Consider the following 57671-nt stretch of genomic DNA (forward strand, 5'->3'; position numbering starts at 1 on the left):
GCTTTTCTTCGATGGTGCGGCCTTTTTCGGTATGCACGGGCGCAAGGAGCAGCCATCGGCTGTCCGCCTCAAAAGTCTTCACCTCGTTGATTATGTCCGTCACGGTGTGCTTCTTCACCTCGCGCCCTGAAACAGGGGAGTAAGTTCGCCCCACACGGGCAAAAAGAAGTTTGAGATAATCGTAAATCTCAGTGCTGGTGCCCACGGTCGAGCGGGCGTTGGTGGTGTTCACCTTCTGCTCGATGGCGATAGCAGGGGCAATACCCTTGATGTATTCCACCTTTGGCTTGTCGAGGCGGCCAAGGAACTGGCGTGCATAGGACGAAAGGCTCTCCACGTAGCGGCGCTGGCCTTCGGCGTAAAGGGTATCAAAAGCAAGGCTCGACTTCCCGGAGCCCGAAAGCCCGGTAACCACCACCAGCTTGTTGCGCGGGATAGCCACATCCAGGTTCTTGAGGTTGTGCAGCTGTGCGCCTTTTATGAGTATATTCTTTTTCGGTTCTAATGTCGAAAGATCAGTCTTTATCATGGCAAAAATTGAATGGGTAAAGATACGGATTTGCGGGGAGAATTTTGTTAAGGGAATGAGAACTAAAAAGGAACGTGGATGATCCCGCATGCTGAGGGACAAGCTTCGGATTTGGGCGAATTTTTCGCGGATTTATATGAGTAATGAATTATATTTGGATATTCAAAGTTATAGCATGCAAAACATTTCTGCGGATTTCATAGCTACACTTTCTTATAAAACCACCCAAGAAGGAGGGCGAAGTACTCCTGCATCATCAGGATATCGTCCTGATATCAAGTTTTCTTTTGATGAAATGTATACCTGCGGGATGCAAACTTTTATAAATAGAGAAAAGGTATATCCGGGAGACACTGTCGATGCCTACATAAAAATTATTGCAGTCCCATACTTTGCAGGAAGATTGGAAGAAGGAATCGAATTTATATTTGTTGAAGGGCCAAACGTGATAGGCACAGGGGTTATAAAGGAAATAATAAATGAAGTACTTAAAAGACAATAGATCATTATGCCGTTAAACCGCCTCCAACATCTCATAACTACCCTCCCCGAAAAGCTCCTTGCTATCCCGGAAGTGGAATTCAGCCATAAGCCAACTTCTGATAAATGGAGCAAAAAAGAGATCATCGGCCACCTTATAGACAGTGCAACCAATAATCAACACAGATTTGTCAGGGCGCAATTTGAGGACGCACCTAAAATCACTTACCAACAGGACAACTGGGTAGCATCCAGCCGTTATAACGAAATGGAAGGCAAACATGTTATAGCTTTCTGGCAGATGTACAACCGGCACCTTATTGAGGTAGTTAAACGTATCCCGGAAGCCGATATGCAACGGGAATGCAATAACGGTGGCGAAAACAATGTAACGTTGGCCTGGCTTATTGAAGATTATATAAAGCATATGGAGCATCATTTGAAACAGATGGGAATTGAGATTAAAATATAAAGATTCCAACAATAAGACTATGAGAAAACTGTCAGTTATTCTTTTAATTGCTTCTTTAGTAAGCTGTGGCAAACCAAAAGAGAGCCTTGTTCTTTCGGTAAAGAATGAAGCGATCACTTATGTCGATTCTTCAGCTATAGTAAATTCGTATAGCTATAAAAACGACACCATACGTAATAAGGCTACTAACATAATCACCTATACTATAAGCAACCCAACTGATAAAAAATATGTATTAATTCTTAACAGGGAATATATGTATCCACATCTTTCAAATAAAGCGGTAAGGCCAGGTTCTATCGGCTACTTTATTAAAGATGCTAATGACAGTATAGTAAATTGTATTCCGGGAATTATTGATACATTTGAAGCCCCGGTTTTGGATTGCGGAGATTGCATAATTCAGGAGAGAATAAAAAATTATAATAAACTCAGCATCTCTGAAAAGTACTCTTTGCAGGCGGATGAATACTTAAGGAATTCAGTAACGATTTTCCCCGGTGAAATCAGGACTTTCAAGGCTCTGACAATGCTTCCCGTTGTTTTGGAACGCAGTGAAAATGGTGGCGGTATTTTACGGTATAAGGAATTAAAAGATGACTATACATTTGAACTGGTCTATAATTGCAGAGCCGAAGTGTTTAAAAATTCACTTCCCCAATACATCATTGAAGAGCTTAAGAATAATAATGTTGAAATTTTTGATGGAACATTGGTTTCAAATAAAGTAAGCTTACGAAAAGTACAATAATGATCACACCACCATACTTAACATCTGGCGACAAAGTCGGTATAATAAGCACTGCCAAGCGCACCGAACCCCACGAAATAGAACAGGGGATAGCCACGCTCAAAAGCTGGGGACTGGAGCCGGTAATTGGTGAAAATGCGTTTAATGAATATGGCTTCCTGGCCGGTACCGATGCTGAGCGGCTTTCCGACCTGCAGCAAATGCTTGATGATGAAAGCATAAGGGCGATTTTCTTTACGAAAGGCGGCTACGGTACGCTGCGTATCATTGACGGTATTGACTGGACAAAATTCAGGGAAAAACCAAAATGGCTGGTAGGATACAGCGACATAACGCTGTTGCATTGCCATGTACATAATTTTGGTGTCGAAACACTGCATGCCGTGATGCTTCAGGGCTATCCGAAGGCTTCATTTGATTCCGTAGAAACGATACGTAAAGCATTATTCGGCGAAAGCCTGAGCTATGAGATCCCTGTCCATCCGAAAAGCCGCTGGAATGGAGAAGCGGTAGGAGGCAAGCTTATCGGCGGCAACCTCTCGATGCTATATGCTATTGTTGGGTCAGTATCCGATATCGATATGCAGAACAAGATACTTTTTATTGAGGATATTGATGAATACCTGTACCATTACGACCGTATGCTGGTGTCGCTCAAGCGTGCAGGCAAGCTCAAAGGGCTGAAGGCAGTTATCGTCGGCCAGATGGTAGATATCAAGGAGTCTACGTTGCCGTGGGGTAAAAATGATCGCGAAATTACGCTTGAGCATTTCGACTGCCCTGTTATATTCGACTTCCCAGCGGGCCATGTAGCAGACAACAGGGCATTGGTCATGGGCAGGGAGATAAGGATGTCAGGAAGTGCAACCATTAAAATAGATTTCCTTTGAAAGATAAGCCGCTAACCGATAAAGAATACCTGCTCGAACGCTTTCCCGGAAAGGGCGGCTGGACTTTTATAGAGCTGCCTGATATCCCAAAAGATAAGGATATCCCATTTGGCGTAGTAAAAGTCAAGGGCACCATTGATGATTATAAGATAAAAGATTACACATTGATGCCACGTGGCAACGGCAGCCTCCTGATGGCGGTAAAGGCCGAGATCCGCAAGAAGATTGGAAAGCAAGAAGGTGACTACGTACATGTGGTACTCTACCGCGATGACTCTGTTTTTGAAATTCCTGAAGCATTTAGATCACGTTTAATGGAGTATCCGGGCGCGCTTGAATCTTTTAAGCGGTATAAAAAATGGGAGCAGCGTATGTGCGTCAACTGGATATATTCTGCCAAAAGGCCTGAAACAGTGAACGAACGTATTATTAAAACTATAGGCAGGGTACAGAGGCGCGAAAAGATTGTCTGATATTAACAATCATACATTTACAAAAAAATAATAATATGAGGAAAGTACAGCAGGAATGCGAGTTCTTGTAAAATATTACTACCGTTATTGTATTTTATATGTTAAAATTTCAATCTTCTGTTGTTTTTTATGATTTAATTATATTATATTTGACTTATAATTAATTCAAAATTAACATCGCCTATACAAAAAACTACTTTTTAGGAACGAAAGTTCATAGATGAACCAATCAATCAAAAACGCTAAAAAGTAAGTGCTATGGCTAATGTTGCAACCCCGGACGCTGTTCTTGTTAGTAATTATGTATGCGGAGACGAAAATGCTCTTGCTGTACTAATTAAGAGACACCAATCAAAAATTTACGGTTTTATCTACTCAAAAGTTTCCGACAGGGATATCGCTGATGATATCTTCCAGGATACTTTTATCAAGGTGATAAAAACGCTGAAATCCAATTCCTACAATGAAGAAGGTAAGTTCCTGCCATGGGTAATGCGCATTTCGCACAACCTTATTGTAGATCATTTCCGCAGGAACAAGAAAATGCCGATGCACCGTGACACTGAGGAATTCTCTATTTTCTCAATAATGACGGATAACAGTCCGAACATTGAGAACAGGATTATTACCGAACAGGTGGAGAGCGACCTGCAAAGGCTTATTGAAGAACTTCCTGACGACCAGAAAGAAGTGCTCCAGATGCGCATCTACCAGGACCTGTCTTTCAAGGAAATAGCCGACCTTACAGGCGTTAGCATCAATACTGCCCTGGGCAGGATGAGGTATGCGCTGATGAACCTTAGGAAGGTTATAGAAAAAAATAAAATTATTTTGACCAATTAGGCAATATAATGTAGCTGCTTTGCGTTGTATAGAGAAATAAGCAAATCTATATGGCAAAAATCTACTCTGAAGAAAAATTAGCAGCTCCGAAAATGTTACCAAAAAAAGAGACAATCGATTTTATACTTAACTACTCCAAAGCTTTGAAAATAGTTAAGACCGATAACGGAACGTACGAGAACATCGCTAATTAATTCGAAAAAACCTCCCGCAACTAACGGGAGGTTTTTTTATGTTTCATTTTTTGGGCGTGCCGGCTCCTCCCGATAGCAATCGGGATGCGCCGTCGCGCTCTCCGCTTTATCCCTCCGCAGGCTACGGGGATACCGCTGCGATCGCTCACGCGAGCTTCACTCGGATGGTATATGGCGCGAAAGAATAGCAAATTATAGCAGCATATTTTTAATGCTTCTTAAAATACTCTTCCAGCACTTCCTTTCGTCCAATAGTCGCGGTAATAATATCCTTCTTAATATCCCAGCCACGGGCAGGGGAGTACTGTCTTCCGTACCAGATGATCTGGAGGTGCAGGTCGTTCCATAATGCTTCAGGAAATAGTTTTTTGGCATCTTTTTCGGTCTGTACCACGTTTTTGCCATCGCTTAGTCCCCAGCGGTACATCAGCCGGTGGATATGGGTATCTACCGGAAAGGCAGGAACACCAAATGCCTGGCTCATTACCACACTGGCCGTTTTGTGGCCTACAGCAGGAAGTTCTTCGAGCGCTTCAAAACTTTGCGGCACCTTGCCGTCATGCTTGTCAATCAGGATTTGCGACAGGCCGTGTATCCCTTTTGCCTTAGCCGGCGACAGGCCCACGGGTTTAATGATCTCCCTTATCTCGTCTACAGACAGCTTTACCATATCGTACGGATTATCGGCTTTGGCGAACAGCAAGGGGGTGACCTGGTTAACACGTACATCGGTGCTCTGGGCACTCATCAGAACGGCAATCAGCAATGTATAAGGGTCTTTATGGTCGAGTGGCACTGGTATCGTAGGGTAAATTTCCCTTAGTGTATCAATAACGAATTGTGCCTTTTGTGCCTTAGTCATTTTTCTTACATTTATAAAAACAAATATACACTTATGACGACACTTACAAAAGGAGATAAAGCGCCTGATTTTTCAGGAGTTGACCAGGACGGAAACAAACATTCGCTTTCAGATTATAAAGGCAAAAAGCTGGTAGTTTTCTTTTATCCGGGTGCAAGCACGCCAACCTGTACTGTGGAAGCCTGCAACCTGCGCGACAATTTTGAGCGATTTAAAGCTTTAAATTATGAGCTTCTTGGTGTTAGCGCCGATACCCCGAAAAAACAGGGCAGCTTCCGCAACAAGTACAGCCTTCCATTCCCTCTTATTGCCGATGAGGATAAATCGGTCATTAATGCCTTTGGTGTATGGGGTCCGAAAAAGTTTATGGGAAGGTTATTTGACGGCATCCACAGGACAACGTTTGTTATTGATGAAAATGGGATAATTGAAGACGTAATTACCGATGTAAAGAGCAAGATGCATACAGAGCAGATATTGAAATAGCCTTATCTTTTAGAATTTCACGTTGAACCGCATAACACGATTATAATCGAACAGCACATCAATGTAACGGATGTTCTTGCTGTCTATTACATATTCAAATTCAATAGTGTCACCATCCCTTTTGAAAGGGATGTGATGCTCTATTTCTTCCATTTCTGTTTCTCCTGAATCCTCATCGACTATTTTGCGGTAACCGGATTTGTCTTTTATGTTGGTATTTATCTGCAAGATCTCCGGGTCTGCTTTATAGTTTATCTTGAAGTGTATGGTATCGCCAGGCTTCGCATGTAATACTCCCGATTTTGGTTCAATAATTTCCAGGTACGGTAATTGATCGCCCTTTATATACGCATTATCCCTATAACGTTCCTTTGTGTAGTCCGAATCATTGAGGTATATTTCCTCTGATGGGAAATGGTTACGGTATAACTTATCCGCAGGAATCAGCCAATAATAATCATTAAACCTTTTGTGGAAATTTTCAAGCTTTCCTTTTTCATCGTGTGTGCAGTATCCCGATCCCCACGTAACATCAAAATAGTAAAAATGCCCATCAACAAGTATGGCATTCCAGGCATGATCATGTTTCCCCATTTTTCCTACCTGCCCGGGTTCCTGCTTTGTGTACCCCGAAACTACCGAACTTTGTATTCCCGCATTGTTGCATAAACGTTTGAATAAACGGGCATACCCTTCACAAACAGCCTTTTTGTCTTTAATTACTTTATGTAAAAAATTGTCTTCCCATTTTTTATATATGGTGCCACAATCTTTGCCATTTTTACATTTTGGGAATTCTGTTTTTTTATTACGGTTGACAAATTTATAATCATACGCAACATTATCAGCTATCCATACAAATGGCCCTGACTTTATCAAGGTCGGAATTATAGTTTTTTGTCAGTTCAGAAGAAAGAACCTCAAGGTTGTTTTTGTATTTAACCGTTTTGGCGTAAGAATCTATAGCCGTTTATTTATTGTAGGGAGGATGTGATACAATATCATTTTGCGAATAAGCATAACAGCAAATAACCAAAAATACAGGCAGGAAGAATTTTAATTTTAGCATATACCGCTATGATTTGCAAGCAAATGCTCTATGACCAACACTGAATACTGACTCGAAACTTTTTGAATGAACTTCGGAAAATCAACGTGCGATTTTTCATCGGCAGTATCGGATATCGTCCTGATAACGGTAAACGGTATTTTATGCTCATAGCATACCTGTGCCACAGCAGCGCCTTCCATTTCAACACAAAGCACAGTGGGCAACGCTTCATTCAGCTCCTGTTTTTGCAAATCCGACGAAAAGAACTGGTCACCGCTGGCAATATCGCCAATATGGAGGTTAGGAGTGTTTATACCGAATTCATCAAGAACATTTTTGCCAATTGTATCGTGCAGGATACCGTTAGTTATTAACGGAGTGACCGCATGCCTGGCACGATCGAGTTGTCCTTCGCCACATTCCAGGTGCGTAAGGCCAAGCAGCGGGATCTCAAACCGGCTCATCAGCGGGCGTGCATCCAGGTCATGCTGTATGAGCTTTTTTGCAATGATGATATCGCCAATTTTCAGGGTAGGGTCTATGGCTCCGGCAACCCCGGTAAAAATAAGTTCGGTAATTTTATAGATGTGGATGAGCGTCGCAGCAGTAGCCGATGCTGCTACTTTGCCCCAGCGTGAAAAAACCACGACTGTCCTGATGCCGTTAATGGTTCCTGAAGTATAGCTGCGCATCCCGATAATGGCACGTTGCGGATTTTCCAATAGGGAAATCACACCATCTATCTCTTCGGGCATGGCACCCATAATGCCTATTATACGTTCGCTCATATCGTTAACGTAGAAATTATTTTAAGCCATTTTGTTCTTGAAGTCTGCCAGGGATTTCAACCGGCCCATAGAGCGAACTAAGGATATTAAAATCAAAACCATTCATTGAAGTTGTGGGTTCCAGTTTGACTTTTTCAGGGGTTTTACCTATAAATGAAACTACTGCCTCAAGGCCTTCCGGCAGCATGGACGATTGCGACCTGATATATTTCATCTTGTTGTCATGGAATATCTTCAATGCTGTTGCTTCGTCATCGACAGAGCCAATATAAGAACTGTCGAGTTCCCTGAAGCGTATTTTTTCAAATTTAATATTGATGGAATCCCAGAGTCCGCGACTTATTTTAGCAGTATATAATCCTTCGTAGCCTGTATTGTGGACACCTTCATAATAGCAGGTAAGAGAGCTGTCTATCGTGATCACTTCTACTGGGCATGTTCCGTAACAGCCACCTCTTGCCAATACAATTTTGGTTATAGCATTATGCCTGGCAGTGTCTTTGCAACCCGATAGCAGTAACACTGAAAATATAAGCAGGTAAAATTTAGAACTCATGAAAAAAATATTGACCTGTTACAATATCTATGACTGGCTCGCTTCTTCAGGCTTTGTTTCCTCAGTTACAAGTTTTTTCGGGTCATACCCAAAAAGATGGTTCTCCTTAATGATCTCTGCTATACCGGCTGGCAGCATACTTTCCCAGCCTGTCTTGCCTTTGCTTATCATCTTGAGCACTTCGCGCGAGAATATGCTCAGGTGGTCTTCTTGTACATCGGTAATATCTACCACCTTGCCATTGAATTTGAAGAACTTGTAGAGCTCTTTCATTCGCGGATGTACTTTCAGGTTTTCAGAGTCGATAATGTTGCCTTCTTCATCTTTCATTGGATATAAGAAAACTTTAAGGTCACGGTAAAAAAGCTTACCAAACGCTTCCAGTATGCCTCCGCTAAGGTGGCGGTAGTACTTTTCATCAAAAATATCCACAAGGTTACTTACGCCCATAGCCAGTCCCATACGGGCTTTGGTGTACGCCGAAAAATATTCTACTACCTTATAGTATTCCTGGAAGTTGGATATCATAACCGTTTGTCCCAGAGAGCATAAAAGTTCGGCTCTGTCCATAAAGTCGCGTTCGTCAATCTCGCCTTCAGAGCGCAGGTTGGAAAGTGTAATTTCAAAAACCACAAGGGCTTTGTCTTTGTCAACTTTATTTTCTTCAAGGAACATCTTATATGATTTCTCATACATGTCCATGTTCACTTTGGTTACCGGCCTGAAGCTTCCCCTTAAGGCAAGGATGTTCTTTTTGTAAAGCACTGCCGCGGGAAGCACGTTGTGGCCCTGTGGGTCGAACATTACAGCATCAGTCATGCCGTTTTTTACCAGTTGGAGGCTCATCAGCCTGTTGTCTACATCGGCAAAGCGCGGCCCGGAAAAGTTGATGGTGTCAATTTCGAGCTGGTCTTTATCCAGGTTATCATACAGGTAACGCAGGAGTTTTTTTGGCTCGTTATATTTATAGAATGCACCGTAAATTAAGTTGACACCCAGTATACCAAGGGTTTCCTGCTGCAGGCGCGCATCATTCTCTTTAAAGCGTATATGCAGTATAATTTCGTTATAATCTTCATCGGGCTCCACCTGATATTTGATGCCTACCCATCCGTGGCCCTTAAACTGCTTCGCGAAATCTATTGTAGCAACGGTATTAGCATAGCTGAAAAACACTTTGCTCGGATGTTTGTCACGCTTTAGGCGCTGCTCTATGATCCTCACTTCGTGGGCCAGCATTTTCTTAAGGCGGCTTTCGGTAACATAGCGCCCGTCTTCTTCCACGCCATATATGGCATCGCTGAAATCTTTGTCATAGGCCGACATCGCTTTGGCTATAGTGCCCGATGAGCCGCCCGACCTGAAGAAATGCCGCACAGTTTCCTGGCCAGCGCCGATCTCTGAAAAAGTACCGTAAATATTCTCATTAAGATTGATGCGGAGCGCCTTATCTTTTACCGAAGGGATATGCTCAATTATCCTGTCGCCTTTTAGTGTAATATCGGCATCTGTTAATTTCATAGCGGGGAATGATATATTGCAAAGTTAGCAAAACAAAGGCTTTTTTAAAACAAATAATGCTATTTTTGTAAAAAAATAACCTGTTTTGAAAGTATGGTTTTTAGGTACGGGAACCTCTCAGGGAATACCGGTCATCGGTTGTGATGACGCGGTATGCCGCAGCACAGATATGCGCGACAAACGCCTTCGCGTATCGGTGTGGGTGCATTGGGATAATTATTCCTATATCATCGACTGCGGGCCCGATTTCCGCCAGCAGATGCTTGCCTCACAGTGTCCTAAGGTCGACGGCATCCTCTACACGCATGAGCATTCCGACCATACGGCCGGGCTGGATGATATACGGCCTTTCTTTTTTAAGCAGGGTGATATCCCTGTCTATGTCCATGAGCGGGTACTAAAAAACCTTCATAAACGTTTTGACTATATATTTACCCAGGAGGACAAATATCCGGGTGCGCCGTCGGTCACCGTTAACGAGGTAAAGGCCGGGCATGCTTTCCCTTTGGGAGATAAGATAGCTGACCCCATCAGTATAAAGCATGGCGACCTTGATGTTTTCGGCTACAGGATAGGCGATTTTGCTTACCTAACCGATATAAAATACATTGCGCCCGAAGAGGCCGAAAAACTGAAAGAGCTCAAAGTACTCGTAGTAAGCGCCCTGCGCCACGAGCCGCACGATACGCACTACAATCTTGAGGAAGCACTTGCCCTGGTGAGCGTGCTGAAGCCTGAACGTGCCTACCTTACGCATATCAGCCATCATATGGGTTTACATGCCGAGGTTGAAAAGATGCTGCCCGCTAATGTGTTTTTAGCTTATGATAATTTAGAAATAACCATTTAACACTATCATGAAAAAGAATATTTTTTTGTACCTGTTCATTTTTGCATTGCTCATCAATGTGTTTACCTACATGTATTTTACCAACAAGCAAAAGTTTGAAGACGGCAGGTTTGAGAAACAGGAGGCGGTAAATAAGTCGCTGAAAGATAGCCTTGAGGCAGAAAAAAATAAAGCGGGCGATGCAGGTTATTTTTCGCTGATGACCAATGATAATGCTATTGACTATTTTGAAGGCCAGGATCTTTCTACGCTTGAAAACAGGATTAAAGACGGCATTATGGAGATGAATACCAGGCCCGGTGGCAATCCGCTTGTAGGCTATGACTCTGTTGACGGGCAGAACTGGATGGTGAATAAAGTACAGGTGCTTAACCACAGGTGGATCATTGCTGATTTTAATAACGGCAAGGCATGGGGCGAAGTGCTTATAAAATATTTTGCAGAGCCGGACGGTACTTTCAAATACGAAACTATCGAAACACTGCTGTATGCCGATACAGTAAAATAAATTTTTTCGTACTTTAGTCTCCCTTATTTTTATCCGATGAAAAAATTGCTTTTAATTTCCGTACTTGTATTTTCCTTTTCGTCCTGCGACTTTGTGTTAAAAGACCGCAGCGATGATAAAACCGAAGTGAAGACTGATGGAAAGGTAGAGCTGGGCACTGTTACGGACGAAAAAGGCTGCGTTACCTCTGCGGGCTATAAATGGTCTGAGCTTCGCAACCAGTGCGTCAGGCCCTTTGAGGAAGGCTACCGGCTTAATTCTATAGACGAGCTGCAGGGCGAAAGCATTGCCAAAAGCGCATTCGTTATCTTTGAAGATGATGGCGACAGGGCAGAACTTTTCCTGCCGGATTCGTCAAAATCCATTATGCTTAAAAAGGGGAAAGCCGATGCGTATACTAACGGCCCGTGGAAACTGCATTTAAAGAAAGGTTATAAGCTGCAAAAAGGTTCAGAGCTTCTGTTTGCCGGCGCCGAAATACAGGAAAACCAGATAACCGGTGACGAAAAGCCGGAACCCGGACAGGAACCTTAATAAGACCTCTAATCTCAAGAGTGGGTATCCTACTCAAATCCTATATAGAAATTTTATCAAGTTTCATAACAGTGAGAAACTGCGACTGAAAACTTATTTATTCAGCCACGCAAGCACGTCATAAAAATTCTGCGGTGCTACGCCATGTCCTACAGGGTACTCATGGTATTCTTCTTTTATGCCTAATGCCTTAAGGAATTCAGGGGCTTTGCGTGCCCATTCCACAGGGATCACCTGGTCTGCCATCCCGTGCGATATAAAGAAACGCAGCTTTGAGATATCTTTATCATGAAAATCCTTTTCGATAATATCGGTATTCAGGTAGCCGCTCAGTGCTGCCACACGCTCTATCTTTTCAGGATAAGTGAGTGCTACAGCATAGCTTAGTATCGCTCCTTGGCTAAAGCCTATCAACGTAATCCTTTCTTTATCTACAGGATAAGCAGCCGTTACTTCATCAATAAATTTAGCTATTAGGTCGCGAGAGCTTTTTGCCTGCACTTCATCGGAAAACTTATTCATACCCGCATCAAAATTGATGGCATACCATGCGTGGCCGTAAGGCGGCAGGTTGTAAGGCGCGCGTGCCGAGATGATAAAATACTCATCAGGTAATTGGGCTGCAAACGAAAACAGGTCTTCCTCATTGCTTCCATAGCCATGGAGCAACAGCAATAACGGGTTCTTTTCCTGTTTTACTTTCGGCTCCCTGACAAGGTGGTATAAAGATAAATTCATTAATTACACAGTTTTGAATAGTTTCTGGAATAGCGGCCCCAGTATTGGTATAATACCGTATTGGCCCTGTAGTGCGCTTACAAACCCAAACGCCCATAGGACAAAAAAGAATATGTAGAAAGCCATTGTAACTGTCCAATTGTCGAAAGATCCAACCGGGTAGCCTAAGGCAAAGAAAGTAAGTTCTATGCCCAGCGCCTGCCGGATATGGAAAGATGCAAAAGGATTCTTTTTTTCGCTGTTCTGTATCATGGCGATAATAGCCCCGATGATGGTAAGATAGCTTATAATGGCATTTGTCCTGCCTTGTTCTGTTGTATGGTCCATTTTTAATATATGCTTATAGTACTTTTAGGTTCAATGTCGGTTCGGCTGTCGAAAACAACATCCTTGTAGCCGGTTGCGGCATCGGCAGCAAGTGTAGTGCGGCCTGTCTCAACACCTTCTTTGTCTGATACCTTGAAGTTGATAGCGCCCTTGTAGTTTTTATCATTAATAAGGTAAATAACCAGCTTGTTGTGCTTTTTGGTAACAGTATCTTTTTCAATGTAGAATTTCCCGGTGCCAATTCCTTTATTTTTCAGGTCTTCCGACAGCTCAAGCTTGCAGCCCCTGCTGTCCTCAAAATGTGCCGATACTTCGTCAACCACCTTGTCAGCAGTCTTTTCTACGGCTTTTCCACCCTCATTTATAACATCCCGTGCTTTATCTTCAGTCTCTTTTTTACAGGCTATCGCCAATGAAAGCGCAATGCCCAATACCAGTGCCTTTTTCATGTTTTAACCGTTTAAAATTAATTTTCCGTTATTATATACGCCATATGCTTTCCCCTTCATCGGCTGACCGAGGAAAGCGGAATTTTTCGATTTGGAAAGGATGTCCCTTTTGGCGAATGCCCATTCTACAGACGGATCGAACAGTGTGAACCCGGCTTTAGAGCCCTCAGCAATATCGTGGTTGCCAAACCCGAATATCGTTTTACCTGCCGTGAATTTGTCAATTATGACCTCCAGCGGCAATACTGTCATTAAAGCGCCAAAGGCGCTTTCCAGTCCGATAGTGCCATCTTTGGCAAGATCGAATTCAAGCTTTTTATTTTCTATGTCGATAGGGTTGTGGTCGGAAGTGATCACGTCGATCGTGCCATCCAGCACCCCATCAATAAGTATCTTTCTTTCGGCATCTGTCCGGAGTGGGGGAGCTACCTTATAGCGGGTATCAAAGTCGCCCAGCACTTCGTCTGTCAATACCAGGTGGTGTACGGATACACTGCAAGTCACATTCAGCCCTTTAGCTTTAGCTTCCCGTATCATTTGTACCGATTTCCCTGTAGATATAGTCGGGATGTGTATTTTGCCGCCGGTATATTCCAAAAGGAATAAGTTGCGCGCTATCTGCAGCTCTTCTGCAAGTGCCGGTATGCCTTTCAGGCCTAATCGTGTGCTCACGATCCCCTCATGCACCACGCCTTTGCCTTTTATCTTGTCATCCTGTGCGTAGGCAATTATCAGCCCGTTAAAGTCCTGGACATATTGTAAGGCTATCTTTAGGATATTGGCATCCGAAATAGCTTTGTTATAATCCCCAAATGCCACAGCGCCCGCATTTTTCATATCGAACAGTTCGGCCATATCCTTGCCTTCACTTCCTTTTGTCAGTGCGCCAATAGGGTGGATGGTTGTGGCATGCCCTGACGCTTTGTTTATAAGGAAGCTAATGTCGCCCTGCCTTTCCGCTATCGGGTTATTATTCGGTTGAAGGGCAATATCGGTAAAGCCGCTTTTTGCGGCAACAGTAAGGCCGTTTGCAAGTGTTTCGCGGTCTTCATAGCCCGGTTCGCCAAGGCTTACCGAACTGTCGAACCATCCTTTGGAGATATGCAGGTTATCCACTTCCACGGTTTCAAAGCCTTCTAAGGTTATATTATTGCCTATTTGTTTGATAATGCCGCCTTCCACCGCGATGTCAACTGCCTGCTTGTGGAAAGGGCTGTTTTTATCAATGATGGTAGCGTTTTTGAATATCAGGTTCATTTTACAAATTTTTGTATCAAAAGTTCAAGTAACAGGGATATGAGTGTGCCTACGACAAACCATTTCCATAGTTCGCTGGCCGTGCGTTCCGATTTGATGTCGCTATATACAGTGCCTACCGATTCAGTTTCGGTAAAGCCCTTCAGCACCGACTTGTTTTGAAGGCTAAGGTTGCTTTCGGTACGTGCATGGTTAAAGCTGATGTTTTTCAGCACCTCATTGCCTTTCGTTATAGAATAATTCCCGGCCATTTCCGGGTAATCTCCAAAAGATAATTTTACCTTATTATTCAGCACCTGCTGCATCGGGATAAAGTCAGCATACGCATTACGCACAGTCAGCACTTCGTCTTTAGAAAGCGCTGCATCTAACAACAGGCTTTGGTTCTCGCCGATGGTGATGGCGCTAATACCCGTCTTGCCGTTATTCTGTGCCATGTTGTAGAATGTCGGCACGATAAGCGGCGAGTTCTGGAAGTTGCTGTTCACTTTATTGATCGGGGCCGAGAACACATATACATTGCCCAGCCTGTTGCTCATTGAAGCCAGGAATGGTGTCTGGTCATCATACGTCAGTACCGGTAGCGCATTGCCTGAAAGTGTAAAGCCGGACTTCACATTCGGGTACTGGAAGTTATCGGTTTTCTTTTCGAATACTGTCTGGTAGAGCGGGTGGTTGAAGGATATCTTAGTTATCTGCCTTGCATTTTGCGTTAAAGGCTTGTATACGCTTCCGCCAAAGCTTCCCAGCAATGCATTCAGGTTTTGCAGGCTGCCTTCCCCGGACGGGATAATGATGATGTTGCCGCCTTTAGCATAAAAATCTTTCAATGTTGTAATAAGCGATTGCGGGATTTCCTTAAGCTCGTTTACGATAATGGCATCCTGCTTTTCCAGGCTGTTGTAGTCCAGGCCGCTTAGCTCAGATGCTGTAAAATTGAAATCGTCATCGGTATATATGCGTGCCAGGAAACTATTTTTGGCTGTCTCACCAATTGCAATTACATTCGATTTTTCAGGTTTCGATATGCTGAAATAATATGTGTTATCATACGCAAGGCTGTTATCGTTAACCGAAACATAGCCATGGAAATCTTTCTTAGGGATGGTAAATGCAGCCGACTTCTTGTCGTTGTCAAATTTTACAATAGTCTTGGCGGTCAGGTTTTTTCCGTTATACAATGCGACAGGTACTTCATCCTCAAATTTGCCATAAGCGCGCATATCCACTTTCACCTCATAAAAGTTATCCATAGCCTGCGATATGTACACGCTGTCGATGCTGATGTTGTTGGTGTTCTCGGTTTCGGGCAATACCGCATATAGCGGGCTTCCGGTAAATTTGCTTACATCCTTGAAGTCGAGGTTCACGGCATCGGTTATCATAACGATATCTTTGCCGGTATTAGGTTTTTTCGCCTGTGCTTTGGTCAGGAGAAAATCAGGACGGAAAGGCACATCGCTATAATTTAGGTTTTGCAGTTCTTTCCGTATAGATTTTATATCGGTGTCCCACCAGGTATTGGTATTTGTTATCAGTGAAAATTGCTGGTTTTCAGGAGTGTTTTCAAGGAGGTCCTGTACAGCACGTTTAAGCAGTTCACCCTTGCTGCCTTTGGCCTGCATAGAAAAGGAATTGTCCAGCAATATCACCATTTCGTTGCCTTTATTATCATCGCCTTTAGCCTTGAAGAAAGGCTGCGCGAAAGCAATGATAAGGCAGGCGAGGAGCAGCAGCCTGACACAAAGCAGCAGCCATTTTTTTATTTTGGAGCTTTTGCGGGTCTGCATGCTGAGTTCCTTAAGGAACCGCACGTTGGTAAAATATTCTTTCCGGAAACGGCGCAATTGAAATAAATGGACCAGTATAGGAATTGCCAGCAGGAAAAGGAAGTAGAGGATTTCCGGGTGTTTGAACTGCATTCGTTTATAGGGTTTGTCAAAAATACAAATTTTTATCATAAACCCTAACGCAAATACCACCGTTAAATTTTTGCTTGCCGTTTTTAATATCTTATTTTTGTTTAACGATCAATATACACATGATGAGATTAGCCGGACTATTTATTTTTTTAGCAACAATTGCCATGAATGCACAGGATAATTACAACCTTGTTATAGGTACATATACCAACGAATGTGACAGCAAAGGCATTTATGTATACGACTTCAATGCGGCAACGGCACAGTTTAAATTAAAAAATAATACCGATAAGGTGTCTAATCCAAGTTATCTCACTGTGTCTCCTGATAAAAAATTCATATACAGTGTTAACGAAGATGGCGATAAGAGCACTGTGAGCGCTTTTAAATATGGTGTTAGTAATGGATCATTGGGCTTTCTCAATAAAAAAGACTCAAAAGGCGCCGATCCCTGCTACATCATTAATGATGAAAAAAATGTAATTGTTGCCAACTACTCAGGTGGTACGATAACTGTTCTCGGCAAAAAAGCAGATGGATCGCTTGGCGATATAAAACAGGTAGTTAACCACAGCGGGAGCAGCGTTAACAAGGAACGCCAGGAAAAAGCACATCCGCACATGGTTTATTTTTCACCCGACAGGAAATATGTATTCTCCAATGACCTTGGGACAGACAAGATATACATCTATACTTACAATCCTGATGGAGGCGATAAGACACTTGTATTAAAAGAAACTACTCCTACTGTTGCAGGCAGTGGGCCAAGGCACCTTGTCTTCAACCCAAATGGCATTTTCTTTTATGTGCTCCACGAACTCAACGGGACTATAGTATCATATAGCTATGATAAAGGCGTTGCAGGCAGGTTGCAGGAAATAAGCCTCGTGCCGGAAGGCTTCAATGGTGTTAACGGCGGCGCCGATATCCATTTCTCTAATGATGGTAAATTCCTGTATGCTACCAACAGGGGAGATGCCAATACTATATCAGTATTCAGGGTTCATGCCAACGGTATGCTTAATATGGTTCAGCAGATAAGCACACAGGGCGTTTCGCCGCGTAATTTTGTTATCGACCCGAAAGATAATTTCCTGTTGGTGGCCAATCAGAAAAGCAATAACATCGTAATCTTCAAAAGGGATAAAACTACAGGGATGCTTGAGGATACTACAAAAAGGATTGAGGTATGCGCACCGGTTTGCCTGGTATTTACAACAAATAAATAACTTTCTGATTACTCCGGTGTGACGGTACACTATTCTATTTTCCTTTTTTCTTCTTTGCGGCTCTTTTAGCTTCAACAGCACGGTTGCGCGGAGCGGTTTTGCGGGGCTTTGTCTTACCCGGCCCGCCAAGGTTTACCTTTTTATTCTTTTCTTTCTTTTCGTGGAAAGCTTCTCCGCCTTCCGGTTTCTTCGTCCTGAATAGCTGCTTAACTTTTACCCTGTCCTTTTCGAACTCAAGCCTGCGCTCTTCAATTTTTACGCTTACGGGAATAGGAAGCGATTCAAGCTCTTTTTCCATGAGTACTTCAGCCTGCACCTGGATGTCCTCTTCTTTTGGGCCGATAAAGCTTATGGCAACGCCTTCCTTGTCGGCACGGCCGGTACGCCCGATACGGTGAATGTATTGCTCGGCCACTTCAGGGAACTCCATATTAATTACGTGCGTAATATCCGAAATGTCAAGCCCCCGGGCCATAACATCGGTAGTAACGATACCCCTCAGTTCACCCTGCTGGAACGAAGCCATGGTGTTGAGCCTGTAATTCTGTGATTTATTGGAGTGGATCACACCGAACTGCCCTGGATATTCCTCTTCAAGTGCATCGACAACAAGGTCGGCTGTCTTTTTATTATTAACGAATACCAATATGCGGCTAAGGCTTTCGTCTTCCAGGAGGAACTTTAGTAAATTTATCTTCGTGAGGAAGTTAGGGACACTGTATGCCTGCTGGGTTATCTTTTCCAACGGCGTGCCTGATGGTGCCAGCGATACTTCTTCAGGGAAGTCGAAAAAATCGTTTAGCATCTCGTCTACATCATCGGTCATGGTAGCAGAGAAAAGTATGTTTTGCCTTTTCTGCTTCATCATTGATAGTATTGACGTTATCTGGAAACGAAAACCGAGGTTCAGTATCTCATCAAATTCATCTATCACCAACTTTTGCACTTCATCAAAGCGCAGTACATTATCCAGCGCCAGGTCCATCATTCTTCCGGGTGTACCTACCAGCACATCTACACCTTCGTAAACACGTGTTTTTTGCGTATTGATGTTTACGCCGCCATATACGCCAAGTGCGCGCACCGACATATATTTCGTTAGTTTCTCTACCTCTTCAACTACCTGTACCACAAGTTCCCGGGTCGGTACAACGATAACCACCCGCGGCACATCGGTTTTTGCAAATTTCCATTGTTTGAGAATCGGCAGCAGGTAGGCAAAGGTCTTACCTGTACCGGTTTGCGCAATGCCCATCATATCGCGCCCCGACATTATTACCGGCATGGCCCGCTCCTGTATCGGGGTAGGTGAAGTAAAGCCAAGCTCATCAATAGCTTTTTGCAGTGCTTTAGGAAGGTCGAGGTCGTTGAATGTGGCCATGTACTATATTTTCCGGCAAAGATAGGCATTTATAATTTAGCCAATGAATTCCCAATTTCAAACAAAGCTGATGACACGATCGTTCAAATTTACGCTGATTTCCAATCCCATTATTTTAAGAGTGTAAAAAGATGCCAAATTTGCCGGGTCCTGTATCATCTGTAGCGTAAAAAACTGTAGCAGATTTTCCATTTTTTAAATTAACATAACCTTTTCAATAATTCATTTTGGCTGTAGTATTTTAGCTATATAAAAATTAAAAGCCATGGCCGAATTTGTAGTAATAGGTAATGAAATTTCAATAGCTGCTATCAGGAGCTTTCTCTTTGCTAAGAAAATTGATAAAGGCGATTCGCTTGTGCTTAACCCTATGGATTACGAGAATATCTTAGAGGAGATCAAAAATTCCGAAGAGCCGATTGACATCCCATTAAATGTCCTGGGTGTCAGGATCCTTAAAGATACTTCGGGCGAAGTGCCCAATGGCAAGGTCCAGATCGTAGAGGACGACAAGATGTAGATAACTAAATGTAAATGTTTTTTATAAAGAAAGCTTCGGAGTAGTGCACGGAGCTTTTTTGTTATACAAATGTCCGCGCCAAAGTTTAGGCTTTATTTAAGAACACTATTAAATTATAAATGCTAATTTGTATCAATCTTTTAAACACAGCACCATGACAGATAATTTCAAAACCATAGCAGATGCTTTCCAAAATGCGGGGGTTGACGTGCATACGGCAGAATACAGCATTACTGCCTATTCATTAAATACTAGCCTGAGCTTTAAATTTAGTAACCTGGAAGAATTCCTTTCTTTTCTGGGGCCTACAGCAGGTGCGGGAACCGAAAAGATAAACGCCATGCTTATTGAAGCTGGGGTCGACCCGGGTAGCTTTTTTTATGTGAATTTTTATAAACCAAAAGTTGCAGAACTGTAAATTACTCCCCAATGGACTTAGGTTACCTGAAAATAAAGATCGATATTAAAGCAGAGCACGACGAGCTCAGTAAGCGCTATGGCTATAAGAGGAAGGAATTAAAGAAAGAGGAGATCAAAAAGATATTTGAGGGCTTTAAGGATTTCTTCAGGAACGATGGACATTTTAAATTCAAGGAGAATGAGCATAGCATCACGGCCGAATACAAAGATCATGGCATAAAACTGGATATTGATATTTATAAAAATATCGATAGCGCTGATTAATATTACCGGAACAATAAAGACATACGAAAAGGATACTTTTGAATTTGTATCCGAAGGGATATGTAATAAGGATATGGCACTGCAGCCACCCGATATTGATGCATATGACAAAATGGTGCTGGAAAGCAAATTCTATAAAGATTTCCTCGATGGTGAGGTGGATTATTTCTTCAGGTACAAGATTACGGGAAGGGAAGAGGTTTATGACTCAATACAGGCAATGCTTACAGGGTTATAAACAACCTGCTGTTGATACTTCGTCGCTACTGCGTTTAAAAACAACTTAAAAAATAGTATTTTTGCGATGGTTATGAACTGATTTTGCCGCTGCAACTACATAGTTTTGCAGTGCGAATTAGTTTTTTATAATAATTTAAAGCGTCCCCTTTTTGCTGAAAAACTACTTGTTATCCTCTATCTAAAGTAAAAGGAGATGAAATTATTTTCGCTTATATTATCTGTTACAGTATTTTTTATTTCACTGTATTTCTTTGTCATGGAACTGCCAATACGGGCAGGCTTCAATGATATTATTTATGTAATGCTGCTCGTTATATTAATGGCAATATGTATTGTCGGGATTATAATCAACTGGGGGCTGCTTTACAAGCGGGCCCGAAAAAACAGGTCTTTACTTTTTATAGCAAATACATTCTCCAAAAAAAATAAATAAACTCCGGACCTGCCGGAGTTTTTATTAGCGAGCCTAACAGAAGCTATCTTTATGCCGGCTTTGCCAGCAGCTGTACCTGGTCTTTCAGGCGTTCTATCACGAGGTTCATCATGCGTTTGTTCAGGTTTGACGAGTTAAGGATATATTCCCTAAACTCTTCAATGGTAAACATCGCCATTACCATCCCTTTTAGCGCATTGCGGAACTTGATATCCTTATGCACAGCATTGTCTATAAAATGCATTTTCTTTTCGGTTGAAAGCGAATAAAAATCACTTTTAGACTTATTTACATAATTAATGAATGACTCAATAAAAATGTCGTTCTGGAGCTTCAGTATAGGCCTTAGCGTTTTGTTTTGGAAAATCTCTTCTTTGCCGGACTGGGGGAGTATTTCGCCAATTGCTTCTCCACGGAGGGCCAATAGCCCCGTATCGCGATTGTTCATCTTGTTTTCTTTTAAAGATAAAAAAAATCCCCCGCTTGTGGCAGGGGATCTTACTATAGTTATTAACTAAATACTATTTCAGTATGAAAGTAACCCTTCTTACAACTGTACGTACAGTCCTTGAGTCATTTCCAAGGCTTTGCTCGCCATTTGCTACGATATTAAGGTTAGCCGGGTTAACACCTGCATCAACCAATATCTTCTTAACATTTTCAGCCCTTCTCCTTGAAAGATCCTTATTGTATGCAGAAGAACCTACTTCATCAGCATATCCTATTACATCAGCAGATTTGCCAGGGTTTTGTTTCAGGTAAGTGATAAGGAAGTTAATGCCGTCTACAGATTGTGCATTAGGCTTATCTTTAGCAGTGTCGAAGTACACATTTACATAGCCTGAATTTATAAGCTTCTCAAGACCTACACCTTGCTGTGCAATTTTCTCATCGATTTTCCTGCTAGTATCCCTGTCTTTTTGCTCAAGGTAAGTCTCAAGCTCATCAGGCACACCATTATTATTCCTGTCTATAGTCCTTCCTTTACTGTCAACAGCTACACCTGTAATAGTGTTTGGTTCGCTGTCAAGGTAGTCTGGCACACCGTCTTTATCAGAGTCGTTCATCATTGTTTCAAGCTCGCTTAGGCGGTTTTCAAGATCCTGAAGTTTGTCTGCATTTGGCTCAGCAACAAACCAGTCAGCATGCTGCCTTCCGCTTTTGCCAAGGTAAACAGACAGACCGATAGTAGCATTATATAGTGTACTGTCAAAGCCCTGGTAAGTGCGCTGATAAGGGCCACCATCCCACGTTTTGTGCTGTGAGAAGTTGTTTATCATTGTAAAATCGGCATTAAGCGAAACCCTGTTAGAAATCCTGAACTGCCCAGTAAGACCGATTAAGAAGTTTCCTAAGTGGTCTTGCCCGTCAAAACCACCATCTTCGCGCTCCTGGTTTGTCAGCTGTGAAACACCAACACCCATGTGGCCTAATAAATTAAGTCTTTTTGTCCATGTTTCAAACTCCATGATACGCCCAAGATTTGCATACCCCTGAAGATTAATACCAATCACTGTTGATTTGAAAGTACGGCTACCGGAACCATCATCATTTAATACATCATACCCTCCGGCCAGTTTTAGACCAAACTTGGTATTAAACATATACCTGAATCCTAAATCAGCGTGGAACAGGTTAGTTACATTCATATGGTAACCTTCAGTCATTGGGTTACCTGCCTTATTTGTACCGAAATTACCATCAATTGACCATTTGTTGTAGTCATTGCTGGTAGTAGTTTCTGCATCCTGAGCCTTAAGCGCGGCAGAGGAAAGGCAAAGCATTAATAATGGGAGTACAACTTTCTTCATAATAATTGTTTATTGTTTATCAGTATTGTCATTTAATCTTATGGGTAATCACTATTGTTGGGGCAAAAGTAATATTTTTAAATTAAGAAAATATCCTATCTTTAGGATTGAAATTTTAACAAAAGTAAAAAATGTTTTCTATAACCAATCCTTTTAACAAAATTTTTTTGTCAAAATATAGTTATTTTTCTGAAAGTCAGATTAATACTGTGTTAGTAAATAGCGAGAAGGCTTCTGCTGCATGGAGACACACACCGATAGCGGAGCGCCTAAAATTTATCGAAAATTTAATATTTACCTTAACAAAACAACAACATTTACTGGCAGAAAGATGCTCTTTGGAGATGGGCAAGCCCATAACCCAGTCAGAAGCAGAAGTAAAAAAATGCATAACCTTATGTGACTACTATCTAAAGAATTCTGAGAATTTTCTTTCAGTATATGAAATCCTTACAGACGCTGACGAGAGTTTTATAACATATGAGCCTTTAGGTGTGATTCTCGGTGTTATGCCATGGAACTTTCCATACTGGCAGGTTTTTCGTTTTGCGATACCGGCTATAATTGCAGGTAACGCCGTAGTTGTAAAGCACGCCTCTAATGTTGCGGGTTGCGGTATATTGCTTGAAGAGCTTTTCAGTGAGGCGGGTTTCCCTAAAGGCATTTACCAAAACCTGCTAATCTCCGGCGACCAGGTAGAAGATGTAATCAATAATCCCATAATCAGGGCGGTTTCCCTTACCGGAAGCGAGAAAGCGGGGGCGGCGGTAGCCTCTGCTGCAGCAAAGCAGATCAAGAAAGCAGTATTAGAACTCGGGGGCAGCAATGCTTTTATTGTTTGCGAAGATGCGAGCCTGGACGATGCTGTAGCGGTCGCTGTTAATGCAAGAATGCAGAATACCGGCCAAAGCTGTATTGCCGCCAAACGTTTTTTGGTACATAATAAAGTGTTCGATGCTTTTCTTGAAGGATTTAAAAAGGGTGTTGAAGCATTAAAGCCGGGCGACCCGATGGATAAAGCTACAGAAATCGGACCGATGGCGCGGGAAGACCTTGCCATAGGTATTGAGAAACAGGTGAAAGATTCTGTTGCGATGGGAGCAAAGCTTGTGACCGGCGGAAAAAGGAAAGATGCTTTTTACGACCCTACTATACTTATAGGTGTTACTACCGACATGCCGGTATTTAAAGAAGAGGTTTTCGGGCCGGTGGCTGCAATAATGGCTTTCGATAGTTTTGAAGAAGCGGTAGAGCTGAGCAACAAAACCAATTTCGGTCTGGGTGTTACGGTATTTACCAATGATATTGAAGGCATCAAAAAGAAAGTACACCTTTTTGAGGAAGGCGCCGTATTTATAAACGCTATGGTAAAGTCAGATCCAGCCCTTCCGTTTGGGGGTGTAAAGCGATCCGGCTTCGGGAGGGAACTTGCCGAAAACGGGCTCAAAGAGTTTGTAAATGTGAAAACGGTTTATATTAAATAAATTCATGGAATTTCAAACGAAAAGCCGCCCGATACTACCGGGCGGCTTTCTATTTTATAAAAACTATGATTGAATATTAATACAATTCAGTATAGTCGTTCGGTTTCGCCTCGTGCATGATAGCATACACCTTTTCATAAATATCTTCGGCAGATGGTTTAGAGAAATAATCCCCGTCGGTACCATAGGACGGCCTGTGTGCTTTGGCAGTAAGCGTTTCCGGTTTGCTGTCAAGATGCTTATAGGCATTTTGCTCATCGAGTATGTTCTGTAATATAAAGGCTGAAGCACCTCCCGGCACATCCTCATCAATAACAAGCAGCCTGTTGGTTTTAGCTACGCTTTTTACAATGTCATGGTTGATATCAAATGGCAGCAAAGATTGTACATCGATTATTTCGGCATCAATACCTGCCTCAAGAAGCTCTTTTGCAGCCTGCTCAACAATGCGAAGGGTAGAGCCGTAAGAAACAAGTGTGATGTCACTTCCTTCTTTTATAGTTTCTACCACGCCGATAGGTGTTTTGAATTCCCCAAGGTTGACAGGCATTTTTTCTTTTAGGCGGTAGCCGTTTAGGCACTCAATTACCAGTGCAGGCTCATCGGTTTCTAATAAGGTATTATAGAAACCTGCGGCTTTGGTCATATTCCTTGGTACCAACACGTGGATACCGCGAATAGCATTGATGATCATGCCCATTGGCGAGCCTGAGTGCCAGATACCTTCGAGCCTGTGGCCGCGTGTACGGATGATAAGCGGTGCTTTCTGCCTGCCGGAAGTACGGTATTGAAGTGTGGCAAGGTCGTCGCTCATTATCTGTATGGCATATAGCAGGTAGTCAAGGTACTGAATCTCGGCGATAGGGCGGAGGCCACGCATAGCCATCCCGATTCCCTGGCCAAGTATGGTAGCTTCACGGATACCGGCATCGCATACGCGGAAATCGCCGTATTTGTCCTGCATACCTTCAAGCCCCTGGTTAACATCGCCAATGTTTCCGCAGTCCTCACCAAAAACAAGCGTTTCAGGGTACTTGCTGAAAATAGCATCGAAGTTGTTCCTGATAACCATGCGGCCATCGACATCTTCGGCATTTTCATCATACTGCGGCAGCACTTCTTTAACAGAGTACACATTTTTATCCGATTGTGAGAACAGGTGCGAGCTGTACTTTGGCTGTATCTTCTCTGTATAAGAAGTAATCCATTGCGAAAGCGCGTTTTTACCGTTTTCCTTCACGACCATACGCAACACTTTTCTCGCAGTGATCAAAAGGTCTTTCCGTATAGGCTCTTTAATAGAGGAAAGGTCGGCTATTTGTTTCTCAATAAATACTTTGTTGTCGCTTTGCGCAGCAACGCTGTTCAGTATCGCAACAAGCTCTTTTTGTTCCTCTTTAATAGGGTTTACATATGCGGCCCATGCAGCTTTCTTACCTTCAAGCGCGTCTTTTTTAGCTTGCTCGTCAATAGCTGCCAATACATCTTCGCCGGCAATGTTATTTTCCAGCATCCATTTACGCATCTGTGCTATGCAGTCATATTCTGCCTCCCAAGAAAGGCGGTCGGCATTTTTATAACGCTCGTGCGACCCTGATGTAGAGTGGCCCTGTGGCTGCGTAAGCTGGTAAACGTGCATCAGTACCGGTACGTGCTCTGTACGTGCTATTTCAGAAGCCCTTTCGTAAGCCGAAACTAACTCCGGGTAATCCCAGCCTTTTACGGTTATTATTTCATATCCTTTGGCATTCTCATCACGCTGGAAGCCTTTCAGTATCTCAGATATATTTTCTTTTGTAGTCTGGTAGCGCGCGTGTACCGAGATGCCGTAATCGTCATCCCATACGCTCATTACCATTGGTACCTGTAGTACGCCTGCCGCATTGATAGTCTCAAAGAACAACCCTTCAGAAGTACTGGCATTGCCAATAGTCCCCCAGGCAACTTCATTCCCGTTTATAGAGAAATTGGTTTTATTTTCGATACCTGTTATATTACGGTAGATTTTAGAGGCCTGTGCCAATCCCAAAAGCCTTGGCATCTGTCCGGCAGTAGGGGAGATATCTGCGCTCGAATTTTTTTGCTGCGTAAGGTTTTTCCAGTTGCCGTTCTCGTCGAGGCTGTGCGTGGCAAAATGCCCCCCCATCTGCCTGCCTGCCGACATTGGGTCATGCTCCAGGTCGCTGTGGCCGTATAGCCCTGCAAAGAATTGCTGTATAGTCAGTTGGCCGATAGCCATCATAAACGTCTGGTCGCGGTAGTATCCCGAACGGAAATCGCCATTTTTAAAGGCTTTTGCCATAGCAAGTTGTGGCACTTCCTTACCATCACCAAATATCCCGAACTTGGCTTTTCCCGTCAGTACCTCGCGGCGGCCAAGTAGGCTGCACTCCCTGTTGGTGATTGCAATTTTATAATCGTTGAGCACTTCTGCCCTGAAATCTTCGAAAGAAAGCGATTTTTTAGTTTCTGTTTCGGTCATAAAAATGGTGTTGTGAGTGACAAATTTAATTAAAAGATTGATATAACATAAAAACGCATCGAAAATTTGATTTCACTTTTAATAATAAAAAGCTCGATAGCGAAGTATTGAATGCGTTTTTTACAACGAAACAAAATAAAAAATACATATAGTATATTTATTTTGGGGTTTTTAAAGTATTAAAAGTAATATTGGGTTGCCAATAGGGGCACGCTATTTCTTTGCGGCTTTACGTGAAATTTAAAAATTAATGAGATCTGCTGTTACGTGTCAAAAACTAGAACCACTTCCTCGTGAAAAGGTTGATCAGTGTACCCGGGCTGATCGTCACTACAAAGCGTATCTTGGTGCTATACGCCTCCTGCTGGCGGAATGCCCATCCATTGCTTGAATATACAGGGAAATACAATTCAAAATAATCCGGCACAAGGTTAAGGCGGATACCGCTATCGTATACAAATTTCGCACCGGCAAAGTGGTTTTTAAACAAGCCGGCATCGCCATATACCTCTACCCAGTTCCAGATATTAAAGCTGGCGTTGGCCGTTGTCATCCACTGGTTGGCATAACGTGTTGGCAGCTTCGATTTAAAGCCGCCCTCCGCCATAATGAATTGCTGGCTGAATAAGCCTGTAGATTCAGAACGCCCATAATAGTTGTAATCAAACATATAATCTGTAGGCCTGTCCAGCGCAAAGCTGAAAAAGTCGGAGCTGGTATTCCTGTACATGAACGTTCCTGCAAAAAGCCTGAGGTTGATACGGCGGTTATCGTTAAAAAGCCTCCTGTACTGTATTTCTCCTGACAGCTTACCGAAAGAATTGGCCAGCTGCACATCGGTATAGAAATTATAATGCCTTGTTATTTCCGACTCAAATTTACTATAGCGGGCATTGAATACTGAATAGTTTTCGGTTTGGTCGGTAGTAGCCACAAACTGTGATTTCTCCCTGTTCACCAATACCTGGCGTAATATAATCGCTTGTTTTTTGTTTTCACGATAGTCATCTTCCCTTATGCGGAACTGCACTCCAGGCGTGAACTTAATGTAGCTTGCATCGGGTGCATAGTGAAAGGTCGAACCTGATACGGTATACCGTATATTGTAAAGCTGCTGATCGCGGATATACTGGTTATACATTAGTGAGGCCGACCCGATAAGCTGACCTGTTTTAATGGAATAAACAGGATTGACATCAAAAATAAAAGGCTTCTCCAGCATCGATTTGTTATGGAAGCGAAGCCCAGGCGATACTCCGTCGTAAATATTAAAGCTAAAGCTCGGTACATAAAAAAGCTGGTTGTAGCGCGGGTCTTCCACATCCTGGAAAAAAGTGAACTTTAAAGGTTTATTGTTCGGAAAAAAACCGCCCAGTTTTCGCCAGTTGTTACGGCGGTTATATTCGGGTATCTCATTATTGTAATTGAGTGCAAGCCTGTCGGCATCCTGGCGGGCTAGGGTAAAAGTACTATCGGTACTGACATTCTCCACCCATTGCTTGAAAACCACATTGCCTTTCTTAAGCCCGTAAATCGAAACCGGTACGTTGGTACCCGTTACATTCTTTACAGTTACCGTTACAGAGTCTTTATTCTTGTGTACCTCACCAAATTTATAATCGATCAGCTTTCGGGTATCGATAACGGTATCAAAAAACCAGTTAATATCCTTATCCGTCTTCGATTTAAGGATGGCTTCAAAATCTTCCCTGTCGGTTTTCCGGGTGGTAGTGTTCAGTTTGTAAAATTCGGCGACTGCCTGATCGGTGATACCTTTGCCGAGATAATCGTCAAGGTAGTTCATGCAAAGCCCGGCCTTATATTTACCGGCTATCTGCTCGTTGAATTTTATGAAGGTGCTTTTCGGGTTGCCGATAGGCTGGTCGAGGTTTTTTCTCGCCATAAGCAATGTAAGGTAATCGTACTGCTCGTTGAATTTGATGTTGAACAGGTTATGCCCTTTAAGGATGCCCACACCCGATAGTGTCCCCATCATGGTTTGGTCAGGGTGGTACTGATTGATATACTTCATCATCAGCTGCATCTGGATGGCATCATATATCCAGTTGTCTTTCCGCGGGTCGAGGCGGAGTGTGTTTTTCAGGTAAACATTCAGGTAGGTTTTCAGGAATCGTATTTCGTAAATAAACGCATCAGGAAACGGCCTGAGAAAGGAGGGGAGCTGGTTGAGCCCATAAACCGGGTTGCGGTCATACTCTGCCTGGCTGACCATTATTTTTCCATGTGGGTACGGCCCGAGGTTTTCGGAGGTAAATTTTACGATGTCATCTATGACGACTGCCTTTTGTATATCGGTTACGCCATTATCCTTTAAATTGCAGCTTACTTCGGCAATGGCATTCGTATAGACTTCGAACGTGTTTTTCTTTTCCAATATAAGGTTAAAGCCCATACGACCCTTGCCGATAAAGTAGTATTCCTCATTAGTATCCTTTTGTGTTTTATTGCCCTGGTAAAGGTCGCAGGTTACAAAGGTGCCTTCAGGTACGGTAAGCGTAAGCTCATAATCAGCAAGGGCATTGGCAATATCGTCAAGGTTTTCATTGCTGTACCGAACAAACTTATTCCCTTCGGTTCGGGCAGGGGCGACGTACCAGTCTTTCAGTGTGAAAATACCTTTGTCATCATACCCGAATCTGGTAAACCGGTCATTAGGTATTTTAACCTCATAAGTAAAAGTGAACTTAAACTCATGGTTCGGGTAAATAGGCCCAGCCAGTTGTAGCTCAAGAAGATCGGGATGCTTATCGGGCCGTTTCCAGTTCAGTGACCGGCCATTTTGGTCAATAACCGAATAGATTGTAGTACTGCCGCGGTCGTCTTCCTTAGCCAAATGGAAAGCCCTTATGTATTCGTCAGAAAAGCGTTTGGCCAAAGGCGTTTCTTTGTTGGAATACGCGTTGTTCCAGTCGTTCAGGATAAATTCCTGCAGCGTGTCAGCTGACTGGTTCTTAAATACGATCTCCTGCCTTATCCTGATAACCCTGGCACTGTAATCCACATCGGCAAACAGCCTGTTTTGGTGCTGTGCCTGCAGCAATCCTGATAGCATAAGGAGGAAAAGGAAATAAGACTTTGTAAGCTTCACTTGATGAGATACGGTATTTATTACTACATGGTTCGGTTGGCGTGTAACTATATTAAAGATACGAGATTGCGCTTGGGGTTGCTTCTTTTTATGTTAAAGATGATCAGGTAACGTTTGTCATTCTGACGAAGGAAGAATCTCTGTATTAAAGAGATTCTTCCTTCGTCAGAATGACACATACTATAAACAGGGCCTTCATTAAAAATTCGGGCTAAGGCTGTATTTCTTATAGAAGTTTTCGATTACTTCAAGCACTTCGTCTTCAGTATCTACTATCCTGATAAGGTTAAGGTCGTCAGGGTTAGCATTGTGGTAGCGCTCTATCATGACTGTTTTTATCCAGTCCAGCAGGCCGCTCCAGAATTCGGTTCCTACCAATATGATTGGGAATTTAGCGATTTTCTTGGTTTGTATCAGGGTTATCGCCTCGAACATTTCATCCAGCGTACCAAAACCGCCCGGCATTACCACAAATCCCTGCGAATATTTTACGAACATTACCTTCCTTACAAAGAAGTAATCGAAGTTAAGGTTCTTGTCATGGTCGATATACGGGTTAAAATGCTGTTCGAAAGGCAGCTCAATATTAAGCCCTACCGATGGCGCTATACCACGGCTTGCCCCCTTGTTTCCGGCTTCCATGATACCCGGGCCGCCGCCTGTTATTACACCATATCCGGCATTGGCGATCTTCTCAGCGATCTTTTCGGCAAGCAGGTAATATTTATCTTCCGGCTTGGTGCGCGCCGACCCGAATATCGAAATGCACGGGCCGATCTTGGCCATCGTATCAAAACCATTCACAAACTCCGCCATTATCTTAAAAATCGCCCATGAGTCGTTGCTCCGTATTTCGTTCCACGGCTTTTGCTTCAGCCCTTCGTGGATCCATTCATCCTCACTATTGTATTTCTCTTTCGACATAATTATTTTACTTAAAATTTAAACAAACGGCGCCTAAGATAGTTCTTTTTTCAGAAAATGCGCTGTATAGCTTTTTTTGTTTTTTGTCACTTCTTCGGGCGTTCCTTTGGCGACAAGCTGCCCTCCGCCTTTACCACCCTCATAACCAATGTCTATGATGTAGTCGGCAAGTTTTATCACGTCCATATTGTGTTCGATGATAAGTACCGTATTTCCTTTATCTACCAATTTGTTGATAACATCCATTAACACACGGATGTCCTCAAAATGCAGCCCGGTGGTAGGCTCGTCCATAATATAGAAGGTGTTGCCTGTATCCTTTTTAGACAGTTCCGTTGCCAGCTTTATACGCTGCGCCTCGCCACCCGAAAGTGTGGTGCTTTGCTGCCCGAGGGTAATATAACCAAGGCCTACATCCTGTATCGTCTTGATCTTTCGATATATCTTTGGAATATTTTCAAAAAACGGGACGGCATCATCTACCGTCATGTCCAGCACATCCGAAATAGATTTCCCTTTATAACGTATTTCCAGCGTCTCACGGTTAAATCGCTTACCCTGGCAGGTTTCGCATTCCACGTAAACATCCGGCAGGAAGTTCATCTCAATGACACGCAGCCCGGAACCTTCGCAGGTCTCGCAGCGCCCACCGCTCACGTTAAAACTAAACCTTCCCGGTTTGTAACCGCGTATCATAGCTTCGGGTGTTTGCGTGAACAGCGAACGTATCTCGCTAAACACATCGGTATAGGTAGCCGGATTCGACCTTGGCGTACGGCCGATAGGCGACTGGTCGATATCAATAACTTTATCAATATGCTCCAGTCCTTCAATTTTTTTATATGGAGCCGGTTTTTTCACGCCGTTGAAGAAATGGGCGTTCAGTATCGGGTACAGCGTTTCATTTATCAGTGTCGACTTTCCGCTGCCTGAAACCCCTGTAACGCATATCAGCTTTCCTAAGGGCAGCTCTATCGAAACGTTTTTCAGGTTGTTGCCGGTAGCGCCTGTTAGCTTCAGGGTTTTGCCATTTCCTTCGCGGCGTTTTTTCGGTACAGCAATTTCTTTTTCGCCATTAAGGTAAGCCGCGGTAAGCGTATGTTCCTGCAGCAATTCTGCCGGGGTGCCCTTACTGACGATCTGCCCGCCGAAACGCCCTGCCGCCGGGCCGATATCAATTACATAGTCGGCACGCTCTATCATGTCTTTGTCGTGCTCTACCACAATGACTGAGTTGCCAATGTCCCTTAATTGCTCTAATGATTTGATAAGTTTTTCATTATCCCTCTGGTGGAGGCCGATGCTTGGCTCATCAAGGATGTAAAGTACACCGACTAATTGCGAGCCTATCTGTGTAGCCAGCCTGATGCGTTGTGCCTCGCCGCCCGAAAGCGTGCGCGAGCTGCGGTTGAGCGAAAGGTAATTAAGCCCTACGTCTACCAAAAAGCTGAGGCGCGCCTTTATTTCCTTTACGATCTCAGAGGCAATGGTTTTCTGTTTTTCAGAAAGGTTCTCATTCAGGTTTTCGAACCATTCAGCGAGGTCGGAAATATCCATAGCCGATAGTTCGGCAATGTTTTGGCCGTTTACCTTGAAGTACAGTGATTCCTTTTTCAGCCTTGAACCATGGCAAACAGGACATTCTACCTCATCCATGAACTCTTTTGCCCACCGCTTGATGGAAGCCGATCCACTCTCATCATGCTGGTTCCTGATGAAGCTTGAGATGCCTTCAAAGTCGATCTTGTATTCACGGTTCACCCCCAGCGTTTTGGAGGAAACAGTGAATTTCTCCTTTCCGCCGTTGAGTATCATCTCCATGGCTTCCGCCGAAATTTTCTCAATGGGGTCGGTTATCTTAAAATCGAATTTTTCGCCAATGATCTCTATCTGCTTAAATATCCATGAACTTTTATATTCGCCTATGGGCACAATACCACCCTTTTTTATGGAGACCTTAGGATCCGGTATTATTTTTTTGATGTTGATCTCGTTGATCACGCCCAGCCCGTTGCAATAGTCGCACGCACCCTTAGGTGAGTTGAACGAAAAATTGTTAGGCTCCGGGTTAGGGTAGGATATACCCGATGACGGGCACATGAGGTTACGGCTGTAATAACGTGCCTCGCCGCTTTCCTGCTCTATGACCATCATCACGTCCTCGCCATGGTACATAGCGGTCTTAATGCTATTGGCAAGACGGGTGTCAGTCTCAGCAGATGTGTCTACTGCCATACGGTCAATAACCGTCTCGATATCGTGCGTCTTGTAGCGATCCAGCTTCATGCCGCTCTCTATGTCTTTTATCTCGCCATCCACGCGCACCTTCAGGAAGCCCTGCTTGGATATCTGTTCGAAAAGCTCACGGTAGTGCCCTTTACGTGAACGTATTATCGGTGCCAAGATGGTAATGCGCTTCCCATCGAATTTCTCCACGATAAGCTCCCTGATCTGGTCGTCGGTATAGCTCACCATCTTTTCGCCGGTATTGTAGCTGTAGGCATCGGCACCACGGGCATACAGGAGGCGCAGGAAGTCGTATATCTCGGTAATGGTACCTACAGTCGAACGCGGACTTTTGCCAGTAGTTTTCTGCTCAATAGCGATCACGGGGGAGAGTCCGTCTATCTTATCGACATCCGGTCGTTCCAGGCCTCCGAGGAACTGGCGCGCATAGGCCGAGAATGTCTCGATATAGCGGCGCTGCCCTTCGGCGTAAATGGTATCGAAGGCAAGTGATGACTTTCCCGAACCCGAAAGCCCGGTAATGACCACTAGCTTTTCGCGGGGAATTATGACATCTATGTTTTTAAGGTTGTGGGCGCGGGCACCCAGTACTTCTATATATTCTGTAAATTCTGTAGTATCTGGCATAGCATTTTTGTGCAAACCGCAAAGTTACTGATTTTTGGGGAGAAGTAAAGTGGGAGCGAGGGATAAGGGAATGTTAAATTGAGATAGTTTTATTGGCGAAATTTCGCAGTTGATTGATGGTACCAGCAATAGTTATAGTATTTAACTACAAGATGAGTCATTTTTATTTACTTTTGAATTAACCAAACCAATAATTTTTAAGTATATCATGAAAAAAAGTTACGGAATTTGATAGGCGTTTCATTTGTAGCCGCCTCGTTGGCAACCGTAATTGCATGTTCGGAAAATTCAGACAGCAATAATTCCGAAAATAAAATTGATTTGAAATCAAGAGCAGCGTCGCCTGCTTATCTGAGTCAGATTCCATTTGTTATAGGCAGCGATACTCCTCCAGATGGCGCATTCATATCCCAGAATGACTTATATAAAAAAGTAGAAGATCCTACTGTTAAATGGACATATTTCGATAACCTATACAGTAGTTCCCTGCAGAATTCTATAAAACAGGATTTGTCGTACATTATTTTATGCAAAAAAGACCTTATAGGGTTAGTTAATGACGATCCTACAAACGCTACGCTGATTGCAGCTTTAAAAAGCATGTTGATAATTTGATAAATACAAATTACATAGGCTATACTGCTCTTTATTATGCGTTAGATGCTTTAAATAATACAGGAACCGAGGCTACGTATGTTAAGAGTAAAGCTGCTAAGATTGCGGAGTATGCTGCTAACGATCCTTTTCATCCTGATATGATTGATGCAGGCCCTACAGAGATAGGCGCTGATCTTTATGGTAAAATTGAGGATAATTACAATCACGTGTCTAAAATTGCTTCATTTAACTAGTGATAATGTAAGTTTATATATGGGGTCAAATCAAATAGATTTGACCCTTTTTTTATTGCTCTCCGCTAGCGCGAGCATCCTGCTCGTGCCGATAGGAGTAAACATCACTTATAACTAACTAATATAATTCCAGATATTTTTCTTTTTCCCCATTTCGATAAAAGCGTGGCGCAGTGCCGCATGCTCGGGTTTAGTCATAGAGGCATCGTCTTTCAGGAGTTTTAAGGCATGCTCGCGGGCCAGCATCAGGATATCACGGTCTTTTACCAGGTCGGCGATCTGGAGGTTGAGCACACCGCTTTGCTGTGTACCCATAATGTCGCCGGGGCCGCGCAGCTTCAGGTCGACCTCTGCAATTTCAAAACCGTCGTTGGTGCGGGTCATTGTTTCCAGGCGGGTTTTGGTGTCGTTACCCAGCTTGTGCCCCGTCATCAGGATGCAGTAACTTTGCTCTGCTCCACGTCCCACACGCCCGCGCAACTGGTGCAGCTGCGACAGCCCGAAACGTTCGGCGCTCTCTATCACCATTACGCTGGCATTGGGCACATTCACACCCACCTCAATAACAGTAGTAGCGACCATTATATTTGTTTTTCCGGCGGCAAACCGGGCCATTTCGCTGTCCTTTTCGGCAGGCTTCATTTTGCCATGCACGATGCTCACGCTGTATTGCGGCAGCGGGAAATCGCGCGAAATGCTTTCGTATCCGTCCATCAGGTCCTTATAGTCCATCTTCTCACTTTCCTGTATCAGCGGATACACAATGTAGATCTGGCGGCCTTTGGCAATCTCATCCTTCAGGAATTTCCATACTTTAAGGCGGTTGCTGTCAAAACGGTGCACAGTTTGTATCGGCTTTCGTCCCGGAGGAAGCTCATCTATTACCGATATGTCCAGGTCGCCATACAGGCTCATAGCTAATGTACGCGGGATAGGGGTGGCGGTCATCACCAACACATGCGGGGGGATGTCGTTCTTACGCCATAGCTTGCTGCGCTGCTCTACGCCAAAACGGTGCTGCTCATCGATCACGGCGAGCCCAAGGTTTTTAAACTGCACCTTATCTTCCAGCAATGCATGTGTGCCTATGATGATGTGAAGCTCGCCGCTTTCCAGCTGCTCATGTATAATTTTTCTTTCTGAAGTTTTAGTTGAGCCGGTCAGTATTTTTATATTGATCCCTAATGGTTTGGCAAGTTCATTGAGTCCTATAAAATGCTGGTTGGCGAGAATCTCTGTGGGGGCCATAAGGCACGCCTGAAAACCATTATCGAGCGCCAGCAGCATGCTCATCATCGCCACGATAGTCTTACCCGAACCCACGTCGCCCTGCAACAGGCGGTTCATTTGGGCGGGCTGGCCCATGTCGTTGCGTATCTCTTTGATAACACGCTTCTGCGCATTGGTAAGCCCGAACGGCAAATGGTTATTGTAAAAATCGTTGAAATAAGCGCCCACCTGCGTGAACGGATGGCCTTTTATCTTGTGCTTCCGTATAAGGTTCTTGGTGATCAGCTGCAATTGAATAAAAAACAGTTCCTCAAATTTCAGGCGGAACTGTGCACGGGCCAATATCTCCTGGCTTTTTGGGAAATGGATATTGAACAGCGCGGCATTTTTGGGTATCAGCTTTAATTCTTCTATAAGGGCAGGAGGGAGCGGGTCGGAAAATTTTGCCTGTGTTTCCCGGAACAGCTGCTGCATGATGTTGCTTACTACTTTGTTGGTAATGCCTTTCTGCGCTAGCTTTTCGGTAGAAGGGTAAAAGGGCTGCATGGCCGAACGCAGGCTTTGCTCATGCTCTGCCAGCGGTTCCATCTCCGGGTGGGCCATATTGAAAACGCCGTTGAACGAGCTTGCCTTCCCGAATATCACATATGGTGTATTAAGCTTCAGGTTCTCGCGTATCCATTTCTGACCCTGGAACCACACCAGTTCCATTTCGCCCGTGCCATCGGTAAAGGTGGCTACGAGGCGGGTTTTCTTTTCGCCTACGGTCTTTATATTGATTACTTTGCCCACAACCTGTACTTCCGCGCCGCTATTTTGCAGCTCATTGATGCGGTAATAGCGTGTACGGTCGATATAACGGTTGGGAAACAGGTGCAGCAGGTCGCCGTATTTATGGATGTCCAGCTCCTTACGCAACAAATCGCCACGTGCCGGGCCTACGCCTTTAAGGAATTCTATGGGAGTTTCGAGCAGGTTTTGCATAATGTGACCACGATGGGATTCAAACCGGTAACGTTCTGATTTCTAATCGCGTCAGGATCGAACCAGAGACCGCCTGCTTAGAAGGCAGGTGCTCTATCCATCTGAGCTACGCAATGATTTGTTTGTCGAACGAAGATAAGAAATTTTTATAAACGTACTATTCTTATCTTTACACCATGGAAAAACCCGTTTCAAAAGATCCGCTGCATGGCATAACGCTCAAAAAGATCTTGGAAGACCTTGTAGGCTTTTACGGGTTCGATACCCTTGGCGAGCTTATCAGGATAAGGTGCTTCAACGACAACCCGAGTATCAACTCCAGCCTTACCTTTCTGCGTAAAACCGAATGGGCACGAAAAAAGGTCGAGGAACTTTATATTAGGACGCTGCCTAAAATGAAATAGCCCTTTACCAGAAAAGACAAAAGGTTATTATTTTATTCTTACAGCATTATGATTCAGCGATTCCCTTCCATCTTTTAATGGAAATGGTAAAAAAGTACATAAAGGCTAAAAATACAATACCGCAAAATAACATAAATAATTCAGGGTTGTCTTTCATCCATGCTTCATAACCGGTTACAGGGGTTATTCGTTCCCCGTATTCATACACTGCCTGGTCTTCAACATAATCCAGTATCAAAAATCCTATAACAGGCAGTATCGAGGGAGTTATCCATAAAACAATATTAAGAATAATACCGCTTATTCCTTTTGATTTCCTTTTGGCAAAGAACCAAATAAGCAGTACAACAGCGATAACCAGCCACACGGTAATATAAAGTGTATCGCGGAAGCCACCCAACATAGAATTATAAGGAATAATGATCGAATATACCACATTGATTATCCCGGTTATCAGCGCTGTTACCCCAAAGGCTACCAGTGCTATAAGCCAGTTCCTTCCGGATGTCACCCTGAATGAGAAAATAAGCAACGACAATCCAAGCCCGAAATAGGCAAAGAAAAGCGCCAACCCGCCATTGGCATCCGGGCCGCTCCATGCCCCGGAGATGATTCCATACGAATTTTCAAGCTGCCTGAATGGTTCGTAATATTTAGGGTAGATGTAGGTATGCCCGTTTATGATCTTGATATTGTTTGATATTGTATCCAGGGATTGATAGTTTCTATAAGGGTCAGTTGGTTCGGTTTCTGCAACTACTTGAGTATAGTCATAATCATAATTATCGGCATAATCTACCGGGTTGTTGCCTTCCGGGTAGCTGTCGATACGTCCTATGGTGATATAGTTGGTAAAAGCCGGATAATCATACACGAGCTTTAACCATTCCGGCGGGGCGATATTGCTTTTTACGTTGTGTTCTTTCGCAATCTTATCAAATTCACGCATAACCCACAGCACCGAATCCTTACGGTTTTCTATAAGCCATTTCTTTACCCTGCGCTCGTTCAGGGAGTCTTTTACCATTCCCTGATAGGAAAAGTCGGTAACCGATTTGTTCATCAATGAATTCAGCGAATACTCCCTGCCGTCATACATAAACGTTTCGCGTCGTGTCCGGATGGATTCACCGTCTTTTTCTTCATAAATATATTCGCCTTCCTCAAAGCCCCCGTCTACAAACAGCGAAGCCATACTGATAATATCAATACGGCGCGAGAATTCCTGCTCGCTGAAGTAGCTTCTCTGGTGCATTTCGGACGCATACATGAACGAGAACACATACGAGCAATTGATGGTGCATAGTATAAACAACAGCAGGAACTCTTTGTATAGTGAAAGCTTGTTTTTTGGGTAATACGACTTGAAGGCATTGTTCCTGAAATAGAAGACAAGCCAGATGATGAGGACAAGAAGGCTTATGAATACCGAAAAGAAGATTACCAGGGCAGGTAAGGCATCAAAATAATATTCGTCGCCGGTTTTTGTAAAATCTACAGTTCCGTGAAAATATCCTAAACTGAAAAATATGATATGCAGCGCTATTGTAACAGCTATTACCGGGACGATCTTAAGGTTCCAGAGCAGTGGATGGCGCAGCAGCAGTTGGTTTTGTATTTGTTTGAACATGGTTTTGTTGAGATTAGGATACAAAAAAGCGTCGTGTGGAGTTGGAAATATTCCTGAAATAGGCAAGTGGCATTTCATTAGCGATAACAATTTTCATAAAGTCATGTACTGTTCTGTCGCTGGTAAACGTAGCTACATAGGTGCCGCCGTTAAATTGTAATGATACTAGGCCGTTAGCGCTCAATATCTCATTCAGCCTGCTTTGTTTCCATTCGCTTTCAAATTCTATGACAAGCTGCTGCTCTTCCGGCGCATCGCTATTTTCCGTACCGCGCAGGTTTTTTTGTACACCCTGTTTCAGGAAGATCACCTGATCCGATGTTTTTTCTACTTCATACAGCTGCTGTGAGCTCAGTATGATGCCTATAGGCCTGAATGGCGATTTGGCTATCGACCTGAAATCTTCTAATACCGTTTGCTGTGCCAGGATGTCGAGGTTGGCCAAAGGTTCGTCTATCAGCAATACTTTCGGCTTACGCAACAGCATCCGCGCCAGTTCGAAGCGCATCTTGTAGCCTGACGAAAGGTTCTTCCAACTGTGCTGCCTGAATTTTCGCAGCCCCAGCCGTGCTATGATAAGCTCGACAATAAGGTGGTTCTCTTCGGGCGGATAACCGTACATCGAGGCTGTAAATACGAGATTTTCACGCATAGGGCCCCGCCATGTATCAGTGCGTTGGGGTATGTACACCAGCTTGGTACGAAGGTCATAGCGATCTTCATACGGGAAGGCATAGTCTACCTTGCCTGATGTAGCATACAGTTCGCCACACAAAACACGCAGCAGTGTTGTCTTGCCATTGCCGTTCTCGCCTACAAGACCCACGATATCGCCGGCATACAGGTCGAGGTTTACAGGCCCTAAAGCAAAAGATGAAGGGGAGTATTGCTTTACTATTTGTTTGGCTTCAAGAATTTTTTCTCTTTTGGGCAGCTCTTTTCCGGATAAAAAAGCATACAGCTCGTCCAGCAATGCCGTGAACCGTTGTTTTTTATCAGGGCTTTCGGGAGCAGCATCCAGCCAGTCCAGGAAGGCGTTGGTTTTTTTATAGAATGCGACCGACTCCGTATCAAGCGTAAAGTCGATGATGCGCTTTACAACCAGACCGTAGTCTTCAAAGCGCAACAGGTCGCGCACTTCTTCAAATTGTCTTTGGAATTCGTTCATAGTTGGTAGTGTAGAATTCAAAAATAGTGAAGAAGCAGCTCCCTTTAACAAAAAATCTTCCAAACGGAAGATTTTTTTTATTGTGTTTCAACAGGGTTATTATTCTGTAACGGTGATTGTCCGTGTAATATAAAGGTTATTCTCCTGTAAAAACCGCAGCTCATAAGTACCTGCCGCTGTAGCGGTGAATGTATATGGCTTGGTTAGTGATGCGGTAGGGGTATCTGTACACTGGCAGCCAGAATAATCTACAAGCGCTACAATATTTTTAGGGAATGTAGTGGTTTCTACGAAGCGATTAAATGTCCCGCAGCTGTTAGCTACCCTGAATGTCACATTAAGTGTGATCGGCGTGTTTATTGTAGTGGTAGTTGGCCCGGTAACCTCCAGTGTGGTCATTTGCCCATTATAAAAGCAATAGTTGCTATGATTATCGTCAATACTACATGCAGTTACTGCTGATACTGCGATCAGGAATCCAATAAATTTCAGTTTAAGCGTTTTCATAAAAGTGGTTTTTTTTTGTAGATGATATTTTAGCGGATCGGTTGCGTGGTGAACAGCTTTTTTTAACGTAAAATTATAATGCTGAACCCTGCTTTAAAGCTTTGCCCTGCCGGTAAAATGGTAATGGCTTCTTTTTCAATCAGGTTGCCTGATGCATCGTGCGTATCAGCATAACCTTTCCATGGCTCAATGCATAAAAAAGGCGCATTTTCCATTGTCCATATGCCAAGGTGTGGAAAATCGGGGAACGCCACTTTCAGGAATGGCGTACCGTTCTTTGCAATTTCAATAGAGTTGGAGGTATGGCTTTTCAATATCAGCGCATCGTTTTTAAACAGATCGTAAGTAAGCGGCAATACTCTGTTTTCAACAGGTAATGTTATTGTTTTATCAGAAAGCAGGTTATTTTCAAGTTGTGTGCTTACAGGTTGTTCGTCATTTTCGAAAACCAGGCTGTAGTCTTTAAAGTTCCCGGGCATGGCAAAGGCAGGATGTGCCCCTAATGAGAACGGCATATCACCACTGCCATTATTGGTTACGGTATAATCGATACGGAGCGTTTTTTCATGCAGTGTATAAGCAAGCTCCAGTTCAAAATCAAAAGGATAGAGCCTTTTCGTATCATCACTAGCCGATAAGGAGAAAACAGCGTTGCTTTCGTCCTGACTTTTTACGGCAAAAATAGTATCACGGGCAAATCCGTGGCGTGTCATGGCATAGGTTTTCCCTTCAAAAAGATAGCTGTTGTTTCGTAATTCACCTACAATCGGGAAGAGTACAGGCGAATGTTTCCCCCAAAATGCAGGATCGCCTTCCCACATATATTCGTTTTCGGAATTGTCCTTTAAAGAGTTGAGTTCAGCTCCTTTAGGGTTGATTGTGGCAGTAAGCATGCCGTTGGTAATGGTTATGTCCACTTTATCTTATGTTGGTTTGCAAAGGCTAATTTAGGTAATTGTCAAATAATGGGCAACCAAATTCACACGCCTGTAACAATACATCGCGCAAATTGTTATCTTGCCATAACTTTAATTTTAGCCATGAAGAGATCATTATTGCTATTGTTTGTACTGTTTACCATAACCTGCACTGCCCAAAAAAAAGCCGAAAAGTTTTCTGACGAATACAGTTATGCACAGCAGCTTCTTAAAGATAAGAACTATTTCAACGCTGAAAATTATATTTCTGAAAATGACAAGCATTTCACCAAGCTGGAAAGGCTTGTACTGCAGGCTAACATTGATAACATTTTCAACAGGGCGGCGCAGTCGAATGAAAAAATAGTCCGTGCCCTGGATAAATTCCCTGACCAGATGGGTGACTCCCTGAAATTGAGCCTGAGGCGGCTGAAACATGCCAACCACGCGCGCCTTTTTCAATATACTGAAGCCAATGCTGTTGTGAAGGACATCCTGGCGACCCCTACAACGTATCTCGATGCTGCCGAAATAGCCGACTATTATAACATGGGCAATATTTGGACTTTGCTTTCGGGGCAGCCGAAGCAGGAAGTGATCGTAAGTGAGGCTACCTACATAAAAATGACAAGGGATAAAGCCCAGCTGACCAATCTTCCGGTAAAATCAGGAGAAGTAACTATCGATTTTATTTTCGATACCGGCGCCAACCTTTCTACAGTAACTGAAACTACTGCTACGAGGCTCGGTATGAAAATACTGGGCGGAAGTATAGAGGTAGGCTCCATTACCGGCGCTATAGTCAATGCGAAAATGGCGATATGCCCACAATTTACATTAGGAAGCATCACTGTAAAAAACGCTGTCTTCCTTGTGTTCCCTGATAGCGCACTTGCTTTCTCCCAAATAGAGTACCAGATAAACGGCATCATTGGATTTCCTGTAATTGAGGCCATGAAAGAGATACAGGTCACCCAGGAGGATGAATTCATCGTGCCAAAAAACAGGACACATAAAAGCGGGCAGGATATGGCGCTCGATTTCCTAACGCCTGTAATAAAAGTGAATGATGAGTACTATAGCTTTGACACAGGGGCGGTAAGCACTTCTTTATACACAAAATATTATGCAAAGCACAAAGCCGAAGTAGTTTCAGATTACCAGGAAACCGACCTGGATTTTGGCGGGGCAGGAGGGATGACCACCAAAAAAGGCTACAATATATCGATGCCTATAATTATCAACAAAAAACAGCTGACACTTGAAGGTGTACAGCTGTTTACTGAAAAAACCGATAGTGAAGAAAGTCATTTTTACGGAAACATAGGGCAGGACCTTATCAAGCAGTTCCAAAAAATGACCATTAACTTCAGTTCGATGTTTGTAAAATTTGACTAGCTAGGCACGGGAATCGTCCCTTGTTTTCTTTACTAGGCCAATGCCTGCTATAAAGAAGATAAGCCCAACAATACCGTATATGGCTGTTATTTTTATGTTCTGCTCGCCGGTTGAAGTATTTGCGAATACGTAAGCGGCATAGATAAGCCCGATGATCCCGAGAACGGTCAGGATGGCACCAAAAATTCTTTTTAGGTTCATAGTAAGTTGTTTAGTTAGTGTTTACAAATTTCATCCTTATTTAAATATAATGTTGGATGTTTGTAATAACATTAACATTATGAATCAATTTATTTCAAAGAATTCTGAAAGGCCTTGGTTTTATTGAGATTTGCGAAATTGCGTAGAATTATACTGACAAACGAAAAGCTAAATAAAAGTTATTTACTCTTAAACCGCTATGAAGGAATAATTTAATTGCTGAAATTGCACCATGATTTGAACGGAAGTTTAACTCTTAAATTCCAAAGCTATGAAACTATTATATTTTCTTTTATCGATTTTTGCTGTAATGATCACAGGCTATCTTTTCATGAACGATTTTAATTTTGATAATATAAGTTTCAGCAACTATCTGATAACGACGCTGGCAATACTATTGTCTTCCTGTATAGCTGTAGGCTGCGTAGTATGGTTGCTTTCACAAAAAAGAAAGAGCTATTACAAAGGCATCATGACCATAAGGCAATACTACGATTATAAAAGCGCCCGTTAAGCACGGCAACGCTTTATAGAAAGCCCGGGAATGTAAGCCCGGGCTTTTTTTTGTACCCAAAAAATAAACCCTCAACTATTGCTGAGGGTTTTACCGACCTGCAAGGTTTTTTTAACCTTGTAGGTCTAAATTTTCGAATAATTATACCTAGAAGGTCTTTAAGACCTTGCAGGATTACAAATTATTGTTTTAATTCTTCACAAGGTCGCTTTGGTTCCTGAACACCAGTTCCCCGTCAAAGCTATCGAGCAGTATAATGCTGTCGGTCGTTACTTTACCGGAAAGGATTTGTTTCGAAAGCTCGTTCATCACCTCTTTCTGGATCACACGTTTTACAGGGCGCGCACCAAAGTCAGGGTCATAGCCTTTTTTAGCAAGGTAGTCGATCGCCTCGGGGGTAGCATCCAGCGTAATGTTTTGCTTAGCGAGTAACCTGGTTACTGATTTCAGCTGAAGTCCTACGATCTCCCTGATGTTATCGCTGCTCAACGGCGTGAACATCACGATATCATCAATACGGTTGATGAATTCAGGACGCACGGTCTGTTTGAGTAACCCAAGAACTTCTGTCTTAGCGGCTTCAATAGCAGTCTCGATATTGCCTTTAAAGTTCTCGAACTTCTCCTGTATGATGCTGCTTCCCATGTTGGAGGTCATAATGATGATGGAGTTCTTAAAGTCGGCTACGCGGCCTTTATTATCCGTAAGCCTTCCTTCGTCCAGTACCTGTAGCAGGATATTGAAGGTGTCCGGGTGCGCTTTTTCAATCTCGTCTAACAGCACTACAGAATACGGCTTCCTGCGTACGGCTTCGGTAAGCTGCCCGCCTTCATCATAACCCACATATCCAGGAGGCGCACCTACCAATCGGCTCACGCTGTGGCGCTCCTGGTACTCACTCATGTCGATACGCGTCATAGCATTTTCATCATCAAACAGGTACGAGGCAAGGGCTTTCGCTAACTCCGTTTTACCCACACCGGTCGTACCCAGGAACAGGAACGAACCGATAGGTTTCTTTTGGTCCTGCAATCCGGCACGGCTCCTGCGTACGGCATCACTTACGGCTTCAATAGCTTCTTCCTGGCCAACCACGCGCTTGTGGAGTTCGTCTTCAAGGTTAAGCAGCTTTTCGCGTTCGCTTTGCAGCATTTTGGTAACCGGTATGCCGGTCCATTTGGCGACCACTTCGGCAATATCCTCATGGGTCACTTCTTCTTTTATCAGGCTTTCGCCTTTGTGGCTTTCGGCTAGCTGGCTTTCAAGCGCATCCAGTTTGTCCTGTGCCTCCTTGATCTTACCGTAACGGAGTTCGGCTACTTTTCCGTAGTTGCCTTCGCGCTCGGCACGTTCGGCTTCTGCCTTAAAGTTCTCGATCTCGGTTTTGGCAGCTTGTATGTTATCCACAACATCTTTCTCGCTCTTCCAGCGGGCGTAGATCTCGTTGCGGTCTTCTTTCAGGTTAGCAAGTTCCATACCGAGCGATTTTAGTTTCGGCTCGTCGTTCTCACGTTTAATAGCCTCGATCTCGATCTCCAGCTGCATGATCTTACGGTCCAGCACATCCAGTTCTTCCGGCTTGGAGTTGATCTCCATACGCAATTTGGATGCCGCCTCATCCATAAGGTCGATAGCCTTGTCCGGAAGGAAACGGTTGGTAATATAGCGCTGCGATAGCTCTACTGCGGCTATGATCGCATCGTCTTTTATCCTTACTTGGTGGTGGGTCTCATATTTTTCTTTGATACCGCGAAGGATGGATATAGCGCTTTCGGTATCCGGCTCGTCCACCATTACCTTTTGGAAGCGGCGTTCGAGCGCTTTGTCTTTTTCGAAGTATTTCTGATATTCGTCAAGGGTTGTTGCGCCTATTGCTCGAAGCTCGCCACGGGCCAGGGCAGGTTTCAGGATGTTCGCGGCATCCATCGCGCCTTCACCGCCACCGGCACCCACAAGGGTATGTATCTCATCAATAAACAGCACGATATCGCCTTCGGCAGAAGTAACTTCCTTCACTACGGACTTCAAACGCTCTTCAAATTCACCTTTGTATTTAGCACCCGCTATCAGCGCACCCATATCAAGGGAGTACACGATCTTGCTCTTGAGGTTCTCAGGTACGTCGCCCTGTACGATACGGTGTGCAAGTCCTTCGGCAATAGCGGTCTTACCCACGCCGGGCTCACCTACGAGCATCGGGTTGTTTTTGGTGCGTCGCGAAAGGATCTGCAAAACGCGACGTATCTCCTCATCGCGGCCGATAACCGGGTCGAGTTTTCCCTCGTTAGCCAACTGGTTGAGGTTCTTAGCATATTTGTTAAGCGAATTATAGGTTTCTTCGGCGCTGGCAGAAGTCACTCTTTCTCCTTTTCGAAGTTCATCGATAGCTGCTTTCAGGCCTTTTTCGGTTACACCCTGGTCTTTTAATATCTGGGCTACTTTGCTTTTGGAAGCAAAAATGGCCAGCAGCAAATGCTCGATGGAAACAAATTCATCGTTCATTTTACGTGCAATGTTCGAGGCTTCGGTAAGGGCGGTACCTGCATCGCGGGAAAGTCCTATTTCGCCACCTAATACTTTCGGGAAGCCTTCTATAACCCTGTCCAGTACCTGGTTGAATATTGGGAGGTTTACATTAAGTTTTTTAAGAAGGAAAGGCGTTACGTTTTCGTCCACTTCCAGGATAGCTTTCACGATGTGCTCGTTTTCTATCTGTTGCTGGCCAAGGCTTTGGGCGAGTTGCTGCGCCCTCTGTATGGCCTCTTGTGATTTTATGGTAAAATTGGCAAAGTTCATATTCTAATTTATTTAAATTTGATAAGACTGTTTCAATTTCTGTTCCTTTAAGTAAAAACCGACAAATTGTCCTGAAGCACCAGTATTTATTACTAGTTTAGCAGACAAAATGTCTTAAAAATGTCAATATGGGCTTATTTAATAAAATGTTTGGCGAATCTGATAGTAAAGATACATCATCTTTGGGTGTAAAATGGAACAATTTAACGTCATCGCAACAGCTTGATGATATTATTCAGGAGTCGGCAGAGACACCCGTACTTATCTTTAAACACAGTACGCGATGTGGTATTAGCCGAATGGCGTTGAAGGGATTTGAGAGCGAATATGCAATCGAAGCTGATAAGGTAAAGCCCTATTTTTTAGACCTGCTGGAACACCGGGATATTTCGAATGAAATTGCCACGATCTTCCATGTCGAGCACCAGTCGCCGCAATTGCTGCTTGTGAAGGATGGCGTGGTTACCTATCATACTTCCCACGGCGACATTAATGCCGGGGAAGTGAAAGCAAAGTTGTAGAACTTATCGGTAGAACACATTTTTCTTTCAGCCTTTCTGTTAGGATTTATCTTTATAAATCAGGATTGTTTCCCCGGGTATTAATGGCTTTTAATACTTTAAATTCGGGAACTCATATAAACAAAACGCCCCCAACCGGGGCGTGTATTATTTTTTAAAAGATGGAATTATAACTCAGTTATTATTATCGAAAGAAAATCTTACATTAGTGCGAGATAATCTCTATGGATGAAAAAGCCTAATCTTAATTTAAATGCGAGGCCCCTATTTATAATAGTGATCTCAATACTGTTCTTTTTGTGTAGGCATACAGGCAATAAAAATAGTAATGACATTGCACAATTAACCACAAATATCAACAAAAACAAAGATTGTATAAAGGAAACCGGAGAACTGGATGCGGATAGTATTGCTTTTGACGGAATTTTGCAGGATGCATTAAAGTTAGCCGATAAAAATATAAGTAAAAATAATTTCTCTAAAAAATACAATGTCGTTTCAGAAGCGGATGGAAGTCCTATAGTGGAAGTTGAGATTAATTTAGGCTATCATTTTACAAAAACATTACAACACCTCGTAGTTCGGAGGAAAGACCCATCCACGGTTTATATTGACATTTTCTCTAAGCAAAATAAAAAGTTTAAAAAAGTGCTTTCGCATGAACAATGGGCGTTGGAATATACAAACGATACTATTCGGAATGTTAATGGTGACGGATATAAAGATTTTATAGTTAATTGGTATGGCAGCAGCGGATGTTGTCTCAAAGCATTCAGTAATGTTTATCTATTAAGGGCGGACAAGCAGACTTTTGCTAAGAACCTGGAGTTTATAAATCCAACCTTTTCGCCAGAAGAAGGTATTATCAGGGGTGTATGCTATGGTCAGCCGGGAGAAACGGAAATGTATAAATATAAATGGAATGGGGAACTGACCGATACTTTGGAATATGTCTCCTACCAAATAGATGATGCGGGAATTAAGACAGGAAAAGTTATCCTTTCTAATGGAGATTCATACAGCAAAAAGTATAAGGTCATCAAAGTATTAAATGCTGTCCCGCAAGAATATAGGAAGATCGGTGGCTATGACTGGTTTACGGGAAATGTTGTGATTAAACAGAAATATAAAAGCCCCTTTCGGGGCTTTACTCTTTTTACTTCTTATAAGGAGGCAGCAACTTACTGCACACTTCCCCAAAGCCTATCCGTACCTCGTCGTTCTCACAATAGCCGCGCATGATCACGCTGTCGCCGTCGTTGATGAACTTGCGTTCGGTACCGTCTTTAAGGGTTATTGGGTTCTTGCCGCCCCAGGTAAGTTCCAGCATAGATCCGAAGCTATCGGGCGTAGGGCCGGAGATGGTACCGCTTCCCATAAGATCACCACTGTTGATGCGGCAGCCATTTACGGTGTGGTGCGCCAGCTGCTGTGCCATGCTCCAGTACATATATTTAAAGTTCGAATTTGAGATCACGGTCTCTTCGCCGCCTTCCGGCTCGATAGCAACCTGTAGTTTTATGTCAAACGCGTGCGCGCCTTGCTGTTGCAGGTATTCCAATGGCTGCGGGTCGTTTTGCGAAGGCCCTTTGGTACGGAAAGGTTCCAACGCATCCAGCGTTACAATCCATGGAGACATGGACGATGCGAAGTTTTTCGCTAAGAATGGCCCAAGCGGCACGTACTCCCATTTTTGGATATCGCGTGCGCTCCAGTCGTTGAACAGCACCATCCCGAAGATATGCTCTTCGGCCTCTTCCACAGGTATTTGCTCTCCCATAACGTTGGCATCGGTAGTGATGAACGCCATTTCAAGCTCAAAGTCTACCAGCTTGGATGGGCCATATACCGGTTTTTCGGCGCCAGGAGGCAAAGTCTGGCCATAAGGGCGGTGCACCGGAATTCCCGAAGGTACTATTGTAGACGATCTTCCGTGGTAGCCCACAGGCAGGTGGAGCCAGTTGGGCAGCAGTGCATTTTCAGGGTCACGGAACATGATGCCTACATTGGTAGCGTGCTCACGGCTCGAATAAAAGTCGGTATAATCACCAATAAGCACCGGCAGCTGCATTTCGACATCCTCTATGTTGAATATCACCACAGCTTTATGGTCTTCATTATCTTTAAGTTCGTTATTGGTCGCATCAAATAGGTCGGCAATGCGGTTGCGCACCAGTCTCCATGTCTTTTTCCCGTCAGATATGAAGTCGTTTAATGTATCCTGCATGAACATATCGTCGGTAAGTTCGATGCCTTCAAAATAATTAAGCTGCTGGAGTGCGCCAAGGTCGATCGCATAATCGCCGATCCGCGTGCCAATGGTCACAACATCATCTTTGGTTATAAACACGCCAAAAGGGATGTTCTGGATTGGAAAATCGCTGTCTTTTGGTACATTAAGCCAGGATTTTCTGGATGGGTCATTTGCAGTTAGTGGCATATTCTAAGTATGTGTTTTTTTGTTTTATTGAATTATCAAATATAGTCTCCTCTGTCGTTTTACCAAACGTTTTTTTGTACTTTTGACAGCAAATTAACGAAAAATTATAAAATGCAACGCGACGAACAAATTTTCGACCTGATCCTGGAAGAGCAGGAAAGGCAGATACACGGACTGGAACTAATTGCATCAGAAAATTTTGTGAGCGACCAGGTGCTGGAAGCCGCAGGTTCTGTTTTAACGAATAAATATGCAGAGGGCTATCCCGGCAAACGCTATTATGGCGGATGTGAGGTAGTTGATGTTATTGAGCAGATCGCTATCGACAGGGCAAAAGAACTGTTCGGCGCAGAATATGTAAACGTGCAGCCGCATTCCGGATCGCAGGCTAATACAGCTGTATATGCCGCTATCCTTAAGCCGGGCGATAAAATATTAGGTTTCGACCTTTCGCACGGCGGACACCTTACGCACGGTTCGCCTGTTAATTTTTCAGGTAAATTATACAACCCTGTGTTTTATGGTGTAGAGCAGGAGACAGGCCGTCTGAATTACGACAAGATACAGGAAATAGCCGAAAAAGAAAAGCCCCAGGTGATCATCGCAGGCGCTTCAGCCTATTCACGTGATATGGACTTTAAGCGTTTCCGCGAAATTGCAGACAGCGTAGGCGCACTGCTTATGGCCGATATTGCTCACCCTGCAGGGCTTATAGCCAAAGGCCTTATGAACGACCCAATCCCACATTGCCACATCGTTACGACTACTACCCACAAAACCCTTCGCGGGCCACGTGGCGGTATGATCATGATGGGTAAGGATTTCGAGAACCCGTTCGGGCTGAAAACACCAAAAGGCGAGATCAGGATGATGTCGTCCTTGCTTGATGGCGCTGTATTCCCGGGTAACCAGGGCGGGCCGTTGGAGCATATTATTGCAGCTAAAGCAGTGGCTTTTGGTGAGGCGTTAACCGATAATTTCTTCCGTTATGCCATGCAGGTGCAAAAGAATGCCAAAGCAATGGCAGCAGCTTTTGTAAATAGGGATTACAACATCATTTCCGGCGGTACCGATAACCACATGATGCTTATCGACCTCAGGAATAAAAACCTTTCGGGTAAAGAAGCGGAGAACGCTTTAGTAAAAGCCGAAATCACGGTAAACAAGAATATGGTACCGTTTGATGACAGGTCGCCATTCGTAACTTCGGGTATCCGGGTGGGAACAGCAGCTATCACTACTCGCGGACTTGTAGAAGCAGATATGGAAACTATCGTGGCGCTTATCGACCGTGTAATAATGGACCACACCAACGAGGAGGTGCTGGAGCAGGTTGCTGATGAGGTAAACGACATGATGAGCGAAAGGCCGATATTCGTGTTTTAATTCATTCATGTAAAATTTTTTAAGTCCCAATTGTTTGGGACTTTTTTATTTCCCATAAATTAGGCCCACAAATATGGGAGATACACAAGGCAATTTCAGGAAAGTATATTTTGAGCACAGGATACTCGTGTATAACCTGGCGCTCCATTACGTGCTAAACATTGAGGATGCCGAGGAAATAACCCAGGATGTTTTTGTAAAAGTACACGAGTCGTTCGCAACATTCAAAAATGAGTCATCGCTGAAAACCTGGATCTACCGGATAACGGTAAACCAATCCCTTGACTTCATAAAGCGCCGCGACAGCAAAAAGCGGTTCTTTATCTTCGGAAGGAAAAGCACATCTGAAAAAGAATATATAAACCTTTCCAGTTTTGAACATCCGGGAATTGCTCTTGAAGACAAAGAGAAGTCAAAATTGCTTTTTTCGATCATCGACCAATTACCCGAAACCCAGAAGACCGCTTTCCTGTTATCAAAGCTCGAAGGCCTTGCAAACCCGGAAATTGCGGCTATTATGGAAACCAGCATAGGCGCGGTAGAATCGCTGTTGGTAAGGGCAAAAAAAACATTACAGGAAAAACTTGACGGAAAATTTGAAGGATACCGCAGGAAAAAATAATAAACAGCGTCTAAATGGATATGGAAAAGCAAAAATGGATAGAGGATGTAATTGATAGCGGCAGCAGGGTGCGAAAACTCGCTCCGCGTGACAGCCTTTTGGAAGCTATCGAAAGGAGGGTAGCCCCAGTTGCTGAGGTTCCGGCCAGGAAAGTCTGGATAGCTGCGGCATCTGTCGCCGTACTGATAGCGCTGAATTTTGCAGCTATCAAAGCGGCAGGCGATACCGGCACCGAAAAATCTTCAACAACCGAAACACCGCTTTATACTAATAACCAGCTTTATTAATATGAAAAAGACAACATTATTAGGGATAGGGATTGTACTCCTTTTAGTTATAAACGCTGCCACGCTGGGCTTTGTATACTTTAAGGCAGGCCCTCCGCCAAGGCATCCCGAACCAAAACAAGTCATTGCGGAGATGCTTCATTTTGATGAGAGCCAGCAACATCAATACGAGGAAAAGATTGCATGGCATCGTACACGCATCAATGAGCTGGATGGCAAGATCAGGAAAGCGAAAGAACAGCTTTACGAAACGCTTGCCGACAACAATTCCCTAAAAAAGGACAGCCTTACGCAGGTTTTAACAGAGCTGCATAAGGAAATTGAGGAAACACATTATAAGCATTTCAGCGATATAAAATCAATCTGCAAACCGGAGCAGCAGATTTATTATAAACAGCTTATACTTGATTTGCCTCACCTTTTTGGGCCACAGCACAAACCCAAGCATAAGCGTAATTAAATAAATTGGACTAAAGATTTAAAATGTAATTACAATGTAGTTATATTGTAGATTTATTGTTAATGTCCTTTTAATTAAGTTGTTATAGGTTTGTAGTTTCTTTATATTTAAGGTAAATACCTTACTTATGGAAACTTATTTTGTTGTTCTGCAACTGCCGGGCAGTACAGAACTTAAATTTGTAGATGGCAAATACAGCCCTGAAAATTTCTGGCATTATGCTGCTACCGTTATCGGTAATGGAAAATCGGATATCATATCTGTCAGGCAGGATACAGGAGTATCGGAAGAGTTGCGCAGCCACGCTGATTGCAGCAGGAAATTTGAAACTTACATATTATTTTACCTAATGCTTAGTAAAGACGAGATACGGGATAAGAACACAATCCTTCGTAAAATATCTGACCTGCTGAAGGTAGCCAACTACGAGTTTGTTATAGATGCGAATGACAATTACCAGCTTGTGATGCGCGATTATATGGATATGGATAACACGGATATCACAGGGCATTATTATGGAGGTACGCATTTATCGGCCTAATCCGGATGAGAGTTGAAAAGAAATGCTTTCCGTTACAAAATCAATTATGATTTGTGTGACACAGGCACTGTGTCTCTATGTAAACGTTAATTTCATATTGTCAATGCATCATACTTCGGACATCCGACATACAACTTCTACTGTAAAATTTTATATTACATTTTAGAATTTCTAAGCTGTAAAGTGCTAATTTTATAGCTATGGAAACGCACAGAAAAAAAGGCTTCATATTTAAAACCTACGAAGCCCCGTATATATCGCCATTCGACAAGCTTTTCGAGATATTTACAGAGCTGATTACCCATACTTCGGGCGATCTTGATGAAGCGATCGACTGGTTGCGGCAGCTTGACAAGGAGTACAAACTGACTGACGAAAACTACACCATTGATGATTTTATAGAAGACCTGAAGAAGAAAGGCTATATCCGTGAGGAGATAAAGCCGGACGGTTCGGGTGGGATGAAGATAACGTCTAAAACCGAGCGCTCCATTCGCCAGCAGGCATTGGAACAGATATTCGGCAACCTGAAACGCGCCGGGTCGGGCAGCCACCGCACGAAATATTCCGGCAGCGGGGATGAGCACACAGGCGAGTTCAGGGAGTACCGCTTTGGTGACAGCCTGGAAAGGATATCGCTTACCGAAAGCCTCCGCAACGCCCAGGTGAATAATGGCATCGAGGACTTCCAGCTCTACGAGAATGATCTTGTGGTGGAAGATTCCCAGTTCAAGGCTCAGATGAGTACCGTACTGATGATCGACATCAGCCACAGCATGATACTCTATGGCGAGGACCGCATCACACCCGCGAAAAAAGTCGCCATGGCATTAGCCGAGCTGATCACCACCCGCTACCCCAAAGACACTTTGGACATACTGGTTTTCGGGAATGATGCCTGGCCAATAGCAATAAAAGATTTGCCCTATTTAAATGTAGGACCGTATCATACCAATACAGTTGCCGGGCTGCAATTGGCAATGGATTTGCTGCGCCGCAAGCGCAACACCAACAAGCAGATATTCATGATAACCGACGGCAAGCCAAGCTGTGTACGACAGTCTGATGGTACGTATTATATGAACAGCAATGGCCTCGATGATTATATCGTGGACAAATGCTATACTATGGCACAGCAGGCACGCAAGCTGCACATTCCTATCACGACCTTTATGATAGCGCGCGACCCCTACCTGCAGGAGTTTATACAGCATTTTACCGAGGCCAATCAGGGTAAAGCATTCTATACCGGCCTGAAAGGATTGGGCGAAATGATATTTGAAGATTATGAGGCGAACAGGAAAAAGAGGGTGAAATAGATTATTAGACTTTTGGACATTAGATGTGGAATGAAAGAACCTGTTAAAGTTTTTGTGGTTGGAGAGTATTCAGTTCATCTGTATGAAGAAACAGGCTTTAATTTAAATGATCCTGCTGCATTTGGTTACGGTTACATTTATATAAATGATACTGGCTACAGGCCTGCATCCCTTATTGGTATACAGGTATTTACAAACGGTATAGTTATAGCATCATGTATTGTTGGTTCTGATGGAGGTGCCACAGGAATACATAATCATTCAGCAATTATCAGTCAAAATGAATTGATGCTTTGCTGTTCGGATACGGTATTTAAACTTATTATTCCTGATTTAAGCCTTCAATGGAAGACCATAGCAGACTCAGTGACATGCTTTGGTATATACCCTCATAAAGACGGCTATATTGTCCATGGTGAACTTGAAATTACATATCTAAATACATACGGACAAATAGTTTGGCAGGTTGGCGGACGTGATATATGGACAACAATCGAAGGAGCGGCTGATGACTTTAAAATTTTTGATAAATATATTATAGCCCGGGATTGGGGGCATAACAAATACAAAATAGATTTTAACGGAAACATAACTGATTATAACGAGAATAATATATGAACATAGAAAACATAAAAACATTAGGCGAATTAAAAAAAGCAGGCTACCAAAGCAAAAACATTAATGATGAGCTGCGCGGAAACCTGCGGGATAAAATAAAAAAAGGTGAGAAAGTATTTGAAGGTGTTTGGGGATTTGAGAACACCGTAATCCCTGAACTGGAACGCGCCATCCTTTCGAGGCATAACATTAATTTATTAGGATTGCGAGGACAGGCAAAAACCCGTCTTGCGCGACTGATGGTCAATCTGTTGGATGAATATATTCCGTTTGTGGAAGGCTCTGAAATCAATGACGACCCGCTACAGCCTATTTCACGCTACGTCAAAGAACTTATTGCCGAAAAAGGCGATGACACTCCGATAAGCTGGCTGCACCGCAGTGAGCGCTTTTACGAAAAACTTGCAACGCCGGATGTTACGGTAGCCGACCTGATAGGCGACATCGACCCGATAAAGGCCGCGAGCCTCAGGCTTTCCTATGCCGATGACCGCGTGATCCACTTTGGGATGATACCAAGAGCCAATCGTTGCATTTTTGTTATCAATGAGTTGCCCGATTTGCAGGCGCGCATACAGGTGGCCCTTTTCAACATATTGCAGGAGGGCGACATTCAGATACGTGGCTTCAAAGTGAGGCTCAACCTCGATATCCAGTTCGTATTCACTGCCAACCCCGAAGATTACACCAACCGTGGGAGCATCGTGACACCATTAAAAGACAGGATAGGCTCACAGATCATCACGCACTATCCGGAAACGGTGAAAATAGCCCGCACGATAACCGAACAGGAGGCCAATCTTGACGGCCGCCAGTCCGACACCATACACGTACCGGATCTTGCCCGCGACCTGCTGGAGCAGATAGGCTTCGAGGCGCGTAACAGCGAGTTCGTAGATTACAAGAGCGGAGTGAGTGCCCGTATGAGTATCACCGCTTTTGAGAACCTGCTGAGCACAGCCGAGCGGAGGGCACTAAGGGCAGGGGAGGACAGGACTACTATACGCCTTTCTGACTTTACAGGAATCATTCCGGCCATTACCGGCAAAGTAGAGTTGGTGTATGAAGGAGAACAGGAAGGCGCCGCCATGGTTGCTGAACATTTGATAGGCGCCGCTGTTAAGACTGTTTTTGCCGACTACTTCCCAAAAATAGAAAAGCTGGAAAAGAATGACGGAAAAAGCCCTTACCAGGAAATCATTGACTGGTTCTTTAACGAAAGCGGACTAGAAATGGAAGATGATGCTACTGATGCCGACTATCACAAATTACTAGACAGCATCATCCCGCTTAAGCAAATGATACAAAAATACCAGCCCGATACCCCGGCAGAAGACCTGTATTTCATGAAGGAGTTTATCCTCTGGGGATTGGCCGAAAATAATAAGCTGAGCAAAGACCGCTTTAGCGAAGGCTACCAGTTTAAGGATATTTACGGAAGCTATATCAGTAAGTTGTAAGTAAATCAAAAGAGTTAGCCACATATCATAAAAATTCCACTAATTAAACCGGTGAAATTTCTGTGATTCGTGGCTAATTTTTAATGCATTTCCCTGAGGAAAGCAGTATTTAAGCGTTGGCAACAAAAAAATAACCTATTTTTGCCCTAATTTATAATTGGGATGGAAGATAACTTTAAAATGATTGCCAAAACCTTTTTTGGTTTTGAAGAAATACTGGCCAAGGAACTGCAAATGCTGGGCGCACAGGATGTGGAGCAGGGCGTGCGTATGGTAAGCTTTAAGGGAGATAAGGGTTTTATGTATAAAGCTAATCTCGCCTTGCGTACTTCACTTAAAATACTGAAGCCCGTTTACTTTTTCCGGGCGTATAATGAGCAAAGCTTATATAAAGGGATAATGTCGATGGACTGGTCTAAGTGCCTTAATGCCAACCAGTCATTTGTAATTGATGTAACCCTGCATTCCGATCATTTTAATCATTCGCAGTTTGTTGCGCTCAAGGCAAAAGATGCTATCGTAGACCAGTTCCGTGAACGCTACGGCAAAAGGCCGGATATCGATAAAGACCACCCTGATGTACGCATCAACATCCATATCCATGCCGACCAATGTTCGGTAGCGCTTGATACTTCCGGTGCTTCATTGCACCATCGCGGCTACAGGACAGCAACCAATATTGCACCGATCAATGAGGTGCTGGCTGCAGGAATGCTGCTGCTTTCCGGCTGGGACGGTCAGGGTGATTTCCTCGACCCGATGTGCGGCAGCGGAACAATCCTTGCCGAAGCTGCCATGATTGCCTGTAATATCCCGGCCAACATTAACCGTAAAGAATTCGGTTTTGAAAAATGGAACGACTGGGATAACGACTTGTTTGATAAGATAGTCGATTCTTTAATGAAAAAAACAAGGGAATTCCATTATACCATAAAGGGTTACGACAAAGCGCCATCGGCAGTAAATAAAGCTAAAGATAATATCATTAACGCCAACCTTGACGAATATGTAACCGTTGAGCAGCTTAATTTCTTTGAAACCGAAAAAGAAACCCGCGGGCCACTGCACATGGTGTTCAATCCACCGTATGGCGAAAGGCTGGACATCGATATGGAGCGTTTTTACCGCGAAATAGGCGATACCCTGAAACAGTCATATCCGGGTACCAACGCATGGTTTATAACCGCCAACCTTGAAGCGCTTAAATTCGTAGGCCTGAAACCGTCGCGTAAAATAAAGCTCTTCAATGGCAAGCTCGAAGCCCGCTTGGTAAAATACGAAATGTACGAGGGTAGTAAGCGGACAAAATTCCAACGTGAGGAGGAATAATTATTCAGATTGTAGATTTCAGAATTCAGAATTCAGATTGAGCTTCACTCTTGCTTGAATAACAAAGCAGTGTATTCCTTGAATGAAAATAAACAAACACCATGAACAAAAAAGCAAAAGCATTACTATATAATTTCCTTGGATTTGCCCCATTTTTCCTTTTGGGGTGGTACCTTATTGGGAATTTTACAAACCTCACCGGATTTTGGATACCGGCTACTGCCATGGTTGCCTCTACCATACTCGCGCCTAAATTCCAGGTAGCAAAATACATGGGCGAAGAAAAGATTTTTATGAGGTGGCTTTTTGTAAAGGGAATCAAAGAGGTGAAATAATCCGGTCATTGCTATTCGTAAAAAATACCTATTCGTTTAAAATAGTTTGCCCGAAATAAATCCTACCGGTAAATCCTATATATTTGGATAAACAATTTTAT

At 43.5% G+C, this 57671-nt stretch carries 60 protein-coding genes and 1 tRNA gene (2 of these 61 only partly in view); 34 read left to right on the plus strand and 27 right to left on the minus strand.

Annotated features, from left to right (window positions below; all coding sequences use genetic code 11):
* Positions 1-529, minus strand: partial view of an excinuclease ABC subunit UvrA gene (uvrA, locus tag HYN59_RS12720; protein WP_108778616.1) — the 5' end (the start) only. Its footprint begins 2261 nt before the window's first position; only the first 529 of its 2790 coding nucleotides appear in the window; the start codon lies at positions 527-529; the stop codon falls past the left edge of the window.
* 136 nt (positions 530-665) lie between these two features.
* Between uvrA (HYN59_RS12720) and HYN59_RS12725 the strand changes: the two genes are divergently transcribed.
* From HYN59_RS12725 to HYN59_RS12750, 6 genes are all read left to right on the plus strand, one after another.
* Entirely contained in the window at positions 666-1031 is a 366-nt protein-coding gene (locus HYN59_RS12725; protein ID WP_108778617.1) for a hypothetical protein, read from the plus strand.
* 6 nt (positions 1032-1037) lie between these two features.
* The gene (locus tag HYN59_RS12730) at positions 1038-1481 is read left to right on the plus strand and encodes a DinB family protein (RefSeq protein ID WP_108778618.1); all 444 of its coding nucleotides are present in this window, start codon (positions 1038-1040) and stop codon (positions 1479-1481) included.
* Positions 1482-1500: 19 nt separating this feature from the next.
* Positions 1501-2232 (plus strand): hypothetical protein, encoded by a 732-nt coding sequence (locus tag HYN59_RS12735; protein ID WP_108778619.1) that lies wholly within the window; start codon positions 1501-1503, stop codon positions 2230-2232.
* A complete protein-coding gene (locus tag HYN59_RS12740; protein WP_108778620.1) occupies positions 2232-3122 on the plus strand; it encodes a S66 peptidase family protein in 891 nt (296 codons plus the stop codon). The genes HYN59_RS12735 and HYN59_RS12740 overlap by 1 nt, the downstream gene beginning before the upstream one ends.
* On the plus strand, positions 3119-3595 hold the full coding sequence (locus HYN59_RS12745; RefSeq protein WP_108778621.1) for a DUF1905 domain-containing protein: 477 nt from the start codon (positions 3119-3121) through the stop codon (positions 3593-3595). Before HYN59_RS12740 ends, HYN59_RS12745 begins: the two co-directional genes overlap by 4 nt.
* Before the next feature lie 258 nt (positions 3596-3853).
* Entirely contained in the window at positions 3854-4438 is a 585-nt protein-coding gene (locus HYN59_RS12750; RefSeq protein WP_108778622.1) for an RNA polymerase sigma factor, read from the plus strand.
* Between the two features lie 402 nt (positions 4439-4840).
* On the opposite strand, the gene HYN59_RS12755 is transcribed toward HYN59_RS12750, so the two are convergent.
* Entirely contained in the window at positions 4841-5494 is a 654-nt protein-coding gene (locus HYN59_RS12755) for an endonuclease III domain-containing protein (RefSeq protein ID WP_108778623.1), read from the minus strand.
* Positions 5495-5527: 33 nt separating this feature from the next.
* Between HYN59_RS12755 and bcp the strand changes: the two genes are divergently transcribed.
* The gene (gene bcp, locus HYN59_RS12760) at positions 5528-5980 is read left to right on the plus strand and encodes a thioredoxin-dependent thiol peroxidase (protein ID WP_108778624.1); all 453 of its coding nucleotides are present in this window, start codon (positions 5528-5530) and stop codon (positions 5978-5980) included.
* 9 nt (positions 5981-5989) lie between these two features.
* Here bcp and HYN59_RS12765 read toward each other — a convergent pair whose 3' ends face one another.
* The 4 genes from HYN59_RS12765 to HYN59_RS12780 all read right to left on the minus strand — a co-directional run bounded on the left by HYN59_RS12765 (position 5990) and on the right by HYN59_RS12780 (position 9896).
* A complete protein-coding gene (locus tag HYN59_RS12765) occupies positions 5990-6859 on the minus strand; it encodes a transglutaminase domain-containing protein (protein WP_181369434.1) in 870 nt (289 codons plus the stop codon).
* A 183-nt stretch (positions 6860-7042) separates the two neighbouring features.
* Entirely contained in the window at positions 7043-7819 is a 777-nt protein-coding gene (locus HYN59_RS12770; protein WP_108778626.1) for a 5'-methylthioadenosine/adenosylhomocysteine nucleosidase, read from the minus strand.
* A 16-nt stretch (positions 7820-7835) separates the two neighbouring features.
* Positions 7836-8375, minus strand: a complete 540-nt coding sequence (locus HYN59_RS12775) for a DUF6438 domain-containing protein (protein ID WP_108778627.1) — start codon at positions 8373-8375, stop codon at positions 7836-7838.
* A gap of 27 nt (positions 8376-8402) precedes the next feature.
* Positions 8403-9896 carry a nicotinate-nucleotide adenylyltransferase gene (locus HYN59_RS12780; protein WP_108778628.1) on the minus strand — a complete coding sequence of 498 codons (1494 nt, stop codon included), beginning with the start codon at positions 9894-9896 and terminating at the stop codon, positions 8403-8405.
* Positions 9897-9981: 85 nt separating this feature from the next.
* Here HYN59_RS12780 and HYN59_RS12785 point away from each other — a divergent pair, with 85 nt between their 5' ends.
* Genes HYN59_RS12785 through HYN59_RS12795 form a run of 3 tightly spaced genes read left to right on the plus strand, consistent with a single transcriptional unit; the run spans position 9982 to position 11788 of the window.
* The gene (locus HYN59_RS12785; protein ID WP_108778629.1) at positions 9982-10746 is read left to right on the plus strand and encodes an MBL fold metallo-hydrolase; all 765 of its coding nucleotides are present in this window, start codon (positions 9982-9984) and stop codon (positions 10744-10746) included.
* Between the two features lie 7 nt (positions 10747-10753).
* Positions 10754-11254, plus strand: a complete 501-nt coding sequence (locus HYN59_RS12790) for a hypothetical protein (protein WP_108778630.1) — start codon at positions 10754-10756, stop codon at positions 11252-11254.
* Between the two features lie 36 nt (positions 11255-11290).
* Positions 11291-11788 carry a hypothetical protein gene (locus tag HYN59_RS12795; protein ID WP_108778631.1) on the plus strand — a complete coding sequence of 166 codons (498 nt, stop codon included), beginning with the start codon at positions 11291-11293 and terminating at the stop codon, positions 11786-11788.
* A gap of 93 nt (positions 11789-11881) precedes the next feature.
* Here the strand turns inward: HYN59_RS12795 and HYN59_RS12800 are convergent, their stop codons facing one another.
* From HYN59_RS12800 to HYN59_RS12820, 5 genes are read right to left on the minus strand one after another with little or no spacing between them, the layout of a single operon-like run.
* Positions 11882-12526: an alpha/beta hydrolase gene (locus HYN59_RS12800; protein ID WP_108778632.1), complete on the minus strand. Its 645-nt coding sequence runs from the start codon at positions 12524-12526 to the stop codon at positions 11882-11884.
* Positions 12527-12529: 3 nt separating this feature from the next.
* Positions 12530-12853: a DUF4870 domain-containing protein gene (locus HYN59_RS12805; protein WP_108778633.1), complete on the minus strand. Its 324-nt coding sequence runs from the start codon at positions 12851-12853 to the stop codon at positions 12530-12532.
* A 2-nt stretch (positions 12854-12855) separates the two neighbouring features.
* A complete protein-coding gene (locus HYN59_RS12810; RefSeq protein WP_108778634.1) occupies positions 12856-13302 on the minus strand; it encodes a hypothetical protein in 447 nt (148 codons plus the stop codon).
* Positions 13303-13305: 3 nt separating this feature from the next.
* Positions 13306-14559 (minus strand): dihydroorotase, encoded by a 1254-nt coding sequence (locus tag HYN59_RS12815; RefSeq protein WP_108778635.1) that lies wholly within the window; start codon positions 14557-14559, stop codon positions 13306-13308.
* Positions 14556-16481, minus strand: coding sequence for a vWA domain-containing protein (locus HYN59_RS12820; RefSeq protein ID WP_108778636.1), 1926 nt, complete (start codon positions 16479-16481; stop codon positions 14556-14558). The genes HYN59_RS12815 and HYN59_RS12820 overlap by 4 nt, the downstream gene beginning before the upstream one ends.
* Positions 16482-16600: 119 nt before the next feature.
* Here HYN59_RS12820 and HYN59_RS12825 point away from each other — a divergent pair, with 119 nt between their 5' ends.
* Positions 16601-17710: a lactonase family protein gene (locus HYN59_RS12825; protein WP_108778637.1), complete on the plus strand. Its 1110-nt coding sequence runs from the start codon at positions 16601-16603 to the stop codon at positions 17708-17710.
* Positions 17711-17744: 34 nt separating this feature from the next.
* Here HYN59_RS12825 and HYN59_RS12830 read toward each other — a convergent pair whose 3' ends face one another.
* Positions 17745-19091 (minus strand): DEAD/DEAH box helicase, encoded by a 1347-nt coding sequence (locus HYN59_RS12830; RefSeq protein ID WP_108778638.1) that lies wholly within the window; start codon positions 19089-19091, stop codon positions 17745-17747.
* Between the two features lie 265 nt (positions 19092-19356).
* Between HYN59_RS12830 and HYN59_RS12835 the strand changes: the two genes are divergently transcribed.
* The 4 genes from HYN59_RS12835 to HYN59_RS12850 all read left to right on the plus strand — a co-directional run bounded on the left by HYN59_RS12835 (position 19357) and on the right by HYN59_RS12850 (position 20533).
* Positions 19357-19611 carry a hypothetical protein gene (locus HYN59_RS12835; RefSeq protein ID WP_108778639.1) on the plus strand — a complete coding sequence of 85 codons (255 nt, stop codon included), beginning with the start codon at positions 19357-19359 and terminating at the stop codon, positions 19609-19611.
* 154 nt (positions 19612-19765) lie between these two features.
* Positions 19766-20029 carry a hypothetical protein gene (locus tag HYN59_RS12840; RefSeq protein ID WP_108778640.1) on the plus strand — a complete coding sequence of 88 codons (264 nt, stop codon included), beginning with the start codon at positions 19766-19768 and terminating at the stop codon, positions 20027-20029.
* Between the two features lie 11 nt (positions 20030-20040).
* Positions 20041-20295 (plus strand): hypothetical protein, encoded by a 255-nt coding sequence (locus tag HYN59_RS12845; protein ID WP_108778641.1) that lies wholly within the window; start codon positions 20041-20043, stop codon positions 20293-20295.
* Complete coding sequence (locus HYN59_RS12850) at positions 20261-20533, plus strand: hypothetical protein (RefSeq protein ID WP_108778642.1); 273 nt, start codon at positions 20261-20263, stop codon at positions 20531-20533. The genes HYN59_RS12845 and HYN59_RS12850 overlap by 35 nt, the downstream gene beginning before the upstream one ends.
* Before the next feature lie 484 nt (positions 20534-21017).
* On the opposite strand, the gene HYN59_RS12860 is transcribed toward HYN59_RS12850, so the two are convergent.
* Together HYN59_RS12860 and HYN59_RS12865 are read right to left on the minus strand one after the other, a co-directional pair.
* Entirely contained in the window at positions 21018-21416 is a 399-nt protein-coding gene (locus HYN59_RS12860; RefSeq protein ID WP_108778644.1) for a glyoxalase, read from the minus strand.
* Positions 21417-21489: 73 nt separating this feature from the next.
* The gene (locus tag HYN59_RS12865; RefSeq protein WP_108778645.1) at positions 21490-22779 is read right to left on the minus strand and encodes an OmpA family protein; all 1290 of its coding nucleotides are present in this window, start codon (positions 22777-22779) and stop codon (positions 21490-21492) included.
* 131 nt (positions 22780-22910) lie between these two features.
* Between HYN59_RS12865 and HYN59_RS12870 the strand changes: the two genes are divergently transcribed.
* Positions 22911-24263, plus strand: coding sequence for an NAD-dependent succinate-semialdehyde dehydrogenase (locus HYN59_RS12870; protein WP_108778646.1), 1353 nt, complete (start codon positions 22911-22913; stop codon positions 24261-24263).
* A gap of 76 nt (positions 24264-24339) precedes the next feature.
* On the opposite strand, the gene HYN59_RS12875 is transcribed toward HYN59_RS12870, so the two are convergent.
* From HYN59_RS12875 to uvrA (HYN59_RS12890), 4 genes are all read right to left on the minus strand, one after another.
* A complete protein-coding gene (locus tag HYN59_RS12875; protein WP_108778647.1) occupies positions 24340-26745 on the minus strand; it encodes an alpha-ketoacid dehydrogenase subunit alpha/beta in 2406 nt (801 codons plus the stop codon).
* A 277-nt stretch (positions 26746-27022) separates the two neighbouring features.
* Positions 27023-29854, minus strand: a complete 2832-nt coding sequence (locus HYN59_RS12880) for a gluzincin family metallopeptidase (protein WP_342748324.1) — start codon at positions 29852-29854, stop codon at positions 27023-27025.
* Between the two features lie 198 nt (positions 29855-30052).
* Entirely contained in the window at positions 30053-30778 is a 726-nt protein-coding gene (locus HYN59_RS12885) for an LOG family protein (RefSeq protein WP_108778649.1), read from the minus strand.
* Positions 30779-30811: 33 nt separating this feature from the next.
* Entirely contained in the window at positions 30812-33652 is a 2841-nt protein-coding gene (uvrA, locus tag HYN59_RS12890; protein ID WP_108778650.1) for an excinuclease ABC subunit UvrA, read from the minus strand.
* A 228-nt stretch (positions 33653-33880) separates the two neighbouring features.
* Here uvrA (HYN59_RS12890) and HYN59_RS12895 point away from each other — a divergent pair, with 228 nt between their 5' ends.
* Positions 33881-34267, plus strand: coding sequence for a hypothetical protein (locus tag HYN59_RS12895; RefSeq protein WP_108778651.1), 387 nt, complete (start codon positions 33881-33883; stop codon positions 34265-34267).
* Positions 34264-34503 carry a hypothetical protein gene (locus HYN59_RS12900; protein WP_108778652.1) on the plus strand — a complete coding sequence of 80 codons (240 nt, stop codon included), beginning with the start codon at positions 34264-34266 and terminating at the stop codon, positions 34501-34503. The genes HYN59_RS12895 and HYN59_RS12900 overlap by 4 nt, the downstream gene beginning before the upstream one ends.
* A gap of 114 nt (positions 34504-34617) precedes the next feature.
* On the opposite strand, the gene recG is transcribed toward HYN59_RS12900, so the two are convergent.
* Positions 34618-36717, minus strand: coding sequence for an ATP-dependent DNA helicase RecG (recG, locus tag HYN59_RS12905; protein ID WP_108778653.1), 2100 nt, complete (start codon positions 36715-36717; stop codon positions 34618-34620).
* A 43-nt stretch (positions 36718-36760) separates the two neighbouring features.
* Positions 36761-36833, minus strand: a tRNA-Arg gene (locus tag HYN59_RS12910).
* Positions 36834-36893: 60 nt separating this feature from the next.
* On the opposite strand from HYN59_RS12910, the gene HYN59_RS12915 reads away from it, so the two are divergent.
* The gene (locus HYN59_RS12915; protein ID WP_108778654.1) at positions 36894-37121 is read left to right on the plus strand and encodes a VF530 family protein; all 228 of its coding nucleotides are present in this window, start codon (positions 36894-36896) and stop codon (positions 37119-37121) included.
* A 46-nt stretch (positions 37122-37167) separates the two neighbouring features.
* On the opposite strand, the gene HYN59_RS12920 is transcribed toward HYN59_RS12915, so the two are convergent.
* The 4 genes from HYN59_RS12920 to HYN59_RS12935 form a co-directional block, all read right to left on the minus strand.
* The gene (locus HYN59_RS12920; RefSeq protein ID WP_108778655.1) at positions 37168-38751 is read right to left on the minus strand and encodes a hypothetical protein; all 1584 of its coding nucleotides are present in this window, start codon (positions 38749-38751) and stop codon (positions 37168-37170) included.
* A 13-nt stretch (positions 38752-38764) separates the two neighbouring features.
* Positions 38765-39919, minus strand: a complete 1155-nt coding sequence (locus HYN59_RS12925; protein WP_108778656.1) for an ABC transporter ATP-binding protein — start codon at positions 39917-39919, stop codon at positions 38765-38767.
* A gap of 99 nt (positions 39920-40018) precedes the next feature.
* Positions 40019-40426: a hypothetical protein gene (locus HYN59_RS12930; protein ID WP_146185935.1), complete on the minus strand. Its 408-nt coding sequence runs from the start codon at positions 40424-40426 to the stop codon at positions 40019-40021.
* Positions 40427-40488: 62 nt separating this feature from the next.
* Positions 40489-41343: an aldose 1-epimerase family protein gene (locus HYN59_RS12935; RefSeq protein WP_108778658.1), complete on the minus strand. Its 855-nt coding sequence runs from the start codon at positions 41341-41343 to the stop codon at positions 40489-40491.
* A 123-nt stretch (positions 41344-41466) separates the two neighbouring features.
* Here HYN59_RS12935 and HYN59_RS12940 point away from each other — a divergent pair, with 123 nt between their 5' ends.
* Complete coding sequence (locus HYN59_RS12940; RefSeq protein WP_181369435.1) at positions 41467-42741, plus strand: retropepsin-like aspartic protease; 1275 nt, start codon at positions 41467-41469, stop codon at positions 42739-42741.
* Here the strand turns inward: HYN59_RS12940 and HYN59_RS12945 are convergent, their stop codons facing one another.
* Entirely contained in the window at positions 42742-42942 is a 201-nt protein-coding gene (locus tag HYN59_RS12945) for a hypothetical protein (protein WP_108778660.1), read from the minus strand.
* A gap of 271 nt (positions 42943-43213) precedes the next feature.
* Between HYN59_RS12945 and HYN59_RS12950 the strand changes: the two genes are divergently transcribed.
* Positions 43214-43456 carry a hypothetical protein gene (locus HYN59_RS12950; protein WP_146185936.1) on the plus strand — a complete coding sequence of 81 codons (243 nt, stop codon included), beginning with the start codon at positions 43214-43216 and terminating at the stop codon, positions 43454-43456.
* 189 nt (positions 43457-43645) lie between these two features.
* On the opposite strand, the gene clpB is transcribed toward HYN59_RS12950, so the two are convergent.
* Positions 43646-46252, minus strand: a complete 2607-nt coding sequence (clpB, locus tag HYN59_RS12955) for an ATP-dependent chaperone ClpB (RefSeq protein WP_108778662.1) — start codon at positions 46250-46252, stop codon at positions 43646-43648.
* A gap of 128 nt (positions 46253-46380) precedes the next feature.
* On the opposite strand from clpB, the gene ytxJ reads away from it, so the two are divergent.
* Together ytxJ and HYN59_RS12965 are read left to right on the plus strand one after the other, a co-directional pair.
* On the plus strand, positions 46381-46773 hold the full coding sequence (ytxJ, locus tag HYN59_RS12960; RefSeq protein WP_108778663.1) for a bacillithiol system redox-active protein YtxJ: 393 nt from the start codon (positions 46381-46383) through the stop codon (positions 46771-46773).
* Positions 46774-47001: 228 nt separating this feature from the next.
* Positions 47002-48015 carry a hypothetical protein gene (locus HYN59_RS12965; protein ID WP_108778664.1) on the plus strand — a complete coding sequence of 338 codons (1014 nt, stop codon included), beginning with the start codon at positions 47002-47004 and terminating at the stop codon, positions 48013-48015.
* On the opposite strand, the gene fahA is transcribed toward HYN59_RS12965, so the two are convergent.
* The gene (fahA, locus tag HYN59_RS12970) at positions 47930-49213 is read right to left on the minus strand and encodes a fumarylacetoacetase (RefSeq protein ID WP_108778665.1); all 1284 of its coding nucleotides are present in this window, start codon (positions 49211-49213) and stop codon (positions 47930-47932) included. The two genes, HYN59_RS12965 and fahA, sit on opposite strands and share 86 nt — an antisense overlap.
* Positions 49214-49324: 111 nt before the next feature.
* Between fahA and glyA the strand changes: the two genes are divergently transcribed.
* From glyA to HYN59_RS13025, 11 genes are all read left to right on the plus strand, one after another.
* Positions 49325-50599 carry a serine hydroxymethyltransferase gene (glyA, locus tag HYN59_RS12975; protein ID WP_108778666.1) on the plus strand — a complete coding sequence of 425 codons (1275 nt, stop codon included), beginning with the start codon at positions 49325-49327 and terminating at the stop codon, positions 50597-50599.
* A gap of 73 nt (positions 50600-50672) precedes the next feature.
* Complete coding sequence (locus HYN59_RS12980) at positions 50673-51221, plus strand: RNA polymerase sigma factor (protein ID WP_108778667.1); 549 nt, start codon at positions 50673-50675, stop codon at positions 51219-51221.
* A 14-nt stretch (positions 51222-51235) separates the two neighbouring features.
* Positions 51236-51508 carry a hypothetical protein gene (locus tag HYN59_RS12985; RefSeq protein ID WP_108778668.1) on the plus strand — a complete coding sequence of 91 codons (273 nt, stop codon included), beginning with the start codon at positions 51236-51238 and terminating at the stop codon, positions 51506-51508.
* 1 nt (position 51509) lies between these two features.
* The gene (locus HYN59_RS12990; protein ID WP_108778669.1) at positions 51510-51968 is read left to right on the plus strand and encodes a periplasmic heavy metal sensor; all 459 of its coding nucleotides are present in this window, start codon (positions 51510-51512) and stop codon (positions 51966-51968) included.
* Between the two features lie 127 nt (positions 51969-52095).
* Positions 52096-52509: a hypothetical protein gene (locus HYN59_RS12995; RefSeq protein ID WP_181369436.1), complete on the plus strand. Its 414-nt coding sequence runs from the start codon at positions 52096-52098 to the stop codon at positions 52507-52509.
* 200 nt (positions 52510-52709) lie between these two features.
* Positions 52710-53828 (plus strand): vWA domain-containing protein, encoded by a 1119-nt coding sequence (locus tag HYN59_RS13000; RefSeq protein ID WP_108778670.1) that lies wholly within the window; start codon positions 52710-52712, stop codon positions 53826-53828.
* 30 nt (positions 53829-53858) lie between these two features.
* A complete protein-coding gene (locus tag HYN59_RS13005) occupies positions 53859-54446 on the plus strand; it encodes a hypothetical protein (protein ID WP_219928776.1) in 588 nt (195 codons plus the stop codon).
* Positions 54443-55906 (plus strand): sigma 54-interacting transcriptional regulator, encoded by a 1464-nt coding sequence (locus HYN59_RS13010; RefSeq protein ID WP_108778671.1) that lies wholly within the window; start codon positions 54443-54445, stop codon positions 55904-55906. Before HYN59_RS13005 ends, HYN59_RS13010 begins: the two co-directional genes overlap by 4 nt.
* Positions 55907-56068: 162 nt before the next feature.
* Positions 56069-57235 carry a THUMP domain-containing class I SAM-dependent RNA methyltransferase gene (locus tag HYN59_RS13015; RefSeq protein ID WP_108778672.1) on the plus strand — a complete coding sequence of 389 codons (1167 nt, stop codon included), beginning with the start codon at positions 56069-56071 and terminating at the stop codon, positions 57233-57235.
* Positions 57236-57336: 101 nt separating this feature from the next.
* Positions 57337-57570 carry a hypothetical protein gene (locus HYN59_RS13020; RefSeq protein ID WP_108778673.1) on the plus strand — a complete coding sequence of 78 codons (234 nt, stop codon included), beginning with the start codon at positions 57337-57339 and terminating at the stop codon, positions 57568-57570.
* Between the two features lie 99 nt (positions 57571-57669).
* Positions 57670-57671 carry a 2-nt sliver of a hypothetical protein gene (locus HYN59_RS13025; RefSeq protein WP_108778674.1) on the plus strand. Its footprint extends 496 nt past the window's final position, so only 2 of the gene's 498 nt are visible here; its start codon straddles the right edge of the window (only 2 of its three bases are visible, at positions 57670-57671); its stop codon lies beyond the right edge, outside the window.

The sequence above is a fragment of the Flavobacterium album genome (genome assembly GCF_003096035.1).
GTDB classification, from domain to species: Bacteria; Bacteroidota; Bacteroidia; order Flavobacteriales; family Flavobacteriaceae; genus Flavobacterium; species Flavobacterium album.

Coding starts and splice junctions, on each gene's coding strand:
- HYN59_RS12820 (WP_108778636.1), bottom strand. CDS start 16,481: ATGCAGTTCAAACACCCGGAAATCCTCTACTTCCTTTTCCTGCTGGCA.
- HYN59_RS12985 (WP_108778668.1), top strand. CDS start 51,236: ATGGATATGGAAAAGCAAAAATGGATAGAGGATGTAATTGATAGCGGC.
- HYN59_RS12775 (WP_108778627.1), bottom strand. CDS start 8,375: ATGAGTTCTAAATTTTACCTGCTTATATTTTCAGTGTTACTGCTATCG.
- HYN59_RS12940 (WP_181369435.1), top strand. CDS start 41,467: ATGAAGAGATCATTATTGCTATTGTTTGTACTGTTTACCATAACCTGC.
- HYN59_RS12725 (WP_108778617.1), top strand. CDS start 666: ATGAGTAATGAATTATATTTGGATATTCAAAGTTATAGCATGCAAAAC.
- recG (WP_108778653.1), bottom strand. CDS start 36,717: ATGCAAAACCTGCTCGAAACTCCCATAGAATTCCTTAAAGGCGTAGGC.
- HYN59_RS12950 (WP_146185936.1), top strand. CDS start 43,214: ATGAAACTATTATATTTTCTTTTATCGATTTTTGCTGTAATGATCACA.
- glyA (WP_108778666.1), top strand. CDS start 49,325: ATGCAACGCGACGAACAAATTTTCGACCTGATCCTGGAAGAGCAGGAA.
- HYN59_RS13010 (WP_108778671.1), top strand. CDS start 54,443: ATGAACATAGAAAACATAAAAACATTAGGCGAATTAAAAAAAGCAGGC.
- HYN59_RS12795 (WP_108778631.1), top strand. CDS start 11,291: ATGAAAAAATTGCTTTTAATTTCCGTACTTGTATTTTCCTTTTCGTCC.
- HYN59_RS12995 (WP_181369436.1), top strand. CDS start 52,096: ATGGAAACTTATTTTGTTGTTCTGCAACTGCCGGGCAGTACAGAACTT.
- HYN59_RS12735 (WP_108778619.1), top strand. CDS start 1,501: ATGAGAAAACTGTCAGTTATTCTTTTAATTGCTTCTTTAGTAAGCTGT.
- uvrA (WP_108778650.1), bottom strand. CDS start 33,652: ATGCCAGATACTACAGAATTTACAGAATATATAGAAGTACTGGGTGCC.
- HYN59_RS12870 (WP_108778646.1), top strand. CDS start 22,911: ATGTTTTCTATAACCAATCCTTTTAACAAAATTTTTTTGTCAAAATAT.
- HYN59_RS12805 (WP_108778633.1), bottom strand. CDS start 12,853: ATGGACCATACAACAGAACAAGGCAGGACAAATGCCATTATAAGCTAT.
- HYN59_RS12740 (WP_108778620.1), top strand. CDS start 2,232: ATGATCACACCACCATACTTAACATCTGGCGACAAAGTCGGTATAATA.
- HYN59_RS12810 (WP_108778634.1), bottom strand. CDS start 13,302: ATGAAAAAGGCACTGGTATTGGGCATTGCGCTTTCATTGGCGATAGCC.
- HYN59_RS12945 (WP_108778660.1), bottom strand. CDS start 42,942: ATGAACCTAAAAAGAATTTTTGGTGCCATCCTGACCGTTCTCGGGATC.
- HYN59_RS12840 (WP_108778640.1), top strand. CDS start 19,766: ATGACAGATAATTTCAAAACCATAGCAGATGCTTTCCAAAATGCGGGG.
- HYN59_RS12800 (WP_108778632.1), bottom strand. CDS start 12,526: ATGAATTTATCTTTATACCACCTTGTCAGGGAGCCGAAAGTAAAACAG.
- HYN59_RS12885 (WP_108778649.1), bottom strand. CDS start 30,778: ATGTCGAAAGAGAAATACAATAGTGAGGATGAATGGATCCACGAAGGG.
- HYN59_RS13015 (WP_108778672.1), top strand. CDS start 56,069: ATGGAAGATAACTTTAAAATGATTGCCAAAACCTTTTTTGGTTTTGAA.
- HYN59_RS12965 (WP_108778664.1), top strand. CDS start 47,002: ATGAAAAAGCCTAATCTTAATTTAAATGCGAGGCCCCTATTTATAATA.
- HYN59_RS13000 (WP_108778670.1), top strand. CDS start 52,710: ATGGAAACGCACAGAAAAAAAGGCTTCATATTTAAAACCTACGAAGCC.
- HYN59_RS12780 (WP_108778628.1), bottom strand. CDS start 9,896: ATGAAATTAACAGATGCCGATATTACACTAAAAGGCGACAGGATAATT.
- HYN59_RS12835 (WP_108778639.1), top strand. CDS start 19,357: ATGGCCGAATTTGTAGTAATAGGTAATGAAATTTCAATAGCTGCTATC.
- HYN59_RS12875 (WP_108778647.1), bottom strand. CDS start 26,745: ATGACCGAAACAGAAACTAAAAAATCGCTTTCTTTCGAAGATTTCAGG.
- HYN59_RS12920 (WP_108778655.1), bottom strand. CDS start 38,751: ATGTTCAAACAAATACAAAACCAACTGCTGCTGCGCCATCCACTGCTC.
- HYN59_RS12770 (WP_108778626.1), bottom strand. CDS start 7,819: ATGAGCGAACGTATAATAGGCATTATGGGTGCCATGCCCGAAGAGATA.
- HYN59_RS12790 (WP_108778630.1), top strand. CDS start 10,754: ATGAAAAAGAATATTTTTTTGTACCTGTTCATTTTTGCATTGCTCATC.
- HYN59_RS12845 (WP_108778641.1), top strand. CDS start 20,041: ATGGACTTAGGTTACCTGAAAATAAAGATCGATATTAAAGCAGAGCAC.
- HYN59_RS12865 (WP_108778645.1), bottom strand. CDS start 22,779: ATGAAGAAAGTTGTACTCCCATTATTAATGCTTTGCCTTTCCTCTGCC.
- clpB (WP_108778662.1), bottom strand. CDS start 46,252: ATGAACTTTGCCAATTTTACCATAAAATCACAAGAGGCCATACAGAGG.
- ytxJ (WP_108778663.1), top strand. CDS start 46,381: ATGGGCTTATTTAATAAAATGTTTGGCGAATCTGATAGTAAAGATACA.
- HYN59_RS13005 (WP_219928776.1), top strand. CDS start 53,859: ATGAAAGAACCTGTTAAAGTTTTTGTGGTTGGAGAGTATTCAGTTCAT.
- HYN59_RS12825 (WP_108778637.1), top strand. CDS start 16,601: ATGATGAGATTAGCCGGACTATTTATTTTTTTAGCAACAATTGCCATG.
- HYN59_RS12830 (WP_108778638.1), bottom strand. CDS start 19,091: ATGGCCACATTCAACGACCTCGACCTTCCTAAAGCACTGCAAAAAGCT.
- HYN59_RS12730 (WP_108778618.1), top strand. CDS start 1,038: ATGCCGTTAAACCGCCTCCAACATCTCATAACTACCCTCCCCGAAAAG.
- bcp (WP_108778624.1), top strand. CDS start 5,528: ATGACGACACTTACAAAAGGAGATAAAGCGCCTGATTTTTCAGGAGTT.
- HYN59_RS12750 (WP_108778622.1), top strand. CDS start 3,854: ATGGCTAATGTTGCAACCCCGGACGCTGTTCTTGTTAGTAATTATGTA.
- HYN59_RS12930 (WP_146185935.1), bottom strand. CDS start 40,426: ATGAAAACGCTTAAACTGAAATTTATTGGATTCCTGATCGCAGTATCA.
- HYN59_RS12990 (WP_108778669.1), top strand. CDS start 51,510: ATGAAAAAGACAACATTATTAGGGATAGGGATTGTACTCCTTTTAGTT.
- HYN59_RS12915 (WP_108778654.1), top strand. CDS start 36,894: ATGGAAAAACCCGTTTCAAAAGATCCGCTGCATGGCATAACGCTCAAA.
- fahA (WP_108778665.1), bottom strand. CDS start 49,213: ATGCCACTAACTGCAAATGACCCATCCAGAAAATCCTGGCTTAATGTA.
- HYN59_RS12860 (WP_108778644.1), bottom strand. CDS start 21,416: ATGAACAATCGCGATACGGGGCTATTGGCCCTCCGTGGAGAAGCAATT.
- HYN59_RS12980 (WP_108778667.1), top strand. CDS start 50,673: ATGGGAGATACACAAGGCAATTTCAGGAAAGTATATTTTGAGCACAGG.
- HYN59_RS12815 (WP_108778635.1), bottom strand. CDS start 14,559: ATGAACCTGATATTCAAAAACGCTACCATCATTGATAAAAACAGCCCT.
- HYN59_RS12755 (WP_108778623.1), bottom strand. CDS start 5,494: ATGACTAAGGCACAAAAGGCACAATTCGTTATTGATACACTAAGGGAA.
- HYN59_RS13020 (WP_108778673.1), top strand. CDS start 57,337: ATGAACAAAAAAGCAAAAGCATTACTATATAATTTCCTTGGATTTGCC.
- HYN59_RS12925 (WP_108778656.1), bottom strand. CDS start 39,919: ATGAACGAATTCCAAAGACAATTTGAAGAAGTGCGCGACCTGTTGCGC.